We start from the raw sequence: 45,341 nt of genomic DNA, 5'->3' as shown, positions 1-45,341 counted from the left end.
ATGCTGCAGGGGGTTGAAGTCAGTGACCCCAGTCGTTGGATCGAACGTTTGGATCGCGTGCTGCACTACGCCTCACAGCAAAAGCTTCCCAACCGCCCAGGCCGCAGTTATCCACGCGAAGCCTACGTCCGCCGCCCCAAAACCACCCACTTCCAGAAACGAAAAAAGAAAAGTAAACCCAACGATCCAGAAGACCCAACGTCAAAGTGAGTGCCATTGGGCGTTAGCCCCGGTTGAACCGCTTGAACCGTGGCTAACGCCAAAACGGCTAATCTACCGAAAGACTCCTGCCTACCTGGTTAAGCTAAACAAAGCCAGCTCATTTTTGGGTGGCCGCTTTGACCGCTTGAATCACCTCGCTGGGTTCCGCCCGCTTTTTGTAGTCGGCGTCCAGGAAAGCGTAGGTGATTTTCCCCGAGGAATTGATGACGTACGTGGCTGATAGTGGCAGTTCTAAAGCATCGTTCCCATTGTATTGCGGCAATCGAGACTGGTACATCGGAGCGATCGCGTCGGGCAATTCAAAAACGATTCCATACTGTTTGGCGAGTGCCAAGTCTTTATCGTGCAGGGCGACGATTGAAATGCCGCTTGCTTCAGCGGTTTCCTTTGCTTTCTCCGGCAACTCCGGCGTCAAGATAACGAGCTTCGCACCCGCGTTTTCAATCTTGTCGAGAGATTGCTGCATCGCTCGTAGTTGAAGGTTGCAGTAAGGACACCAACCGCCGCGATACCACATCACCACGACTGGCCCTTGGCTCCATAGTTCGCTGAGTGTGACGGAATCGCCCTTCCATCCCTTCAAGGTTCCATCCACGGCGTCATCACCGACTTGCTTCGCCGATGCTTCGATTCCGCTTGCGCGAACGTCTTCGATGCCTTTGGCGAACGTCGCGCGTCGATCGGCCGGCGCTCGCTTGGCAAAACCGGCAGCCTTTTCAGCCAACTGTCGGGAAAGCGATGGAGTGGTTGACGTTTCTTGTGCCATGGCGGGAATTGCCGTTAGGGATGTCAGCAGGAATATGCGTGTTAGTGATTTGAGCATTCGTTTTCTCAGCCTTTGATGGAAATGAAGTTGGTGAAATCAGTGCGGGTGGTTGTGGTGGTGTTGTCGCAGCAGGTCTTTTCCGTAGTCGTTTCCGTTGGGCGTTCGGATCACCGTGTGAATGTGGTCGCGAGTGGGTTCGGCGGTGCGAAACGGCGCAACTCGGCGTTGATGGTCGAACTCGATCAGGACGACAGGGCTATGAATTCGATAGTAGTAAACACTCTCTTCGGTCGTTCCGCCGATCCAAGCGAAGTAGGTTTCATCGAGGTGCTCTTTGACCTCGGACATGCGAACCGTCGCGTGTTCCTGACGCAGGTTGCCGACGTATTCTTCGATCAAGCGGATCAGGCCATTCTTCTGCTCGTCGCTGAGCTCTGATCCAACGATACCAGCGTAGTCAAGAACGACGTTGTCCTTGTACGCTTCGGTTAAGTTGTTGTTGCCGTTTTTGTTCTGCATCAGGATTGCCTTGGACCGTTGGTCGTCGGTCAAACTCTGCATGAAGGCAAGGCCTTTGTTTTGTTCGTCTTGCATGACGATCGTGCCTTTGAACTTTCCTGCCTTGGCTTCCACCGGTTCCGAGCCCATGAAAACAGGACTCATGACCACTTGATCTCCTAACACGAAGTAGTTGATGACGAGATGGTGCCCATCGAGCTGCCAACCCCAAGGCTGGGTTTTGGAAGGTTCGCCCATGATGGTGACCCAGTACAGCCACTCGCCGTATTCGTCGAAGTTGTCGGCGAGTTCGGCTAGCGTGCCATTGAGCTTCATGATGTCTTTGGTTTTCTTGAGCCCCTTGGCACTCAGACTTTTGCCCAGCATTTCGAAGGCTAACTTTCGCTGTGCTTCGGACATTTCATCGAAGCCAACACCCTGGCGTTTCGACCTGTGCCGGTTGTCCCACTGCTGCCATTCTGAATCGTCGACCGGGAAGACGGTCCGTTTGCGTTGATCGTCGCTCAATCCCGCCAAGAACGCTTCCGCAGCCTCGCGAACAGGTTCGGTGGTCACGCCGGTGGATTTGATCGAAAACAGATCGCGTTGGATGCCTTCGGATGTGACGATACCGACGAACGGCTCCTCAATCACCGACGCGCGGTCCGCTCGACCGCCAGGCCGCTGGGAATAGACGACGACACAAGTGCACATGAGCAAGATCGCGAACGAGGCGATCCATCGATGATGTCTGATCATTGGTTTCTCCGTTGTTCAATTTCTTGGTAGTCCGGTTCCTCCGTTTTAGCAGCAATCGGGGGTACGTTGCACAACCCTAAAAATAGCACTCCCTTCGCTTAAATCGACATTTCTATCATTTCAAGCGTCCTGCGGAGTCAACTTTCTGTGTCCGTCAATGTTTTAGCCGCGTCATGGCGACGTTGCCTCCATCCATCGACGGTCCATGTGTCATCTTCACGCAGTAACCACAGTGCGATGCATGCCGCCAACATCGGAAACGCCGCAAAGAACAACAAGTTCGGCTTTTCCCAAGGATTCATGTATTGCTTGTAACAACTGAGGGTGGAAACGGTGTGCAATACCGCGATGATTCCGTAAGTCCATGTGCGAAAAAAACCGGCGAGAAATGACAAAACCAAGATCATTTGCACAACACCCAAACCGACCATCAAGGACGTGCCAAGACCGGGCGTCAAATAGTACCGTTCATAGATACTCGCCGCGTGTTCGGGGTTGAGCAGTTTGTCGAGTGTCCACATGAAGAAAACAATGCCAACTCCGATGCGAAGAAGCGACAACGAGAGCGCCACACGCCCGTCTCTCTGTTTTAAGTCATTCATCATCATCTCCGATTGAAGGGGGGCTATGCGTTTTTTTCGTAAGGTCGCGATTCAGCGGACACCCTCAATTGGACGCGCCGCCATCGACCCGAAGGTGTTGACCGGTCATCCATCTCGCATCGTCACTGAGTAAAAACTCGACGACGCCGGCGATGTCGTTGGGATGGCCGAGTCGTTTGAACGGAGATAGGTTGCGAAAATACTCTTTACGCTCTTCGTTGCTATTGGCAAACATTCCCGGCTCGGTCGCACCGGGGCGAACGCTATTGATCGTGATGCGTCGTGATCCTAGTTCTCGCGACATCGAAACAATCATGGCGTCCATGGCCGCTTTCGTTGCCGAGTACAGTCCGGTTCCCTCTCGCGGACGTTCGGCGAGTTGAGAAGAAATGAAGACAATTCGCCCCCCCTCTTCGATTCGGCGTGCTGCTTCACGAATCGTTAGGTAGGCCCCCACGACATTGACGCGGAGCAGTTTTTGGAACTCACACAGGGACGTTTCCACCACCGGTCCGCTGCCCGCGATTCCCGCACAGGCAACGAAGCTGTGCAATTCGCCAAACTCGGCAATGGAGGTGTCAAACAGTTCCGTAACCGCTTGTTCATCGCTAAGGTCGCACTTCGCGGCAAACGCCTTGCCTCCCTTGGCCTTGATCTCAGCTACGACCTTCTCCGCCGACTCTTTGTCGCTGTGGTAGTGCACAACGGTTTTCCAGCCAGCGTTGGCAAGTTTGGAGCAAATTTCACCTCCAATACCTCCTGATCCGCCAGTCACAATCACGGTCTTGTTATTTGGCATCGTTGTCGCATTGTCTAAAGAAATGGTCGCATTGCCTGTAGAAAAGGGAAGCAAATTAGGGCCCAGCGAAAGCAAGATCGGCCCAGCGAAAGCAAGATCAGCCCAGCGAAAGCAAGATCAGCCCAGCGAAGCATCTTCCTTGCAATGCGCGACGTGCGTGCGGGTCCGCCACGGCTTCCGCCAATCAAGGCCAGAGACCGCGTTTATTTGCCGATCAGAGGCGTGCGTTGCTAGCGGGTTCCAGACCGAGATGAGCCGGGCTGTTTTGGCAATGCTCCGGACATCGTGAACCGGACATCGTGAACCGGACATCGTGAACCGTCCGGCCGCCGCTTGCGAATCGGGCTTGCGAATCGGGCTTGCGAATCGGGCTTGCGAATCGGGCTTGCGAATCGGGCTTGCGAATCGGGCCTGTCACGCATCGCAATCGCTACGGCGCGATTGAGTTCGATGATCGAAACCTATGTTCGATGATCGAGGACGCGGGTCCGCGGCCCGCATCGTGACCCGCCTCAGGGCGAGTTGCGGGCGTCGATGGCGCGGTGCCGTGTGAGTGCACCCGCCTTGATGAATCTTTCCTGCGTTGTCGTCGGGCTCAACTGCGAAGCAATTCGGGCAACCGTTCGTTCACAAAATCGCGGATTTCGTCCCGCACTCGGCGGTAAGAATCGAGGGCTTGTTCTTCGCTGGCAGCGTCCTTGGCGAGCTTCGGTGGATCATCGAAACCGACGTGAACCAACTTCGCCTGGGCCAGAAACGCCGGGCAGTTCTCGTCAGCGTGACCGCACACGGTGATGACCAAATCGAGCGGGACTTCCGCAAGCGTACTGGCGAGCTTCGACGATTGGCTCGAGATATCCACGCCCGCTTCCTTCATCACTCGCATCGCATTGGGGTTCATGCCGTGCGTTTCGATCCCAGCCGAGTAGGCTTCGATCGCGTCACCGTGGAAGTGCCTCGTCCAACCCTCGGCCATTTGGCTGCGACAAGAATTGCCGGTGCAGAGAAACAGAACTTTCTTTTTGATCATGGGTTTTAATCTTAATGGAATGACGATGGTTTAGTGGGTCAGGGACGAAGGGGCCGAAATGATGCGCCGCAAACCAGCCAAACCGGTGGGCGGTTCGTTTTGCCAAGGGACGAGGGCAACGCGAGTCGCAAGTGTCGACTCCACTTCTTGGATGAACGGCAACTCGTGATGTTGTCGCTGACGCAACGTCGGATCGGTCACGTCAAGCGGCGCGAGACTTTGGTTGATGACCCACGCGAATGGTTCGATCTCCGCACGCCGCAAGTCCTGCTGCAATCGTGCCGCTTCGTGAACGGGAGTCGCTTCGGGCAACGTCACCACCAACACACGCGTGAAGTCGGGATCACGCAAACGGGGCAACAACTTTTCAACCGACTCAGGGATCTGGCTCGCTTGCCGAGTCACTTCGCGGTGATAGGCCAACGCCGAATCAAGCAACAGAATCGTGTGCCCGGTCGGAGCGGTGTCCAACACGACAAATCGGTTCGCCCCTTCGGAGACCGCTCTGGCGAACGCCCGGAACACCGCAATTTCTTCGGTGCATGGCGAACGTAAATCTTCTTCGAGCAACGCTTTTCCCTCGGCGTCCAAGTCCTTGCCGGCGGTCTGCATCACCTCAGCGGTGTAGTCCGCGGTTTCCTGAGCCGGGTCGATACGACCGACGCTCAGCCCCGCGAGTTCGTCCGCTGCAATCGTCGCCGAGACATGAGCAGCCGGGTCGGTGGTCGAAAGATGCACGTCGAAACCCCGCTCCGCCAACGCGACCGCAACGGCCGCCGCCACCGTCGTTTTGCCAACGCCCCCCTTGCCCATGGCTAGAATCACGCCATGGCCGACGGCGGCGAGTTCATCCATCAATGAATCCAGCCCGGCGGGGAAGTCGGCGTGCGAACGTGTTGCTAGCGGGGCCGGTGAATGTGATGTTTCTGTTTGCCCGACACGCCGAAGCGAATCAACTCCCATCAACCCGCTGCACGCCAAGGGGACGGTCGAACGCTCCAGCCCGGCGAGCTCGGCTGGCATGGCTGCGACCGCTTCGTCACCACGACGGCTCATCGCTGTGGCGATCTCATCGGTTGGCGTTTGACTCTTGAAGACACCGTTGACGATCAAGTGCTGATTGTGAACGCCTAATTCTTGCAGCTCCCTGCTCGTTCGAGCGGCTTCGCGAAACGCCGAGGGTTCAGGACGCGTGACCAGGACTAACGTCGTACAATCCGCATCGGCCAACGCTGCAACGGTTTGCTTGTAGATCAACGTCTGAGCTTGCAAACCCGCGAGTGGCCCCAGACACGAGGTGCCGGTCGTATTGTTGTCGATGTATCCCGTCCAAGCTGATGGCAACGTCAGCAAACGCAGCGTGTGGCCCGTCGGCGCCGTGTCAAAGACAACATGGTCGAACTGCGACGTCGCCTGTTTGTCACCGAGCAATTTTGCGAACTCGTCGAACGCTGCGATCTCCAGCGTGCACGATCCCGAAAACTGCTCTTCCATGCTGCGCACTGCCGCGTCCGGCAACACGCCGCGATACGGACCCACCATCCGCTCGCGATATTCGTGAGCCGCCACTTCGGGGTCAAGGTTCATTGCAAATAGATTTGGCACGGACTCGATGGGCGTCGGTTCACCCGCCAGCGGTGTGCCCAACACCTCGTCGAGATTGGATGCGGGGTCGGTTGAAACGAGCAGCACTCGCAAACCGCGATCGGCCAATTGAACGGCACTCGCACACGCCATCGACGTTTTTCCGACGCCGCCTTTGCCTGTGAAAAACAAGTTGCGAGTGGGATGATTGAGAAATTGCATGTCGTTTCTCCTGGATTTAAATGGGGTGCAGGCGGCTCGCCTGACGTGCTGTTGGGCCGCGCAAGCGGGATGGTGTTGGACCGCGTAAGCGGAAAGCTGTGCTTCGGTTTCAACAGCAGCCCGAATTGCCACCACAGCAACCCGAGTCACTTGCCATCGGTAGCGTGGCTTTGGGCTTCATCACGGTGCCGGTCCACATCGCAAGGTTTTCACGCGATGGGTATTCGCTACGGCTGACCACGCGATCATCCACAATGACCAACGGCAAGCACTCGACACCTTCTTCGGCGAGCATCTTTTGCACATGGGCGTTGCTCGCGAACTCGGCGGGGGCTTGGGCTAGGTTGAACCGAGCCACATCGTGACCTTGGCTTTTGAGCCAATCCAGATCGGCGGCGAACTTCGCTAAGGCGGGATCCACCTGCGGCCCGCAAACGCCAGTCGAGCAGCACATCGCTTTGTCGTAAATTTGTACCTTGGTCATCATGGATCCCTTGATCGTGAGAAAATAAATCAAACTGTCAAAATCGCTTATCGCCGATTGGCGATGGCTGTTTGTAAAAAAACGCCGTCATAATCCCGCGACAAGCGTTTTGAGTTGTTCAAGTTTGTCAGAGTTGATGCAGTAACAGACCTTCGGGCCATCGACCTCGCCCTGGATCAGCCCCGACTCTTTGAGAATCTTGAGGTGTTGCGAGACGGTGGATTGAGCCAACGGCAAACAATCCACAATCTCGCCACAAATACAAGCTTTGCGACCGATCAACAACCGCACGATCTGTACGCGGGCGGGATGTGCGATCGCCCATGCCAACTTCGCAAACGTCTCGGCCGTCGGATCCGCCGTCAACTTCACCGGCGTCGAATCGCATGTTTTGCTAGGAGATCGCTTCGCCATTGGCTTCCTTTATCGTTTGTCTACGATAAGAGTATCGGGATTTCAAACGGCTGTCAACAATCAAATTCTGGCGAAAAGGGGGGTCGCCGGAATGGAGACTGCCATGTTGCTTCGCACTAATTTCCCGCGACCGAGTCGTTTTCTTGCAAGGCCTTTTCGAGTGCCAAAAGATCCTTCACGACGTAGTCGGGCTTGGCGACATTCGGATAGAGAGTCTTGCCGGGCCGAGCAACGAAGGCCGTTTGCAGTCCCACGTTTTTGGCTCCCGCCAAATCCCACGCGTGCGCTGCGACCATCAGTACGTCGATCGGTTTGACGCCCAGATCGTCCAGCACCATGCGGTACGTGTCAGGGTGTGGTTTGAATTTCTTGACGTGGTCGACGCTGTAACGTTTTTCGAAAAGCTCCGTCAGGCCTGCGTTTTTGAATTGGGTTTCCACTCCGACGGCGGATGAATTGGTCAAACTGACGATTCGGAAGCCATCGTTTCTGAGTGCCTTTAGTCCTGCCACCACATCCGGATGTGGCGGTAGCGAGCGAAGCGGTGTCACGATCGCTTCCTTGGCATCTTCCTGCGAAAGTTCAATGCCTTGGGTTTCCGCTACCATCATTAGCGCGGCGGTGCCGATTTCACCGAAGCTGTGGTAGGTGCCCGTCAAGGTTTCAACCAGTGAGTAGTGCAACATCGTCGAGAACCACAACGGCAACAGGTCTTCGCGGCCGCCGAGGGCTTTTCCGACCGATGCCTTTAAGGGGGCAAGATCAAGCAGGGTTTCGTTGACATCGAAGATGATGATTTTGGGGGTCGGCATGGATTTCCCTGTTTGATGTGCGTGGCTGGCTTGATGTGCGTGGCTGGCACTTTCATTGGTCTGTTGTGCGATCGCGTTGGTGCCAGCGAATGCAAAACCGAAAACGATCATCGTGAGTGCGGTAAGTTTTGTCTTCATTTGATTGTCTCATACAGTTTTTGGGGGGAGGCGTCGACGCTAGCCTGGGACGTGGTGCGTTTACGAGTTTTGCTGTGATCAGCCCACCGCTAGCCGTCTGTGGCTGACACGTCCGCGTCACTCTCCACGACCGCTCCGTTAACCGGTTCATCGACCGCTTCCTTGCCGCGGCCGGTGATGATCACGGTGGCACCTTCGGCAACACGTCGTTTGGCGGCAACCAGCCCGATTCCGCTGTGGAGTTTCGGCCTGGGCTGACTTCCTCGGACGATGAGATTGCGAAACGATGTTTTCCTGTGGCCAGCGAAGTGCTGGCACGTTGATTGAAATGACGTCAAGCAGCGACATCCGTGATCACGCAAGACTTTCCTGCATGTCCGCTTCGACGATGTTTTCGGCGAAGCTTTGGTAGGCAGCGCCAACCTGCTCGGCCATCGGATCGGGCCAGACGTGAAAACGACCTTTGGCGATGGCGTCAAAGGTGGCAGTCGCGACCATGGAGGGCGACGCAGCGATCTCGCCGAAGCCTGCTGCCGCTCCCATGTCGGTTTGAATCGGCCCTGGGTGAACGCTGACGACGTGGGTGCCTTGGGCTCCCAGCGTGCCTCGCAGTCCCTGGGTAATGGAGTAACTCGCCGCTTTGGAGGCACAATAGGTCGCGAAGTCCGGAAATGTTTTGACCGACGCGATACTGTTGAGCTGCGCGAAGACACCGCCGCCATTCGCTTTCAAGACAGGAGCAAAGGCCTGTGCGACCCGAATCAGACCGTAGACATTTGCATTCATTTCGAACTGCAATGTCTCGATTGCATCATCGCCAATCGCCGAGGAGATCTTCATCACCCCAGCGTTGTTGACGACGACATCGACATCGGTCGCCGTTGCTGCCGCTGCGGTAATTGATTTCGGGTCGTCAAGGTCGACTCGAATGGGGACCACGCGTTCACCGTGCTCGGCAACCAACGGGCTGGCGGAATCGGTGTTTCGCACCGCCGCGTAAACCTTCGCTACCCCGCGACGAAACGCCTCTTCGAGAATGGCTTTACCGATACCGCGGTTTGCTCCGGTTACTAAAACCGTCTTGTTCTTGACGTCAAATGTCATCTGTCTGTCCTTGAAAAAGGGATGGATTGATTTGCTTGCTTTGACCCGCTGACTAAGCTTCCGGACTCCACTCGTTCTTCGCGAAGGGTTTGTCGAGCGGCGTTTGAGCGATGTGGTTGGTGTAGTTCGATAGCACCTTGTAAGCGGTCCCTACAATCACGTCGAAAACCGTTTGCTTGGTGTATCCCGCTGCCAACAGTGCTTCGATATCGCTTTCTTCAGGCCAACCACGACTGACGTTGACCTTTTCAGCGTAGACTCGTAGTGCCTCTAGTTTTGGATCAGCAATTGGCGTGCCTTCACGAAGCGCCGTGATAACATCTTCCGGGACTTTCGCTCCCTGCATGATCGACGTGTGGGCGGCCATGCAGTAGGTGCAACCGTTCAAACGGTTATTGGTCATCGCAATGATTTGGCGTTCGGTTTCGCTCAGCTTCGTTTTGCCAAAGATTTCGTTGATCGTCTTGTAAGCTTCCAACAACGCGGGCGATTCCGCCATCACGGCGTGCAGGTTAGGCACAAAGCCGTAGGCTTTCTGGCTGTCCTCGAGCAACGGTTTGCTCTCTCCGGCGGTCTCAATCGTGTGAACGGTAAAATCGGTCATAGTACTGCCTTTCTTTGTTTTGACCATTCGGTCTAGAGTAGGGAAAAAAAGGAGGAGCCAACCTGCGCCCCTCCGTTTCTCGATTCGCCACACGGGCGGGCTCGTCTCACGCTACCCCGCAACATTATCGGGTGTTGACCAATCGGTCAACACTTTGTTCGCGGGACTTGTCATACTTTGTCGTCGATGGAACCCGTGCGTTCGAAGCGGAAGCCTTGCAGCGAGAGTTGGCGGTGTTTCCACGGCAACGTAAGTTCTCCAATCCATTCGCTCGTCCCACGAAACCACTGGGTCACGTCGATGGTTATTCATTTTCTTGAAGCCACCGCGATTTAATGCAGTGGGCGAGACGAAGACGCGCGCGATGCAGTAGCACCCACAGATTGGATGCACTGATCTCCAGCTCCTCACAAATTTCTGCTGATTCTAGATTCTCGATTTCTCTTAGCATGAACGCCCCGGATTGTCGCTGAGGCAACGTTCCGAGGCACTTTTGAAAGATCGGCCAAAATTCCTTCCGATCGACCGAATCAAGCGGCTCTAGCAACGTCTCATGAACATTCTTTTTCCAGCTCCCGCTACGATCAAAAAACGAGTCCAATGGATCGCGCATGTCCACTTCGGCGGTTTGCGCAGAGCGACTTCGTTGACGAACAAAGTCAATGATCTTGCGTTTCAGAATTCCCGTCAGCCACCCCTGCTGTGATCCAGACCCGGAAAATTGATCCCGATGCTCTAAACCAGCCAAAAATGTTTGTTGCACCACTTCTTCCGCCGCTTCCGGATTGCGCAGCCGCGACAACGCATAGCGATAAAGCGAATCGCCATACTCATCGACCCACGTCGAGGCATTGGCAGCGGGGCTCGGATCAGACTCTACGGATTGTTTCATCCGTTCCAAATGGGCAGAAATAAAAACCATCCGCCAGATTTAGCGATGAATGATTTTGCCCCCATGGTTCATTCAGTTCACATTCGTCCAGTGACCGGCCTTCGCTTCTCGATCGATCCAGCGCCACAGCAAGTGACCGAAGCGTTTGAATGCCTGCGACCGGATGATCGGCCGTTATCGGCGTGGGGTTTTTAGGAATTCAGCCTTCTTGGAACGTTGCCGCGCGGAGAGGGCCGCTCCGGTGGCGGCGACGGCGATCGCAGGATAGGCGATCGTCGAAACTTTGATCGGCGCGGGGTTATCCACCGGTTGCGTCTCGGATTCCGCAATTTTTTCAAGCGTTGTCATCAGCGCATCCAAGACTGGGCCCGAAATAGGAATCGAAATAGGGATCGAGATGGGCGACCCAGTCGACGCGGCAAAGAGATCAAGGGAACGATAGAGCATTACCGTCGATTCCAATTGAATGTCAACGATCGCGTTGTCGAGTGGGAAACGCTCGCCAGGTAGCTGGACATGGTCCACAGCGACCATCCCGCCCGGACCTCCGAACCAATCGGTCACCACGTTATCGGCGAGTCGGGCGAGTTCACCCGGTGTGATTTCAATAGCTTGTTTCAGTCGTGGCAGCGTTTCACGATTGAGTTCCCACGTATCCTCGCTTGGACGCTCGGTCGGCTGAAACGGCTGGGCCAACAGCGGAGTTAAATCCACCGTGCCATCACGTTCGCTGGAATCGAAGTCGATCGGTTCGGGAGAGGTGATTTCAACGATGTCGGGAGTCTGGCCGAGCGGTCTCCGCACGGACGTGTCCGCCGATTGGATGGTGGATACTTCCGAGGAGGGCACGCCGGCGATTGCCTCGTCCGCAACGGCGGTGGATTCGCTCGAAACACTGGCAAGCGATGCAAGCACCGCATCAGTGGCCAGCGTTTGGGGAGCGGAGGCAGCACCCAAAACAATGAATCCACTGGGAGTGTTCTCTGCAGCTACCGATGGTTGCGATTGGAGACGTTGTTGTTGAGACGATTCGGTTGCGGGATTGAGAGTCGGTTGCAATCGGCCTTGCGCAGCAAACTCGCCAGCGATAGGCCGGTTCGCGTTATTGGGGGACGCGTTATTGGGGGGCGCGTTATTGGGGGGCGCGTTACTTTGAGTTGGCCCGCTTTGCAGCGCGATGGACTGGTGTTGCTTCGCACTGGACCGATCGAGTCGATCGTCGCCGCCGGTGAATTCGGCCAATCCATCCGCCATCAATCCGCCAGCAAGCAGCGAACGACTTTCGAGTCGTTCTAAGCACAGGTAACGAGAGGGACGGGTGGAGGATGGACTGCTCATGATTTACCCTCCAATTGTTTTAAGTTGTAGCGGTGCTTGTTCAGCAGCTCCGCATAGCGAACATTCTGAGGTGCCAACTCTACCGCGATCTGCTGGTGATCCGCCGCCTCTTTGTAATGTCGTCGCGCGGCATCGGCGTCACCGACTTGTCGCTTCAAAAAGCCACGATTGTTCAACACGCCACCGAGCATGCTTTGCACTTCGGCGTTATCGGCGAACGTATTATTTAGCTGCCGAGCGTGCTGGACGGCTTGCCCCAACACGACGTCGGCCTGTTTCAATCGGCCGAGTTCGGATAGTGCCATGCCGAGGTGGTTCAGGCTGATGACGAGGTCTCGATGGTAGGACGCTTGATTGGGCCACCGCGTGTGCAGTTGCTGACCGATTTCGACCGCTTGCCGCAGGGTGGTGACCGCCTTTTGATGCAGGCTGGATTGTGTTTGTGCGTTGGCCAGCGAATTGAGTGTGACGACGACTTGCGTGGCAAGTTTGGGATCGCTGGCGTCGGCTTCCAATCGAGTGAGTTGGTGAGCGAGCGACTGGCTCGCGAGTTCCGCGGCCAGCGCCGGTTCCCGTTTCGCCAACACGCCGGCCAAGTTCGATTGAATGGTGCATCGCAAATCGGCCATCGCGTTTTGGCGTTCAAGCAGATCAATCGCTTGGGTATAGGCGGCTTTGGCTGCTTCGATGTTTTCGGTGCCGGCCAACATTCCGCCCACGTTGTTGAGCGTTTTTGCGAGTTCTCGGCTTGCGTTTGCATCCCCATCGTCATGCAAGCGTTTTTGAATCGGGATGGCTTGGTTGAACCATTTCGATGCCGCATTTGCATCACCGGCGGCGGCGAGTTCCTCGCCAAGGTTGTTCTGGCTGATCGACCATTCGAGTTCCAGTAACGGGTCGCTGGCAAACGTTTGTGCCAATCGCTGGTAGAGTTGCTCGGACGTTTGCAGCGATTCGATGGCCGCGGCACGATCACCGAGTTCGGATTGCAGGACCCCCATTTTTCCAAACGTGACGGCCAAGTCTTCCGAGCGACGTCGGTTGTCGATCCCGTCGATCGAGGGTGAACCCGCGAAACGTTGGTAATAATCTAACGTTTCACGAAGCAAGCGATGGCGAACGGAATTTGCGGCCGGAATGTCGGACAACAACTCCGCCACTTGGCTGCCGAGTCCATTGATTGCGTCGCGGGCGATGATCTCGTTTTCGCGTGATTGGGCGGCGTGCGCATCGGAAACTTGTTTCGCAGCGGCAAGTTTCGCGGTGCCAATGGCAAACCCGATCACCGCCAACATCCCAACCAATGCGGTTGCAACGACTGCGGATCGGTACTTGTTGGCGACACGCACGCACCGGTCGACGATCGTGGGCGGCCGCGCGATCGTCGGTTCGCCGGCGAGGACGCGACGCAGGTCCATCGCAAATTCACTGGCCGTTTCATAGCGACCGTCGCGAGTGCTCGACATCGCTTTGCCAATCACCGTTTCGAGATCACGCGGTAGACCGGGACGCAAGCGGCGCAGCGGCTTGGTCGAATCGTCGTCGAAGGTTCGCAAAATGGTGGGAGCGTCGTCACCTTGATGGGCGGGCTGCAACGTCAGCATTTCGTAGAGCGTTGCAGCAAGCGAATAGATGTCACTGCGTCCGTCGACGACCGCCGATTCACCTCGCGCCTGTTCGGGACTCATGTAACGCATCGTGCCCAACACATCGCCCGATTGCGTCACCGCCGTGTCACTTTGAATCCTCGCCAGTCCGAAGTCCGTGATCCAGACTTTTCCGGTGTCGTCGAGCAACAGGTTGGAGGGTTTGATGTCACGGTGGACGATGCCCAGTTCGTGAGCCGCGTGAAGCGCATCCGCAACGTCGGCGGCGATCGAGACGACGTTTTGACATTCGGCATCGTGGGGGCGACAGCATTCAATCCACTCCGCGACCGATTGCCCGCGGATGTACTGCATCGCATAAAAGTGAACGCCACGTTCGCAACCGATCGCGAAAACGGGGACGATGTGTGGGTGCAGCAAACTGGCTGCGGCCTCGGCTTCGTGTTGAAACCGAGTCAATTGTCGAGGGTCCAACACGGACGCGAGCGGCAAGACCTTTACGGCAACGGTGCGATTCAAGGAACGTTGGGTGGCGCGATAGACAACGCCCATCCCACCTCGCCCAATTTCTTCGTGCAAATCAAACGCACCAAGCCGACGCTCGTCGTGATCGCGAGTCTCGTCGGCGGGGCGTGCCGACTCGCCACCGGCAAGCCGATGCAAGCTTTCGAGTCCGCCCACGCAAGCGCGTAGCGGTTCTCGTAATTCAATCGCGTTGCGTGTCAGAGATTCGACCGTCGGCGGCACACCCGTCTCGAGCGCTTCCAAGTACTGTTCGAGCAGAACGCCCAGTTCGTCTTTTTGTGCGTCGCTCAGATTTCGCATCGCCAGCGGTTCGTCGTTGGCGTCATCGAGCGAGCTTAATCCAAAGGGGAATCGGGATGGATTCATTGCTCGGCCTCGTGATTGAATTCGCAGACCTCTTTGAACTTGGCGATCGCTCGCAGCCACAGCATCCGGGCTGCCCCTGACTTGATCCCCATCCGCTGGGCGATTTCGTCGAACGAGAGACTTTGCAAATTGCGATAGATGATGACGTCGCGATAGTTGTCCTTCAACTTTGCCAGTTGCTCGGAAAGCTCGGTCGCCAATTCATGGTTCGCCATCGCTTGGCTTGGTGTGGGCGCGGGATCGACGGCTAATCGAGAAAGCCGAACAAGACTTTCGTTTAGGTGATTGGCGACATGTTCTAGGGCCACCTCGCGGCGAACGTCTCGCTTCTTGGCGTGCACATGTTTTTCGATTGCATGGCTGAGGCAATTGCAAAGGATCTGTCGTAACCACGCGACCAGTTCGCTCTCGCTGCCGCCACGAAACTTTCCGAAGTCGCGGTGTGCAGCCAGCATCGTTTCTTGAACCAAGTCCGATTTGCTCATGCGGCGACGCAGCCGATTACCGACCTGCGCCGTTGCCAGGACCGTTAGGTAGTTGCGATACAGTTCCAGTAGTTCGCCGAGTGACTCGCCGTTGCCTTGACGCACACGGGCAATCATCTTTTCAGGCGTAAGAACGGAATCGGAGGAATCATTGACGGTGGCAACCATGCTGTACTCCGGGCGTGGTCAGTGTTTAGCGTCTCGGGAAAGTTCGCGTTCGGCAGTTCCATCATTCAATGCGTTCTTTATCCCCGTTTCGGGTCACGAATTCAGTGCGGATTCCCAATAAACCGCTCACAGACGGGTTTTTGCGGTTCAGGAATGAACTTCCTCCGCTGGTTCACTGAACGTTGCCCCCCGTAAGTCAGCCGTTTCTACGTGGCGAGCCGGGCGCGCCGATGTGTCCCCCCCTGCTGCGTCCGGATCGGCATGACCGAGACCGCTGCGATGAATTTGCTTCGGTCTCTCTTGGCCGCCCACGTTCATGAAGTTTCGATCTTGGTGCTTGTTTCGCATCCTTGGGTGAAGCCAGGGTTTTCCGTTTGGAGCGGCGTTTTACCCACTATGGATTTGCATTTTTGCATTGCCTTTTTCCTCTCTCGGCACGAGCACCCGGTGGTGGACGCGGATCATCGCAGGTTCGCACTAGAGCAACCGATAGGGTCACGAGGGATGCGAATGAGCGTGATGTATTTATGGCCGCGTGCCTTGGCGGGTTTGAGAAATTGATGAGGCATCGTTAGTTTTTTTGCGTTAATACTGTGCCGTTCGGGCTCGTTGATGACGTGCTCGGCGGTGATCGGTTTGTTCACGTTCGCGTTGCTCTCCGACCGCGAGGTTGGTTTCGCCATCCACATTGGCTTCATCGCTAATCTCGACGGTGTCGTCTTCGTGGGCGCTGAGGATGTCCACAGTTCCGTGAATCGTTCCGTCGATAATCACGGCGTTGTCGCCGCCGGATAGCGTTAGTTTGACATCGCCATCGATGGTCGCGTTCGCGTTGATCGCGACGTTGTCATCGTCATCGAGTCCTTGGTAACGCAAGTCGTTTCCGATGGTGCCATCGATCGCCATCGTGTTATCACCATCGCCCAGCGAAGCACGTGTGTTCCCGGCGACAATGGCTTCTGCCAAGATCGAGATGGTGTCATCGTCGCCCCCGCCGCGAAGGTTCAGATCACGAGCGATCTGTCCCGAGACATCGACCGTGTTCGCCCCATCGCCAAGTCCCATCCGCACACCGCCGCCGATGACGGATTCCTCGCCGATCGCAACGGTGTCATCTCCGTCACCATTGCGGATGGCGAGGTTTCCATCCACGTCGCCGAGGATCGATGTGGTATTGTCACCGTTGCCCAGGGATGCCATGACGTCTTGTCCGACACTCGCATCCTCCGCCACGACAACGGTGTCATGGCCATCGCCACCGCGAACGATCAAATCGCCAGTGATCGTGCCTCCATCGAGGCTGATTGAGTTGTCGCCTCCGCCAAGTGCCGCGAAGATCGTATCGACGGCGACGGAGTTGGCCGAAAGATCAATCGAGACGACGTCGTTTGCCTCGAGTCCGCCGGAGTCAAGGTTAATGACGATGTCGTCACGGACGCCCTCGACGATTTGAACTTGATCTTCGCCACCGTCGCCCGCCCCCGACTCGGTGACTTGCAGCGTGCCGTCGCCCATGTCGACGATCGCGATCGCACCGTCCGCGTCACCTTCGACTAACAACGATCCGTCGACCACCGAAAGCGTTGCGGCCAAAACGCGACGAGTCTCCAGTCCTTCGATGCCTAGCCGACGACGGCGGGAGGATTTTCGACTCATGGTACTGTTCCTGTGATCGAGGTCTTGAGTTACGTGGCTTCGACTAGCGGGTCTGATTCAGCAGGGAGACTTCCACTTCGTTTTGTCACACTCCGAAGCGAGAAAGTCGTTCCCTAAGTCCGCGAATCGGAGCAGGGATTGCAGTGTCTAGCCGGGCACGTTCGTCCATCACTCCTGCGTCAACCTCCGGCGATGCCACCGCTAGTTCTGGCCAGAACGCTTGGACATACACATTCTCGCCGTCCATTGATTCGCGACCTTTCGAGAGGGATGCGAACCAAGCGTCGCGAGCCTGGATGTCATTGTGTCGTGATATCCTTCGCGAAATCATTTTGGGTCTCCTGGGATTTGCATAAAGTGCAACAGCCTTCAGCCTGACCGAACGTATCCGAGCCAGGTTGAAGGTAACCGCCGCATGGAGATTCCATGCGGCACCGAGTGAGCGACTAGACCATGACGGAAAAATCGACGTTCTTCAAATGCGAGTCGCCACTACTAACAAGTAGGTCGATGGAATCGGAATTGACCGAGGTGATTTCGTTGGATGAGGCAACACGGACTTGGTATTCGCCGCTGCGATCGAACGAATCAAACTCGTAATTGCCATCGCTGTTGGTAATCACGGTGTCGACGACATCTCCTTCACTATCGAGCAGCTCCAACGTCACTCCTTCCACCCCGACGGTGGATTGGCGGATGTCGTTTGACCCTCGACTGCGCCGGTCATTGCCCCGGTCTTGACGGCCGCGTTGTTGATTCGCGACTTGTTCGACAACCGGCGTATCGGTGGTGACCGTTCCTGCGATCGTCGGCGTGAAAAAGAACACGTTCGATTGCAGCGACGTGTTAGTCGTGTTGCGCTCGATGATGTCGGCCAGCGTCGTGTTTTCGATCTCACGGATTTCGCTGCTGGTCATTGTGTTCTCGTAGTAGAAACGATCGCCGTCACGAAGCCGTTCAAACTGATCGGCGATGATCAACGTCGACGTTTCACCCAACGAACTTCCCTCGGCGTGATCCTCCGCCAACAATCCCACCCACAAGTCGATGTTGTTGACATCGCCGTAGAGCGTTTCGAGTTTGCCTTGCAATTCGACATCACTGGTGATTTGGTCGAACGAGTCGTAAGCTTCCAACCCGATCGCTTCGCGGACGGAGTTAAAGTCGGCCAAGCCGTGATCGCGTCCACGTTGGATGTTGAGCGAAACGAGGTCAAATCCACCGCTGCCGGGTTGTCCGAACAAGAAGTTTCGCAAGCTGTCGACCACTTCCAAGTCGGTTTCTTGCGATAACGTCGACGCGCCGGACTTCAAGATCGAGTCGATGCCGGTCTCTTCGAGCAAGGAGGAATTGAAGAAGGCGTCGGCGAGTGAAATCGCATCCTCCACATCCAAACCATCGTTCCCATAGAATCCAATCGTGTCATTGAGTGTCGTGTGCCCAAACCGGAACGCGGCGGTCGAAAATTCATTGGCGATCGAAGGATCGACACTTGAATCGTAGCCCTCGTACTCCGCTAGGGCGTCTTCACCCAACAATGCCGGCAAGAACTCGTTGTAGGTGATCGATTGCAATTCAGCGATCACGATTTCACGAGCCTGTTGGTAAATCTCCTCGTCGGTCAAATCAGGATTGGCTGCGGAAATCTCATCAGCCAGCCGGTTGTGTTCGCGGATGAACAGGGCATGCATCGACGTCAAGGCAATGTTTTCGGAGGCGCGAATGTCTCCGGCCAACACGTTGCCATTGTCGTCGGTCGGCAGCAGACCGTCGTCGCTCATTAGCATTCGCCCGCCCTCAAATTCCCGGAGCGAATCGGCGACGGTTTGAGTGCTGCCGTAGACTTGCGAGCCGTCAACCCAAGCGGTGATCGCATTGACTTGCTCGGCCGGCGTGTCGATTGAAGTTCCTGTTCCCTCGGCAATATCCGATCGCGTTAAGTGAATGGTTTCTTCGCCGGTGCCCGCGGGGTCGAACAACGGATCGCCGGTGGGAACTTCGATGTCAAACGCAATCTCGTCTGCCTCGTTCGCCGGTTGCAAGGAAAGGTCGATGTCGTGATCCAGGAATTGGCCCCAGATAAAGACGAATGAACTCAAGTCTCGCTCATTGGTTGTGCCGTCGGGGGCCGCAGCGGAGACCGTGTTGCTGATCTCGCGAGCGCTCGGGCGATCCTCTCCGGCAGGTTCGGAGATGCCGTCGGCGTAATCATTTTCTGCGATCCGAATGAGTGCGGTGTCTGCTGATCCCAATTCGGGGGTTTCCAGATTGTTTCCAGTGCCGTCGACCGATCGGACTTCCGTGCCCAGATCGCCAGTCGGGTCTTCGTTGGGCGTTTCCGGCTTTTGGACAGGATTAAAACCACCGTTGCGTTCGCGATGCAACCGATTGATGACCATCAACGCATCCAACGCCGTGTCTCGCCCATCGTTGTTGACGTCGGTCATTCGGCCGCGTCCACGATCTTCAACTTGACCACCATCCCCCGTCGCCACATCTCCTCCGCGAGTCTGGCGGTTTATCTCATTGATGATCGTCAAGGCGTCGATCGCCGACACCACGCCATCCTCGTTGGTGTCTTCGGGGATCAGTTCGTTATGAAAGAGGTTGGCGGCCAATAGTTGCCGAGTCTCAAGCGTTTCGGACTTCAGACGACGACGCGGGGACTTCCTTGTCTTGTCGCGTTTTTTATGAGTGGATTGTGAAGTCTTTGAGCGTCCGGTCCAACGATTCCAAAAACGAGCCATGGTGCCACCTGTGATGTTTGAGAGAAAAGAGACCACCGTGATGTACGAGGTGGTCCATTTCTTAAGTACGGGGCATCGTTTGAAGTGTCACACGCGAGTTTTGCTTTCTCACAATCAGGTTGCCGAGCATGGGCTCGCTTCGCTTGGACTAGTTTCGCTCGCGACGATAGACGACGCGGGCGACGCCAGGCACGGTTCGTGCGATGGCAACGGCAAACGCAAAATCATTCACCGAATCGATTAGCCCACTTAATTCGATCGTGCGATCACCGAGGTCGGTCGCCGCAATGACGTCCAATCCGTGACGATGAAGCGACGTTTCGACTCGCGTCTTCAGCGAATCGGCTTGCTTTGTTGGTTTGTGTTGATTCATTGAGGGTCCGCTAGTTTTTTCTGACTGAAACGCTGGCAACAAAGATCGCTTGACGGTTGTAGGTGTCGCTGTCCTTCAGATGCACCAGATAGCGAGCCAGCCGATCGGTCGCCACAAATCGACCCATCGGCTTGTTTCGATTCACACGGATGGAGCCCATGGTCGCGACGGTTTTGATTTTGGGACAACGAACGATCGTCCAATTCAAATCGGTCTTCATCACCAAGTTGGCTTCTTCTTGTAATTCACGGGCACGCTGCCGATGGGCGATTGGCCAGACGTAGCGAGACGTGAACCCATCCACCGCCAGCTTGTGATCGCTGGGAAAACGCACGCCAGGATGGGTGACAAGCAGATAGCGTGGTGTTCGCGACTGCTGCATCGCGTGAAGGGCGACCTGGCTAATCGAGACGCTCGACATTCCGCCTTGTGCGGCTCGGCAACCGCTCATGTTGCATAGGTTGATGACGCAGGTGCTTCCCCGAACCACCGTTTGAATGTGGCGTTCGTCGAACGATTCACTTTGCAGAACCCGCAAATCTTTGTCGGGTGATGGTTCCAGTGCGGTTTGCGTCAGTGCCTGGACCTCGTAGCCGCACCGCAAGGAAATTTCGATGATTTGCCTTCCGATGGGACAATCCGCGCCCAAGATCGAGATGACTTCACAATCAAGCATGTCGAACCCTCCTCGCTCGGTGGGGTGGGGCTGCCGAAGGAAATGCGATGAATCACTTGGGTAGGAATGGGTGAATGCGACCATGGTTTGCACTCCAAATTTGATAGACGAGCAAGGCACCGAAACGGTTTGCGACTTTCGCTACTCTGCAAAGGACGAGGATTCGGGGCAAACGTCACGGGCGGTTTTTTGCAGCCAGGCCGAGTGACGTTTCAATCTCGAAGTCGTCCTTGAGAAATAGCAATGTTGGGTGAAGACGATGTGCGTTGGATCCTGGCCTTGCCTGCACTCCCCCAAGGCCACTCCGATGTCGATGTCCTCTCCATCCATCCTCGTTCCGCCACCTCCGCCGGTTAGCTCGGGGAAGCGACGGCAGGTGTCGCAGCCGACTGTGCCAAAACCAGCAATGCGGGGCACGCCCCAATCGCGATGGCGCGGCGAGCTGGTCTTGGCGACAAAGCCTCCGCTCGCGACGCAGCCAACGAGCGACTCGTTGAGGGGCGATTCATTGAAGGCGAAACTGTTCCAAACATTCCACGAATGGAACGTCAAACGCAGACTTCGAGAGACGCCGGCATGGTTACTCAGCACGGTCATTCACCTTGTTTTGTTGCTTGTGTTGGCACTGATCACGACTTCGTCCGGCGAGATCGGTCGGCTCATGTTGACGATCAGCCAAGGTCGCGATGAGTTCACGACTCAATTGGTCGAGTTTTCCATCGAGCCGGTCATCCTAGACGACCTGCTGGAAACGGATTTCTTGGAATCGAGGGTGGAAATTGATCCCATTGCGATGAACACACCGATCGATGTGACATCCGGGGTGTCCGCATTGCCGTTGGTGGAATTGGCGGGCGATATTCCGATGACCAAGTTGCCCTCGAGTCCCGCGAGCATGTTTGGCGGTCGTCGTGGTGCCCTCAAACAGAAGCTGTTGAAAGCGTCGGGCGGAACGGAGACCACCGAGAACGCCGTATCGCTCGGATTGCGATGGCTCAATCGCCAGCAATTGCGGGACGGCAGTTGGAGTCTGCGAGGTCCCTACACCGACGGCGCTCGAGGTGAAAATCAGGTCAGTGCGACCGCCATGGCGATGCTGGCGTTCATGGGCGCCGGGAACACGCATCGAGAGGGAGAGTACAGAAAAGAAGTGCTGCGAGCGGTGCGCTGGTTAGTCAAGCAACAAGATCGGCAAGGTTTTTTTGCCGTCAATTCGGCGCCGCACGAAAAGATGTACGCTCAAGCTCAAGCGATGATCGCACTTTGCGAGTTGTATGCCATGACAGGTGATTCGTGGCTACGTCCGTACGCTCAAGCTTCCTGCAACTTTGCCGTGCGTGCTCAGTCGCCTCAGGGCGGATGGCGCTATCAACCGAAAATGGACAGCGATACCTCGGTAACGGGCTGGTTTGTGATGGGGCTCAAAAGCGGCGAGGCGGCTGGATTGGAAGTGGATCGCTACATCTGGCCGAAAATCCAACGCTATTTCGATTCCGTCAGCACGGATGGTGGCGAAGATTACTACGGCGTCGGGTACTCGTACATGATCGGCGACGTCGCAACGCCGTCGATGACGGCCGAGGGGTTGCTGTGTCGCCAATACATGGGAGCGGATCGGAATCTGCTCGGAATGTCGCGAAGTTTGGCATCACTGGCATCCAATCATCCGATCGACCTGCAAGATCCCGATGTCTATTACTGGTACTACGCCACCCAATCGCTGCACCATTTTGGTGGCCCCCTTTGGACGAAGTGGAACGACCAACTCAAAGTGCAATTGCCAGCATCGCAAGTCAATCGAGGTCGTGAAAAGGGGAGTTGGTCGCCCCAAAACGATGCGTGGGGACGTCACGCCGGCCGGCTCTATACGACCTGCTTTTCAATTTTTTGTCTGGAAGTTTACTACCGCCACATGCCGCTCTATGAGGTTCCGCAGGAAAAGAACGGCATCGCCTTGAATTGATTCGTGGAGCGGAAGTGACAACGTTTGGCAGCTTCCGTCCTTAAACAATGGGAGGTAGTCGAGTTCCGCTTGCTCTCCCTTTCTACTCGTACGGAGAAACTTGTGATGTTCGCTCAATTCAAAACCCTTTCGATGCTTGCCGCGATCGCAGCTTCCATGCTGGTCATCGCCGACAATGCCCAAGCCCAATGTTCCGGTGGAGGACGTGGGGGTGGGGGGCCCAGCCAAGCAAACTTGGCAACGGGTTCCTTTAACCCGTTGGTCGCGTATGCAAACACCGCGAACTCCTACGCCGAGCAGCGTCAATTGGCGCTTCAGCAACAGCAAATGTTGGCAATGCGGCAACAGATGATGATGCTGCAACAACAGCTCTACGCAGTGCGGCAACAGCAAACGCAGCAATTGGCTCAGTCCCACCATGAACAACAGCAAACACTGCAAGCCACACGGTTGGCCCGCGTCGAAGCCAAGCGTGCCAAGCGGGCTGAACGCATCGCGGCGTTGAAAGCAAAACGCGATGCGGAGCGAACGGGTGACGACCGTGGCGTCATGTTGACTCAAGCAACGGTGCCCTCCTCGCGGGTTTCGGTCAACCAACCCAACCCGTTGCGATAGTTCGCGCTCGTGGCGCACGACCTCTTTTCGATTTCTTTTTGTCACGCGGTGATTCCGCACCGCGAATTGTGTTTGTGACCGAGGCTATTAATGAAATTCATGCAACGAAAGACCCGTCGATTATCACTGCAACCTCTTGAAACTCGCCGCGTGCTGGCCGCCAGCCTGGGGTGGGACGGCCCCGGATTGGGCAGCGTTGAGTTGACGTACACGATCAACGGTTCCCCGAACTCATTGTCCCAAGCTCAGACGAACGCGGCGATCGAAACGGCGCTGGCGGCGTGGTCGAGCGCCGCCGACATCGAGTTTACGCCGACGAACCAGGTCGGACTGAGTGACTCCATCGACATCTCGTTCGTCAACATCGATGGAGCCAGCCGCACGCTTGCTCAAGCGTACTTCCCCGACGACGTGAATCCTACGCGAATCGCAGGCGACATCCAATTCGACCTTTCTGAATCGTGGGAAGTTGGGAACTCATTGGGGGATCGTGCCTTTGATCTCGTTTGGGTCGCCGTTCACGAGATCGGGCATTCGTTGGGGCTCGATCATCAGGAAGGGGGCGACACCGTCTTGGCTCCGTCCGTTTCGCCGAACCAGTTTTTCACCAGTCTTAGTGGCGTCGATGCCGACGCCGTCCAACAACTATACGCCGCCGCAGAGTCGAACGTGGTAATCCAGCCCGATGATGTTCCCACGTTGAACGATCCTGTGGACGACGTCCCCAGCGATAGCCCCACGAATGAAACGCCATCCGGCGATGGCGACGATGACCCAGGAGATTCCGACGATGATCCATTTCCACGCAACCGTTGGCGACACGGTGGGCGATGGCACCGTTTTGGTGGACGTCTCGAAGCAGACCTTGGGGATTTCAATTACCTCAATCCAACCGATGTCAACGGTGATAACGCGACCTCGGCCATCGATGCGCTAATGATTATCAATCAGCTCAATCGGGCCTCCTCGGCCGACTCAAGCGACGTTGAAATGGAGGGGCTTTGCGATGTCAATGGTGATGGTGGGGTTTCGGCTCTGGATGCGTTGACGGTTATCAACTCACTCCACCGTGGCGATTCCTCAGTATCGGCAACCGTCGACTCCACCACGGTCGACTCCACGGAAATCGAGGTCACCGAAACGCTCGAAGACAGTAATGACTTGGAAAACAGTAATGACTCGGAAGACAGTGATGACTCGGTTCAATCAGAGGGTGGGGACGACCTCGGAAACCCGATCGACGACGGCGGACGGATCGACGACACCGATGACGATGGGGTTGAATCCGACGCGGCGCATCATCATCACGGTCACCAACACGGTCACCATCGCACCGGCAACTTCATCTTGTTTGGTAACGACCCTGAATCATTCATCACGCGGTTGGACACCGACGAGGAAGGTTCTCTTTCCGAAGACGAAGTTTCCGAACGCCTCTGGACCCAACTGATTGATAAAGGCATCGATACGGATGCGGACGGACTCGTAACCCTCGCCGAATTGGAAACCGCGATCGCGGCCGCTCGCGATGAAGTCTTCAATTCAAACGATGCTGACGGCGACGGCTTGATATCCGAAAGCGAAGTCAGCACGCGGTATTGGGCGAAGGTATCCGCCGCCGACGTCGATCGTGATCGAGGCGTTTCGCGGGATGAGTTCGACGGTTACGTTTCCGAGCCAGTGGACTGGGAACTTCCGTCGCGACCGCACCGCCCTCATCACGTTGCCGATGCCGTATTCGGGGCGATCGGCCGGCGCGCCAGCCGCTGGGGCTAAAGCTTCCGTATGGACAGAGCATTTCGTGAAGGCATTTTTGTTCCGCGATCTTTGTTCTAAAGGCTTTGTCCTAAAGGCGTTGTCTTCATCCCGCAGGGATTCTTAGAGAATAGCCGGGGATAAGCGTAGCGACATCTCCGGAAACCGAACCGCGGGCCATCCGGTGGTGTTCGCTGCGTTTAAACCACTGGCGACTGTCGGTCATCCCGGCGGGATGAAAATTGCGCAAACCAAAAAAAACGCAACCCCAACTTTTCCACAGCCCAGGCTAACGCCCAAACGGCTAATGGGATTTCTCCCAATCATTCCTGCCTAGCTGCTTAGCTCTACGAATGAAACGTCATCCGGCGAAGGCGACGATGACCCAGAAACTTCACGATCGCTTGGGCTGGGTTTGAACACCCGCGAGGAGCGGACCCCCTAGTTTCCGATGCAGTAGAGTGATTGGTTGCTTCGTAAATAGACCTTACCGTCGCTGACGGCGGGTGAGGTGTTGAAGTCGGTTTCGTCGCTTGCGAATTTGTTTTGTGCAAGCGGATGGAATTCGTCGCTGGGGGCGAAGACCAACGTGCCGCTGCGACGTGTGACGACGTAGATATTGTCCCCGATCAAAATTGGTGAAGCGTAAACGGGACGTCCGCTTTCCAGATCGCGGACCCGCTCTTTGTAAATCACTTCGCCGTCCTTGGCCGATGTGCAATAGGCGATGCCACGATCATCGATCCAGTAAAAGCGTCCTTCGTGAAGCAGCGGAGTGGCTACGTAGGAACTCGATCGGTTGGTCCATAGGACATGCGACTCGGTGACGTCGTCTTTGCCACCCGCTTTGATCGCGATGCTGCCCGATGCACGGTAGCCGCCAAAACTGTAAACGGTTTCGCCATCGACAATCACCGACGGACAAACGTTGCTGGTCATTGGAGAACTGGCGTACCAATTCAACTTTCCCGTGGACGGATTCATCGACCAAATTTCAGAGGGGACGCTGATCACGAGTTCATGAGTTCCATCTTTAAGCGTGACGATGCGCGGCGTTCCATAAGTCAGTTCCAGCATGTCAGCGTCTTGTCGCCAGATTTCTTTGCCGGTGGCTTTGTCGAGGGACAGGATCGCTTTGGCTTCTTCGGCGGCGTTGACGATGACACTGTTTTCAAACAGCACGAGACTGGCGGCGGACCCCCACACGCGATTGCTGGAGCTTTTGCCAACATCGACACTCCAATTCAATTCGCCATCAAGGCTGAGCGAATGCACGCCCCCTTTGCCCAAGAACACGTACACGTTGGCACCATCGGAGACCGGCGTGTTGCTGGCGTAACCGTGTTCGGTGATGTAGCCCTGGTAGCCATCTTCGCGATAATCAATCGGAAAGTCCACGGACCAGACTTCTTCGCCAGTGCTCTTGTGGAAACTGATGACTTGGCGTTTCGGTTTCGGATCACTGACATAACACGTCAAAATGACCTGGTCACCGACCACGATCGGGCTGGAAGAACCCGTTCCTGGTAAATCGACTTTCCACAGTAAGTTTTCCAAATCGTTCCACGTCGTGGGCACGGTTTCCGAGGCGTGTGCTTGACCGCGGGGACCGAGGAATTCAGGCCAATCGGCAGCGTCCGCAATGGACGTGATGAAGAGCAACGCAAACGAAAAGAGCAGAAGGTGTCGCATGAGAGACTTTGGGTTGGAGCGTAGGCTAGTGAGGTCGACCACCGCGAGCACGGAAGTTGCGAGGTGACCTGAGTTGATCCTGTTGCTCGGGGGTAAGGATGGTTTTAAGTTCGTCGTCGACCATGCTCTGGATCGCGTCGAGCTCTCGATCTTGTTCCGCCGATAAGTTCAGCGAATGACGAATGAAGTCGGGGAGAAGTTGACCAACGCGTGGTGGCCCACCGCGACCAAGCGGGCGACGATCATCATGTCCAGCGCCACGTTGTTCAGCGCCACGTTGTCCAGCGCCGCGTTGTCTAGGCCCACGTTGTCCAGCGCCATCTTGTCCCGGACCACCCCTGGGCGGACCATGCATGAAGTCCACAGACGGGGTGCCCCGGAAAATGCGGGGAACGACGGGCCATTCTTCTGTCATAAAGTAGGCGTACGTGCCTTCGGGGTATTCCGGAGTCACGGTAAAACGCCCGTTGCACTCATCCAGATCGCCGCTGCCTTGGACGTATTCGTAATCCTGAACAAAGGTCCCATCGTACGTCCCACCGGGCGCGTTTCCACCGGGACGTTGGCCTTGCTTGAGTTGATAACTCGACCTTAGTTTTTGCACGCTTGAGTTTGCGTCGTTCGGATCGCTGTAACCATAGACCGCATAGATGGGAAAGCCATCGGCAGCCCAAGCAATTCGTGGCGAATGTTTTCCCGAACCAACTTGCACGGAGTCGATCAGCCCCGTCGGCAAACCGTGATAGTGATACTTGCCGGTCGGTTGGACATGGGCGTGCGAAACGTCGATGCCCAAGTCGATCGCGCCCGACAAAGGCTCGTATTGCCAACCGGGTTCGCCAGCATAAAATTCTCCCGCACCAGGATCAAAGGGGACGCCATTGATTGCGACCCCAAATTCACCACGCATCGGCGTCGTTTGGTCAGCGACTTTGGGATTGGCGGGAATGCGATAAACGTGAGTTTGCGGCGTGATTCGATTGGGGTTGCCGCGATTGGGGAACTGGCCGGTTGGATGCTCCGGAATGCCGTTGGAGGTGATCACCCGCTGGTCGCCTTCGATCGTGATCGTGACTTCGTTCTTGATCGCAGGGGTCGACGTTGCCGGCCGCGGATCCAGTTGTCCCTTGTTGACGATACGATGCATCCGAGGCCGCGGCGGCTGCTGTGCCACCACTACCACAACCCACGTCCCTAATGCGAAGACCGAAACGGCGAAAATCATGAATGTCTTGTTCATAAACGTAGCCTAAGCAGGTAGGTAGAAGTCTTTCGGTAAATTAGCCGTGTTGGCGTTAGCCCCGGTTCAAGCGGTTCAGGCAGTTCAGGCGGTTCAGGCGGTTCAACCGGGGCTAACGCCCAAGCGGCTAATGGGGTTTCACCCAATCATTCCTGCCTCCCTGCCTAGACTTCTCGTCTGAGAAATCGAACAGCAGGTCGAAGCAGGTCTCGTCTCGTTTAACGGCACGCCGGGGAGCCGACAACCGTTACTGAGGTCGTTGCGGGCGACCGTTGTCGCGATTTTGACCGGGGCGTTCGTGACCGGGACCGCCTTCACCATGCCCTGGGCGTGGCGGAGGATTTTGCAGTTGTTGCTGTTGCTCATCGGTCAACAGACCCGCCAGCCGTTTGTCCACGTCGGCTTGAAGGGCGGCGAGTTGTCGCTGTTGACGCTCGGTCAGGTTCAGCGACTGAGCCACGAAATCCGGTAGCACTTGCCCAGGCCGCGGGGGAGGTCCGCCGGGGCCACCGTGTCCGCCCTGTCCGTCCTGTCCGCCGGGGCCACCCGGGCGACCGTGTTCGCCGGGGCCACGTTGCATCGGGCCTTGCCCATTGTCGAGTCCTGGAGGAGGACCTCCACGGCCTTGCGGCCCACCGCCACGTTGGTTTCCGCCGAGTGGGGTGTTCATTGCGGCCGTCAATTCGGCCTTGCTGAGTTGACCATCGCCATTGGCATCCGCCATATCGAAGATTTGACTCATCCTTTCCAACGGCGAACCACCGCCCGGGCCACGCCCACCGCCGGGCGGCTGCGCCATCACGATGCTAGGAAGTGCGATGGTGATCGCGAACAGTGAAAGTGCGATTGGACGCATCATGGTGGTACCCACTATTTGAAAAGATTGAAAAGACTCGTTCGAACATCAATGCGTCAAATGATTCAGCAGGGTGACACGAAAAACAAACAAAATCAGCGGGTTGGCGTGCGACCCTTTGAGCCATGGAAACGTCCGTGAATATGGCCTTTTTACCGCAAGTCGTGGCCATCGTTCGCACGAAGATGCACGTAGGCGTCAACGATTGCGTGCTCACTTTGTCGTCGCAAACGCGCCCTGCCACTTATTCTCGAGAGATTCATGAACATTCAATCCGCGTCCTCGTTCTCGTCCTCGTTCTCGGTGGGACAAGCCTCCCGCAGCCACCAACGTCCGAATCAGCAAGACGTGCTCGCTTCGGCGCTACAGACGGTGGGCGTCGACGATTCCACTGCGGCCGATGTGTTGTCTCAGGTCAAACAAGCCGTCGATTCGGTGAAGTCAGGCGCCTCGGCGAACAACGATCATCATTCGGCCGTTCAATCGGCGATCCAAGGCGTCTTGGAAGCCAACGGGATCGACCCCGCCAAAGTGGGCGATGCGATCCAGGCGAGTCGCGCTGCCGGTGGTCCCCGGGGTGCCGGGGGGCCCCAGGGTGGCGGTCGCCCCAGCGGCCCACCGCCTCGTTCCGGCTCCGCAAGCGACGATGAAATCGGATCGATTGAATCCGCATTGCTCAGTGCTAACGTCGATGAAGCCGACCTGGATGAGTTGTTAACCCAATTGATCGAAACGATTTCGGAACTCAATGCGAATGACACATCGGAAGTCTCGAGCGACGCGATCCGCACGGCGTTGACCGAAGTCCTAGAAGCGAACGACGTGGACGTCGCATTGTTCGAGCAAGCGATGCAGGACGAACTGGGGGCAAGCGGATCGTTCTTCAATCGAGTGGCCTAGAGGTGCACGCAGCCTCGAGGTTCGCGCCTGGCTCGAGGTTCGCGCCTGGCTCGAGGTTCGCGCCCGCCTAGGCGACGAAGAATTCTTGGCCCGCTTGAAGCCTTGATGACGCATTGATCTGCAGCCCCTTGTCTGCTCATCAATGATCTAGGTTGAATTCATGCGAAGTTGGTTTGAAAAAAAGCGTCGTCCAAAACAGTCCAACCGTCGTCGGCTACGGTTGGAAGTCATTGAGCCGCGGATGATGTTGCACGGGGACGCCATGGACGGTCATGATGCCATGACCGACATGGACGATGCCTCGATGGCCGCCGAAATGGCCGAGACAACGCATTCACATACCGAATCCGATGGAACCACAACCGAGCACACCCATGCCGCTGGGATTGAAGTGCCCGAGGGGGTGACGGCTCCCACGATTTCGATTACCGCAACCAACGACTACCTGGGCGGCGTCGATGTTTCGGTGACGATCGCGGACTTCAAGATCGTCCAAACCGATGCGACGGATCCTATCGACGGCGAAGGCCACCTGCACCTCTATCTGGATGGCGTGAAGGTCACTCGCTTTTATGATCTTGCCTACAAACTGCAAGACGTTGAATCCGGGCTGCACACAATTACCGTCGGACTGAACGCTCACGATCACTCGGCCTACTTACTCGAGGGATCGCCGATCGAAGCATCGACAACGATCGTGGTCGCAGAGAGTTTGGGCGAAAGCCAAGCCGAACTAATCGAAGCCGAATGGACCCAAGCCGAATGGACCCAAGCCGAATTGATCCAAGGCACGAGCGATTTTGTCATCACCGGCGGGGACGCCGGCGATCAGTCCGGCAGATCGGTCAGCTCGGCAGGCGATTTCAACGGCGACGGGGTCGAAGACCTATTGATTGGTGCTCCCGCCGCCGATGGTTCCGCTGGCGCCGCCTACATTGTTTATGGTTCGGCGACAGGGTTGACCGGAACCATTGACCTGTCTGCACTCAACGCATCAGCGGGATTGGCGATTGGGGGTAGCTCCGGTGAGTTGGCGGGGTCCTCGGTCAGTTCGGCGGGCGACATCAACCAGGATGGTTTTGATGACGTCATCATTGGTGCTCCCAATGCTGATCAAAATGGTGCGGATCAAAATGGGGTTGAAGATACCGGTGCCGCCTATGTTGTCTTTGGTGGCAGCAATCTTGCCGCTTCGATCACGTTGTCGGCACTCGATGGGACCAACGGTTTCCGACTTAACGGTGCTGCCGCAGGGGATGCCGCGGGCGGATCGGTGGCGGGAATCGGCGATTTTAACAGCGACGGATTTGACGATTTCGCGGTCGGTGCTGCCGGTGCGGATGCCGACGGCCACACGGATGCTGGCTCGGTCTACGTGGTCTTTGGAGCCGCTTCGTTTACCGCGTCAAGCGAACTTTTGGGGCTGACGGGGAGCAACGGCTTTCGTTTGGCCGGGGCCGCCGCGGGTGATGAACTCGGCTTCACAGTCGCCTCAGCCGGAGACATGAATGGAGATCGTTTCGACGATTTGATCCTCGGTGCACCAGGGGCGACGGTGAACGGCGAAGCGGATGCGGGGGCGGCCTACGTCGTGTTGGGTTCGGCCAACTCGGCCGCAACACTGGACGTTACAACGCTGAGCGGCAGCAACGGATTTCGCTTGGACGGCGTGGATGGTGATGACCGAGCGGGCTTTGCCGTTGCCGGAGGCGGCGACGCCAATGGCGATGGTTTTGACGATGTCATCATCGGTTCGCCACGAGCCGAAGTGGATGGCGTTTCCGTCGGTGCGGCCTATGTCGTTTTCGGGAAATCAGATGGCTTCGCCGCAAACGTTTCGCTTGACTCGCTCGATGGCAGTAACGGTTTTCGACTCGCTGGAGACTACGAGTCGGATCCGCTGCTGAGTTCGTTTATCGTCAACACGACGGGACGAACCGCGTATGACGTGCCTAACCAAAACACCCATTTGGTTGAGGATGCGTTGGTCAATTTCGTTTCTGTCGTACCCGATGCGACCTCGGTCTACGTCACTTCGTCCGGGATTTCTTATCAAGTCATCGGGCCGTTCCCCGGAAACCCAGGCACGGTCACAGATCAAGATCGAACGCATGTGATTCCTCGTTCGCCAACGGAAGAAACCGGTGACAAGGTTGCCACCCGCCTCGGATCAACGGGCGTTTGGATTGATGGCGTTGCGGTCTACAACTGGTCCGACGCCATGTCGTATGAAAATGTAGGCGTCTGGAACCAAAACGCGGTCTACTTCGAAGGCGATGGACTCGATGCTAACGGTGGCCATCCGCCTCCGACCGGCGAATACCACACCCACACGGTCAACATCGGTTTGATGACCGACTTGGGTGACGATGGCAGCGACCACTCACCGATCTTGGGTTGGTCCTACGACGGGTACCCGATTTACGGACCCTGGGGATTTGCGAACGACGATGGAACCGGTGACATCGTCAAACTGGATTCGAGTTGGCAGACGCGTGACATCACCGAGCGAACGCATCTTGCCGACGGAACGGACGTCGCGGACGGACCCACCATCGCCGAAGCGCCACTGGGGGCCTACGTCGAAGACTACGAATACGTCGAGGGTCTCGGTGATCTGGATGAATACAATGGTCGGTTCAGCGTCACGCCTGAATATCCCGAAGGCATTTACCACTACGTCGTCACGATCGACGACACCGAAACGATCTCGATCGGATCGGGCGTGTTCCCCTACGTCATCGGATTGGAGTATTACGGCGTCGTCGAGGAAGCCAATTTGACGGCGGCCGGCGATGGGCCTCCCGGTGGCGATGGACCTCCCGGCGGTGGACCGCCTCCCGTTGGTGGGCCGCCTGTGGGTGGTGGCGGTGACGCTCCCGCACTCGTGGAAGTCGAAATCGGTACGGCTGAAATCTCGGTCGGATTGATCGATGTGAACGGTGACGGTATCGCGGACTCCGTCGTCGGTGACCCCGATGCTTACAACAGCGACTCGAACGTTTCGGGAAGCGTTGACATTGTCTACGGAAGCACCGGCGTCATGCCCGCCGACACGCACTTGCATGATGTGATGGGTGACGATGGCGTGTCACTGCTGGGCACAACGGATGGCGATGGCTTCGGAACTTCGCTGGGCGGAGTCGACATCAATGGCGATGGCGGCGGTGACGTTGCCATTGGGGTCCCAGGTGCCAATTCGGGCCGCGGCGAGACGTTTGTGGGCTTGGGCGTTGCGAACAACACGATCGACGCCGGCATCACGGTCACCGTTTCCAGCGGCGGGTCCGCGATCATTAGCGAAGACGGAACCTCCGTCACATTGAATGTCACGCTCGACACGCAACCGACGTCCGATGTGGTGCTGGCCGTGCTTAGTAGCAACGTCAACGAAGGAACGGTCCGTCCGAGCTCGCTAACCTTCACACCCGAGAACTGGAATGTCATTCAATCGGTTACCGTGACGGGCGTGGCGGACGGTGTTGTCGACGGCGACCGGAGTTTCTTTGTCGTCTTCGATCCGCAAAGTGTTGATTCCGGCTACGCCGCGTTGGTCAACACCAGCATCCCGTTTGCCAGTATCGATGTCGATGTTGTATCCACCAACGAGGCACCAACGGCGGACGCGGGCGGACCGTACTCGGGTTTAACCAACGGCACCCTCACGCTAAGCGGTTCGGGTTCGTCGGACACCGATGGCACAATCGTGTCGTACGCATGGGACTTGGACCACGATGGCCAGTACGACGATGCGACCGGCGTCACCGCAACGTATAGCACCACCGCCTCAGGAACGTTCACCGTTGGATTGCAAGTCACCGACGATGACGGGGCAACCAGCATCGATACCGCGACCATTACCGTCACCAACGAGGACAGCGAAGCTGCTCTCTTGCCATCACAAATCTACACACCGGACTACGTGGTCGGTCCACACGTGATCCCGGGGGACAGCATCCCGACCGCCACTATTTTCCAGGCGGTTTCCGACGCCATCATCACCGTAACCCCCGTCGACACCACGTCGGTGACCGCCACGATTTGGATCTACGATGGGGATGGGGTTCAGATCAGCCAGTTTAGCGGTGGGGTGGCAACGGCAACGCTCACCGCCGCTGGGACGTACGCGATCGTGTTCCAACCGCAGACCGAGGACCGAACATACACGGTGCAATCCAGTGCCGGTTCCGACGCGTTTGCGATGACGGCGACGACGAACATCTTGCAGCGAACGGATACCAATGGCGACAGCCATACGAGCGCTCTCGACGCGTTGGTGGTCATCAATCAACTCAATCGGCAAAGTGCGTTCCAGGATGAAAATGTTTCCCAGGATGAAAGCGGTGCCCTGGATGAAAGCATTTCCACCCCTTATTTGTTGGATGTCAACCGAGACAATCGCGTCACCGCTTTTGATGCACTGTTGGTCATCAACGAACTCAATCGTCGCGGCCCGATTGGGCAAGCGTTTTCGGCCGCTGGCGAGATGGTGGCCACGCCGTTGCTTGTTCCCATGGCATCGGTGGCCGATGGCGAAGTCAACACGAGTGACGAATCACCGCCGGCGAGTCCGCTTCACTCGCCACCGCCGCCCAAGTTCGAGCCCGAATCGATTTACGACGCACAACGCGTCGACGCAGTGATGCTTGATGATTTGAGTGAGTCCGACGACAACGACGACAACGACGACAACGACGACAACGACGACAACGACGACAACGACGATAACAACGACGTTGAGGCGATCGATGCCATTGCACGTGAACTTGGATTGACTTGGGCTACGGATTCAACTCTGGCATGGTCGTGATACAATGCGGGCATGAATCGCGATGTCACCAAGATACTTTCCGCAATCGAGAACGGAGACCGGCAAGCCGCCAGTGAACTGCTGCCGCTGGTCTATGAAGAACTGCGCCGACTCGCCTCAAGCAAGATGAATCAAGAGCGGGCGGGATTGACGCTCCAGCCCACCGCACTGGTCCATGAAGCATTTTTGCGGCTCGTTGGCGGTGAGGACTTAAAGCAATGGGAAGGGCGGGGACACTTTTTTGCCGCCGCCGCAGAAGCGATGCGACGAATCTTGATTGACAATGCTCGCCGACGCGGTCGTGACAAACGCGGTGGCGACTTTGTGCGTCACGACTTGCGAGAGGACTGCGCGGCCGTGTGCCCGGATAACTTCGACGAGTTGCTTTCGCTCGACGAAGCGCTTACGAAACTTGCTGCCGAAGATTCGGATCTCGCCAAATTGGTCGAACTCCGATACTTCACCGGATTGACTATCGACGAAACGGCGGAAGTGCTCGGCGTTTCTCCTCGCACGACGAAACGAAATTGGGCCTACGCGAGAGCATGGCTGCAACGGGAAATGGGTCAGGCAAACGAGCGATGAACAAAGGATCGGAGCGGGCCATCTTCCTGCAGGCGATTGAAGAAGAAAGCCTGGTCGATCGAGAAGCCTATTTGAACTCGGCTTGCCGCGATGATCCGCAACTGCGAGCGTCCGTCGAAGCGTTGTTGGCGGCGCACGACGAGCCCAGAAACATGCTCGACTATCCCATCGCGTCCAACGCTGATCTCACGACGTCGATTTCCACGCTGTCGACGGCGAACGTTCAACATGTGGGGATGACCATTGGCCCCTACCAGTTGATGGAGCAGATCGGGGAGGGCGGTTTCGGCTTGGTGTTTGTCGCGATGCAAACGCATCCCATGCGCCGCAAGGTGGCGTTGAAGATCGTCAAACCGGGCATGGGATCCAAGGAAGTGATCGCTCGCTTCGAGGCGGAACGACAAGCCGTTGCGATGATGGACCACCCGAATATTGCTCGCGTCTTCGATGCGGGCGTCACCGACGATGCCCGCCCCTACTTTGTGATGGAGTTAGTGCGCGGCGTCCCGATCACCGAGTTTTGTGATCGTCACGGACTCGACCTGCGAGACCGTTTGAAAGTGTTTGTCGATGTTTGCTCGGCCGTGCATCACGCTCACCAAAAAGGGGTCATTCACCGCGACATTAAGCCTTCTAATGTGATGGTCACATTGCACGATGATCGCCCCGTCGCCAAGGTGATTGACTTTGGGGTCGCCAAAGCGATCGGCCAAAGCTTGACCGACAAGACGATCTACACGCGGTTCTTCTCCATGATCGGCACGCCGCTCTACATGAGTCCCGAACAGGCGGAGATGAGCGGATTGGATGTCGACACACGCAGCGACATTTATTCGCTCGGGGTGCTGCTCTACGAATTGCTTGTCGGAGCGACCCCCTTCGATCGCGAGCGGCTTGATTCGGCTGGCTACGACGAACTGCGTCGCATCATTCGCGAAGAGGAACCGCCTAAACCGAGCTCGCGTTTGTCAACCCTCGGCGGCGACCCGACAACCATCGCCGCGACGCGTCAAACGTCGCCCATTCGATTGTCCACCTCCATCCAGGGCGATCTGGATTGGATTGTCATGAAGGCCATCGAGAAAAATCGTAATCGACGCTACGAATCGGCGGCCGCCATGGCCGATGACGTCAACCGTCACCTGCTTCAACAACCCATCGAAGCACGTCCGCCGACACTCGTCTATCAACTCTCGAAATTCGCGAGCCGAAACCGCGTTGCGTTAGCGACCGTTTCGATCGTCGCCTTGGCCTTGATCGGGGGCACCGGCGTGAGTTTGTGGCAGATGAAGGCGGCCATGAATGAACGCGACCAGAAGGAGCTAGCCCTCCGAGAGATCGAACAATTTGCCAACCACGTGACGCTGGCCAACTCATTGATCGCCAGCGCCCAAACCCACGCCATCGCGGGCAACTTAGAGATGGCCAGTGCGGACTACGACAGCGCCGTCGCTCAACAACCAAGCTACTACCTGCCCTGGGTCGCGCGGGGGCAATTCCATACACGCACTCAGCAATGGCAAGAGGCAGCGGACGATTTTTCCCGAGCCATCTCACTCGGGGCGCCCGTCGATACACCGCAGTGGTGGGGCGTCGGCGCGCTGCTGCGAATGACCAATCACGACGAGGCGTTTCGCCAGCTGAGCCAGCAATTAGAGCAGCGGATAAACAGTGGGCAACCGATTCGCGATTGGGAGTTTGTGCGCAATTGTGTCGCTGGCCCGTCGCAGCTCTCGCCCGAGTCGCTGACCAAACTGAAGACGCTCGCCGGGCAATGGCTCCAACAACAACGGTTTGGCCAGCGTGGTCATCGTCCACCGCCGAACCGATTGGGACGCGACCAGGATGTCCACCCACTTCCGCCCGCCGTTTCCAACTACATCTTCGGTTTGATCTGCCTCCGCGCGGGGGACTTTGAAGAAGCGATCACCTATCTAGAGGAATCCGCTCAAGATCCACGCTGGCCTTCGGTGGGCTTGACCTATGCACCGCTGGCACTCTGTTTCAACGCAACAAATCGCCACGACAAAGCGTCTCAATTTCTACAGCGAGCACAAGAATCCGTTGAGCAAATGAACGAGACCTTTCAAGAGTCCGAGGTTCAGCATCTCCCCTGGTTCGATCTGGTGGAGGTGGAAGTGTTTTACAGCGAAGCGAAGATGCGGATCCCCAACTCGGATGACCGCGTCCCCTAGATCCATTTAACACATCGAGGTGGGCTTCAAGCCTTATCCGCGTCCGCCTTCACAGCACGTTTCGCAAATCCGGTGACATCGCGTGCATTGCAACTTGCCTCGGATGTCGATCATCACCCCTCCGCAAACAGGACACCCCGGCTGGGGCGTCGGTTTCGGTTCTGAGGTATTGGAGGGAGAGGCGTTGGAGGGAGGGATGTTAGGGGGAGGGGCGGACATGATTGCGGGGACTCCCAATCCGAGTGCGTGGATGCGAAGAAAACAATGCGTGACACGTGAGCCGATGGCATTCGCCGCAGGCGATCGCTTCGTTTTCGGTCGATATTCAAGTTGCTGACCGAAAAACAAAGTACACGGCGCCCATGATGCACATCGCCGCCCACACGTAATCGAGCTTCAGCGGTTGCTGCATGTAGAAGACCGCGAACGGCACGAAGACACATAGCGTGATGACTTCCTGCAAAATCTTCAACTGCCCAAGGTTCATTTGCGTGTAACCGATCCGGTTGGCCGGCACCTGAATCAGATACTCGAAGAACGCGATTGCCCAACTGACGAGCACCGCGATCATCCAAGGGCGGCCGTCTAGATTCTTCAAGTGGGCGTACCAAGCGAAGGTCATGAACACGTTGGACAGCACCAATAAGCCCGCCGTCTTCCAAAACACTGGCCCCATTGAAGCGTTCTCCATCAGTAAAATTGGGGGGAGCATCCTGATTGCCAATCACCGGGAAGCGGTAACGTGGACAAGCCGCTAGATTACGTGAGCGTCATCCAATGCAACAGCCTTCCACGATCGACATTTCCACCCTTCCGCCCTTCCGCCTTTCCCCTTCAATCTTCAATTCGATTTACGGCCCTGCCTTGGATTCTAAGCAGGTAGGCAGGAGTCTATCAGTAGATTAGCCGTTGTGGCGTTAGCCACGGTTCAAGCGGTTCAAGCGGGACTAACGCTGGACCGTGGAAAAGTTGGGGTTGTGTTTTTTGGGTTTGCGCAATTTTCATCCCGACGGGATGACCGACAGTAGCCGGTGGCTTGAGCGCAGCGAACACCACCGAAAGGCCAGCGCGGATGCCCCAACCGACCCCGCAGGGTGTCGGTGTACTACGATTCGGATTCCGGGGATGTCGCTACGCTTATCCTCGGCTATTCTCCAAGAATCCCTTCGGGATGAAGACAAAGCCTTCCGGACAAAGATCGCGGAACAAAAATGCCTTCACGAAATGCTCTGTCCATACCAAAGTTTTAGCGGTTCGCGGCTAACGCGCAAGCGGCTAATGGGATTTCACCCAATCATTCCTGCCTCCCTGCTTAGCGGGATCGAAAGATCTCGCTGGTGAGAACCTCGGTCACCATCGTGCGCAGTCCCTCGTGATCGCTTTGGACGCGGCTTCGAATTTCATCGATCTCGAATCGATCGGTTTGTTCCATGTGTCGCCCCGTCGCGTACGTGAGCAGCTTCTCGATCAAATTCCGAGCGAAAACATCACGGCGGCTTTCCAATAACACTTTTTTGAAACTGGAAAAGTCTTCGTACGTTTCACCCGAAGGCAGTTTTCCAGATGGATCGACCTTCGCCGCAGCGGACTTGCCTTTGGGCTTGGGATAATTGGCCCGCCAGCGACCGATGGGGTCAAACGTTTCCAACGCGTAACCGAGCGGATCGATGTTGCGATGGCACACATAACACGCTTTGTCCTCGCTGTGTTTCGTCAACCGTTCACGGATCGTCGTCGCTCCGCTGACGTCCGCGTCGATCGCGGGTACCTCATCCGGCGGTGGCGGAGGGGTGATGCCGAGGATGTTTTCCAAAATCCATACGCCGCGTGTTACCGGAGAAGTGTCGACGCCGTTAGCGCTGACGGTTTGGACCGCAGCCATCCCCAACACGCCACCACGTTGGTGGTTCTCGGCCAGACTGACACGCTGGAAACCATCGGCCAAACGAAGCGTGTCGCGCTCGGGCAAGCGGTAGAGTTTCGCTAGTTTTTTGTCGACGAAGGTGTAGTCGGCATCGATCAAATCGGTAACCGGTCCGTTTTTGTCCAACAGATTTCGAAAGAAGGTGCGTGCTTCCTGCTTCATCGATTCAGGCAAATTCTCGGCGTAGTACTCCGACGCTGCCTTGCGGGGCGGAGGCAGATTGCCAATCTCTCGCAGGTTCAGCCAGCTGTCGAGGAACCCGTTGATGAACTCGTCCGACCGTTCATCGTCGAGCATCCGGGCAATCTGAGTTTTTAATGCGTCCGTCTCGGTCAAGTGGCCCGTTTCAGCAGCCACGAACAGCTCCGCGTCCGGTGGCGCCGCCCACAGCGCATACGAAAGTCGCGAGGCAAGGTCGAACGGACCCAGCGTTGTCTCGTCCTCGGCCGTGATTTCACTGAGATACAGAAACGATGGCGAGCACAGAATCATCTGCAACGTATCCAACGCCGCCTGGCGCGGGGTGGCATCTTCGGACAAACGCTTTTGGTAGAGGCCCTCGATCCGAGTGCGATCCGATGCGTCCAGCGGACGGCGGTACGCTCGTTGGGCAAAGGCAAACAGTTGCTCGAGCGCGCGATCTTCCTGAAACCCCTCCGCTCCGAAAACCGACTGTTCCTCGACGCTACCACCCGGTTCCTGAATCGGACCGTGGATTTTGACTTCGCCGATCTTCAGATGCGGCAGCGCACCCTCGCGCAGCAGCGTGGTACGGCTGACACCGGTCTTGGGATTCTTGAACTCGTCCTTGTATCGCTTGTTCACGGCGATCACCGACGCTCGTGATTCGTAGGGCCCATTGGGGAAGATGAAGCGAGGTGTTTGGCCCGCTTCCAACCACACGCGAAAACTCAACCATTCGGGCTGTGCGTCGGGCACGACGGCGGTCGCCAGGATCGGTTCGATCGCTTGCGGGTAATGGATGTGCCCTTTCGTGGCGTCGCCAGGAACGATGGCTATCTGGAACGGTTCGGAAAAGTCGATGCGGAAAAGTTTCGGGTCGTAATGCGTGTCGCGGTGCATCGCTTGAACGTGAACTTCGATGTCGTAAAGTCCCGACACCGGAACGCCCTGCAAAAAATCCTCGATGTGGCCGTAGCCGCCTTGCCGCGTATCGGTGTTGGGTTGCTCGTACAAACACAGGTACTCGAATTTGAACACGCTGCGGTGGGCGCCCGCCAATTCTTCGTACTGTTTGAAATTCTTGGTAAAGTGCCACGATTGTGGCTCCGTTTCCGGTTTGCCCAGACGCGTCTCTACCAATCGCGAGGCCGCGCTCAGGTATTGGTCCAACAAGAATCCCGAGGTCACCAACGACGCCCCGATCGTGTCCATATGCTGGCTGGTGTTTTCCTTGGGGAAATCCGCGGTCAATCCCAGTGTGTCGACGCGGCGGCCGAACAGCGTGGCCAGCGTGTTTTCGTATTCACGGTTAGAGAGCCGACGCATGACGGTGCGGCCACCGGAGCTTTTGAGTTTGGCACGAGCCTGGGTGATGCCGTCCCGCAACGCGCTCAGTAACTCCAATCGCTGCTCGTCGCTCGGTTGCTCCGAATCCTCCGGCGGCATGTGTCGCAGCGTCACTTGGTCGATGATTTCATCGGCGGTGATCAATTGCGACGTCGAGGTAATCGGCAATCCGAACGATTCGAATTCACGCTCGCCATCAGCCGTTGCAGCGTCATGGCACTGCAAACAATATTGGCCGAGGAAGTCGGTAATCACCGCTTCGCGTTGGGCATCGGCTTCGGCGGCGGAGAGCGAGCAGGGCGCGAGCAGGCAGGCGGCAAAACCCCAGACGGCGATACCCCAGGCGGCAAAACCCCAGAGGCAACCCCAGACGGCGCAACAGACTCTCCAGCGAACCGATTCACCGAAATGCATGACGATCGCGTTTATGAGAAGGTTCCTGTGCTGGTGCCGAACGAGTCCTGCTCGACTCCCATCCGTTGGGCGATATCGACGAACAGGTTACATAGCGGGATTTTGCCCACGCCCTTGGCGGCCACCTGCTTGAACCCACCGCCGCCGTAGCCGCCGCCAGCCAGCACGATTGGCAAGTCCGTGTTGGTGTGCGAGCTGCCGTTGCCCATGCCGCTACCAAACAACACCGCGGTCGAGTCGAGCAAGCTTTGCTGGCCATCCTGGATGCCCGCCAGCCGCGTGAGGAACTTTCCAAATTGCTCCAACTGGTACGTCTCCAACGTGATCAGATTCGCGATCGCCTTGTCATCATTGCCGTGATGCGAAAGGCTGTGATAGGACTTGTCGATCCCCAGGTTCTGAGGCAAGAAGCTGCCACCGATTTCCAAAGTGGCGATTCGGGTCGAGTCGGTTTGCAGGGCCAACGCGATCAACTCGTACAACATCGGCAGGTCGTCGACCGTGTTGGTGTTGGCCGGTTTTTCGAACGGCGGTTCGGGCTTGGCTTGATCGGCCCAACGCCGGCGGACTTGCAGCCGTTTTTCGACGTCGCGAATCGAGCTGAAATATTCGTCCAGTTTGGCTTTGTCTTCGCGATTGACTCGTTTGGAAAGTGAGCCCGCCTGTTCCATCACGGAATCGAGGATCGAAGCTTCCAACGCGGTGGCTTTGACCTTCTCAGCCCGCCGCGTTTTCGATTCGGTGACAAACAGCCGGTCGAATAACTCCGCGGGGCCCGTGATCGGCGGGACGCGGACGCCCGACTTGGTCCACGACATTTGGCAACCGCCATGGATGCCGCCTTCGGAACCGACCGTCAGCGACGCGAACCGCGTTTGACCGCCAATCTCATCAGCCAGGAACTGGTCGATCGTGACGTTGCCGTCGGGACGATGCTTCGATTCGTGGTGCAAGACGCCCGACAGAAAGGTGTGCACGGCAAAGTGCCCGCCCCGCAATCCGTGATCCAGGCCACGATAGATCGTCATCTGGTCGCGGTTGGCCGCCAACGGCTTCAGCAGCGTCGTCTCTTCAAATTCGCTGCCGGTGGTTTCTGGGAAAAAGTGCTTTTGCTGAAAGCCCAGCAAGTTGCCTACCGCAACGAACCGGCCTGCACCGACACCCGCGCCCGGGGACGTTTGAATCGCCGCACGACCACCCGTCGTCTCAGCCCGCAGCGATGAAAGCCATGGCAGCGCCAGGGAGCCGGCAACCGATTGAATGGCGAAACGTCTGCGATCGAGCTTCTTTTTTATCTGTTTTGACATGGAGATATTCTAGCCGAGTTCGAATCTCAATACAAAAGCAATCATCACGCGACATTCTGCCACGGTAATTTCTTACCATGAAACCTGTACCTTAGGGTGTAGATATGGCTAGAATCGTAAGCGAACAGTGCCGTTTGCTACGAACGAAAATGAATGAGCGATGATCGCATCGCGAAAGGGGGTGACCCGATGAATGCCGTCGCAATGGAAGTCAATGCTCGCCATCCGTCCGCGATGGTGAGTCTGAAGCCCAAGGAGCACGGTGCTTATGCAATCGTGATGATTCCGATGTTGACGGCGGTGGTCACCCAGGGGGTCGGTGTCGTGGGGGCTGCGGTCGTCGTCGCTTCGCTCGCCGGTTTTTTTGCCCATGAACCTTTACTCGTTGCGTTGGGGCATCGCGGACAACGCGTCCGCCGTGATGCACCCGAGGCGCGAACACGGGCGTTGGGTTGGTTGTCGCTAAGCGTCATTGCCGGAACGATGGCGATGGGGTTCGGATCACCCACGGTGCGTCTGGCGCTTGCCGGATGCTTGGGGTTCGCAATCCTTTGTTTGACCTTGGCCGCGGCGAGTTTGCATCGAACATTGGGCGGCCAACTGATGGGCGTCGCCGGGCTCTCGGTTCCCTGTGTGCCCATTTTGATCGCCGGTGGCATGTCGGTGCCGCATGCGGCGGAGGTTTGGCTGGTTTGGTTGATTGGCTTTATCTCGACCACGTTGGCGGTGCGTGGAGTGATTGCGGCCCAGAAGCGGCAACCGCGGACGCTGCATTGGTGGGGGCTGGGGTTGGCGACGATGGCGATCGCTGGGGCGGCCATGTCAGGGATCTGGCTGCCGCTAGCGGCCCTGCCGATGGTTGCCGCCAGTGGGTTGTTGATGGCATCGCCACCGCCCGCGAAATACCTCAAGCGGATCGGTTGGACGTTGATTGGGGTCACGATCGCCACGGCCGCAATCGTCGCCTGCGGAATGACCCCCTAACTCAAAAGTCGCAAATCTCACTCCAACAAAGAGATCAACACCATGAATCGTTTAAGCACCTCCGCACCACTCATTGGGCAAAACGTAGCCGGGATTAACGTAGCCTAGTCTACGTGTTGCAGCTTCGCCGCTTCGAGGAGTTATGCCGAAAGACTTCTGCCGAGGTGCTTAGCGGAGCAACTTTCGCTGCCGTGATCCCACTCGTGCATTAACCACTCGAGTAGTACCCCGTCGTGCAGTACCCCCAGCCAAGTAACCACGCTCCGTGGCTTGAGCCACTTTACCTTCACAGGATTGAAACGATGCAAACCCTTGACGCGCAAACTACCGTCGGCGAACTCGTTCGCGAAGTTCCCAGTCGTGCTCGTGTCTTCGAGTCGATGAAGATCGACTATTGCTGCGGCGGCAAAATCCCGCTGGCGGACGCTTGTGCGAAAAAGAAGTTGGATGCAGCCGCGGTCATCGAGCAACTGGAAAAGTGCGACGCCAATCGCTCCCGCGAAGCGATCGTGGATCCCGATACGATGAGCTTGACGGAGCTGGCCGATCATATCGAATCGACCCACCATGCCTACTTGAAAGACGAGTTGCCGCGATTGGATATCATGACCGAAAAGGTCGCGCGCGTTCACGGTGACAAAGACAAACGATTGTTCCAAATGCGTGACGCCTTCGTCGCGCTCAAAGCGGAACTCGAACCGCACATGATGAAAGAGGAAAAAGTCCTGTTCCCGCTCGTGCGCCAGCTCGAAGCGGCGACCGAACCACAGGAATCTCGCTGCGCAAGCGTCGGCAATCCGATCCGTCAAATGGAACATGAACACGATCTCGCCGGTGACGCGCTGGCGATCCTGAACGCGTCGACCGACGGTTACACGCCGCCCGAGTGGGCTTGTAACACCTACCGCGCGTTGCTCGATTCGCTCGCACAGCTTGAACGCGACATGCACCAACACATCCACAAAGAGAACAACGTGTTGTTTCCGAAAACCCTCCAGCTCGAACGAGCCCAGAGCAGCGTTTAAAATGCTCGTTGGCGCAGCGTTTGTGTCAACGAGGATCGTCCACCCATCTCAAACCGATCACAGTCCAGGATAAACTCGATGAATCAGCAAACTTGGCAAATCGGCAGCATCGTTTCCATGGGATGCCGCAGCCTCGGATGCTTCATCGGTATCGGGCTGGGTATCGGGCTGGGGTTGTGGGCCATGAGCCCCGGTTACAGCCAAAGCCAATGGCCCGGTTTTCGTGGTGATGGCAGCGGTATCACGCAATCCGATGTGCCGACGCGGTGGTCGGTCGACCAGGGGATCGCGTGGTCGGTGGACCTGCCCGGCTACGGTCAATCCGCGCCGGTGTGTTGGCATGACGCGGTCTATGTCACCTCGAGTGACGGGCCGTTCCAAGAGCAGCAACACGTTCACGCGTTCGATTTGCCAACGGGGAAACGACGGTGGACAAAGCCGATCGACGCCAGCATGAAAGTCGAGAACTACTTTCGCAACAGCCGTGCGGCACCGACGTGTGTGGTGGATGAGTCGGGCGTGTACTCGTTTTTCCCCAGTGGTGATGTGACCGCGATGACGCACGCCGGTGACGTTCGCTGGACGATGCCGCTGATCCAGCAAGAAAGCGGTGGCCAGATTGACAACGAACGGGGCGTTGCCAGCTCGCTAGCTCAAACCGCCTCGCACGTGTTC

At 57.0% G+C, this 45,341-nt stretch carries 37 protein-coding genes and 1 pseudogene (1 of these 38 running past the window's edge); 11 read left to right on the top strand and 27 right to left on the bottom strand.

All coding sequences use genetic code 11. The features are described from left to right. A pseudogene (locus Pla52o_RS26895) lies at positions 1-210 on the top strand (hypothetical protein); the annotation flags it as partial. Positions 211-319: 109 nt separating this feature from the next. Here the strand turns inward: Pla52o_RS26895 and Pla52o_RS12950 are convergent. From Pla52o_RS12950 to Pla52o_RS12850, 21 genes are all read right to left on the bottom strand, one after another. Next, positions 320-1,045, bottom strand: a complete 726-nt coding sequence (locus tag Pla52o_RS12950; protein ID WP_231612296.1) for a peroxiredoxin-like family protein — start codon at positions 1,043-1,045, stop codon at positions 320-322. A 39-nt stretch (positions 1,046-1,084) separates the two neighbouring features. After that, positions 1,085-2,245: a DUF3500 domain-containing protein gene (locus Pla52o_RS12945; RefSeq protein ID WP_146595020.1), complete on the bottom strand. Its 1,161-nt coding sequence runs from the start codon at positions 2,243-2,245 to the stop codon at positions 1,085-1,087. Between the two features lie 137 nt (positions 2,246-2,382). Further along, on the bottom strand, positions 2,383-2,847 hold the full coding sequence (locus tag Pla52o_RS12940; protein ID WP_197169209.1) for a DoxX family protein: 465 nt from the start codon (positions 2,845-2,847) through the stop codon (positions 2,383-2,385). Between the two features lie 64 nt (positions 2,848-2,911). Then, entirely contained in the window at positions 2,912-3,646 is a 735-nt protein-coding gene (locus Pla52o_RS12935; RefSeq protein WP_146595019.1) for an SDR family NAD(P)-dependent oxidoreductase, read from the bottom strand. A 595-nt stretch (positions 3,647-4,241) separates the two neighbouring features. After that, positions 4,242-4,676 (bottom strand): arsenate reductase ArsC, encoded by a 435-nt coding sequence (locus tag Pla52o_RS12930; protein WP_146595018.1) that lies wholly within the window; start codon positions 4,674-4,676, stop codon positions 4,242-4,244. 30 nt (positions 4,677-4,706) lie between these two features. Beyond that, a complete protein-coding gene (arsA, locus tag Pla52o_RS12925; RefSeq protein WP_146595017.1) occupies positions 4,707-6,482 on the bottom strand; it encodes an arsenical pump-driving ATPase in 1,776 nt (591 codons plus the stop codon). A gap of 109 nt (positions 6,483-6,591) precedes the next feature. Then, a complete protein-coding gene (arsD, locus tag Pla52o_RS12920) occupies positions 6,592-6,966 on the bottom strand; it encodes an arsenite efflux transporter metallochaperone ArsD (protein ID WP_146595240.1) in 375 nt (124 codons plus the stop codon). An 87-nt stretch (positions 6,967-7,053) separates the two neighbouring features. Continuing rightward, a complete protein-coding gene (locus Pla52o_RS12915) occupies positions 7,054-7,380 on the bottom strand; it encodes an ArsR/SmtB family transcription factor (RefSeq protein ID WP_146595016.1) in 327 nt (108 codons plus the stop codon). 116 nt (positions 7,381-7,496) lie between these two features. Further along, on the bottom strand, positions 7,497-8,303 hold the full coding sequence (locus Pla52o_RS12910) for a haloacid dehalogenase type II (protein WP_146595239.1): 807 nt from the start codon (positions 8,301-8,303) through the stop codon (positions 7,497-7,499). A 116-nt stretch (positions 8,304-8,419) separates the two neighbouring features. Continuing rightward, positions 8,420-8,668, bottom strand: a complete 249-nt coding sequence (locus Pla52o_RS12905; RefSeq protein ID WP_146595015.1) for a hypothetical protein — start codon at positions 8,666-8,668, stop codon at positions 8,420-8,422. A gap of 16 nt (positions 8,669-8,684) precedes the next feature. Beyond that, positions 8,685-9,434 carry an SDR family oxidoreductase gene (locus tag Pla52o_RS12900; RefSeq protein ID WP_146595014.1) on the bottom strand — a complete coding sequence of 250 codons (750 nt, stop codon included), beginning with the start codon at positions 9,432-9,434 and terminating at the stop codon, positions 8,685-8,687. Positions 9,435-9,486: 52 nt separating this feature from the next. Continuing rightward, positions 9,487-10,038, bottom strand: a complete 552-nt coding sequence (locus Pla52o_RS12895) for a carboxymuconolactone decarboxylase family protein (protein WP_146595013.1) — start codon at positions 10,036-10,038, stop codon at positions 9,487-9,489. 304 nt (positions 10,039-10,342) lie between these two features. Then, a complete protein-coding gene (locus Pla52o_RS12890; protein ID WP_146595012.1) occupies positions 10,343-10,930 on the bottom strand; it encodes a sigma-70 family RNA polymerase sigma factor in 588 nt (195 codons plus the stop codon). 174 nt (positions 10,931-11,104) lie between these two features. Further along, the gene (locus Pla52o_RS12885; RefSeq protein ID WP_146595011.1) at positions 11,105-12,268 is read right to left on the bottom strand and encodes a hypothetical protein; all 1,164 of its coding nucleotides are present in this window, start codon (positions 12,266-12,268) and stop codon (positions 11,105-11,107) included. Beyond that, entirely contained in the window at positions 12,265-14,766 is a 2,502-nt protein-coding gene (locus tag Pla52o_RS12880) for a serine/threonine-protein kinase (RefSeq protein WP_146595010.1), read from the bottom strand. The genes Pla52o_RS12885 and Pla52o_RS12880 overlap by 4 nt, the downstream gene beginning before the upstream one ends. Beyond that, the gene (locus Pla52o_RS12875; RefSeq protein ID WP_146595009.1) at positions 14,763-15,419 is read right to left on the bottom strand and encodes a sigma-70 family RNA polymerase sigma factor; all 657 of its coding nucleotides are present in this window, start codon (positions 15,417-15,419) and stop codon (positions 14,763-14,765) included. The genes Pla52o_RS12880 and Pla52o_RS12875 overlap by 4 nt, the downstream gene beginning before the upstream one ends. A 585-nt stretch (positions 15,420-16,004) precedes the next feature. After that, entirely contained in the window at positions 16,005-17,075 is a 1,071-nt protein-coding gene (locus Pla52o_RS12870; RefSeq protein ID WP_146595008.1) for a hypothetical protein, read from the bottom strand. Between the two features lie 85 nt (positions 17,076-17,160). Continuing rightward, positions 17,161-17,406 carry a hypothetical protein gene (locus Pla52o_RS12865; protein ID WP_146595007.1) on the bottom strand — a complete coding sequence of 82 codons (246 nt, stop codon included), beginning with the start codon at positions 17,404-17,406 and terminating at the stop codon, positions 17,161-17,163. Between the two features lie 115 nt (positions 17,407-17,521). After that, complete coding sequence (locus Pla52o_RS12860; RefSeq protein WP_146595006.1) at positions 17,522-19,822, bottom strand: peroxidase family protein; 2,301 nt, start codon at positions 19,820-19,822, stop codon at positions 17,522-17,524. A 148-nt stretch (positions 19,823-19,970) separates the two neighbouring features. Then, positions 19,971-20,195, bottom strand: a complete 225-nt coding sequence (locus tag Pla52o_RS12855) for a BON domain-containing protein (RefSeq protein ID WP_146595005.1) — start codon at positions 20,193-20,195, stop codon at positions 19,971-19,973. A 10-nt stretch (positions 20,196-20,205) separates the two neighbouring features. Continuing rightward, positions 20,206-20,955, bottom strand: coding sequence for an NAD(P)H-binding protein (locus tag Pla52o_RS12850; protein WP_146595004.1), 750 nt, complete (start codon positions 20,953-20,955; stop codon positions 20,206-20,208). Positions 20,956-21,379: 424 nt separating this feature from the next. Here Pla52o_RS12850 and Pla52o_RS12845 point away from each other — a divergent pair, with 424 nt between their 5' ends. The 3 genes from Pla52o_RS12845 to Pla52o_RS12835 all read left to right on the top strand — a co-directional run bounded on the left by Pla52o_RS12845 (position 21,380) and on the right by Pla52o_RS12835 (position 25,225). Further along, positions 21,380-22,834 carry a prenyltransferase/squalene oxidase repeat-containing protein gene (locus tag Pla52o_RS12845; RefSeq protein WP_315852947.1) on the top strand — a complete coding sequence of 485 codons (1,455 nt, stop codon included), beginning with the start codon at positions 21,380-21,382 and terminating at the stop codon, positions 22,832-22,834. 105 nt (positions 22,835-22,939) lie between these two features. Next, complete coding sequence (locus Pla52o_RS12840) at positions 22,940-23,449, top strand: hypothetical protein (protein ID WP_146595003.1); 510 nt, start codon at positions 22,940-22,942, stop codon at positions 23,447-23,449. 99 nt (positions 23,450-23,548) lie between these two features. After that, positions 23,549-25,225 (top strand): matrixin family metalloprotease, encoded by a 1,677-nt coding sequence (locus Pla52o_RS12835; protein WP_146595002.1) that lies wholly within the window; start codon positions 23,549-23,551, stop codon positions 25,223-25,225. A 420-nt stretch (positions 25,226-25,645) separates the two neighbouring features. On the opposite strand, the gene Pla52o_RS12830 is transcribed toward Pla52o_RS12835, so the two are convergent. The 3 genes from Pla52o_RS12830 to Pla52o_RS12820 all read right to left on the bottom strand — a co-directional run bounded on the left by Pla52o_RS12830 (position 25,646) and on the right by Pla52o_RS12820 (position 28,995). Continuing rightward, entirely contained in the window at positions 25,646-26,896 is a 1,251-nt protein-coding gene (locus Pla52o_RS12830; protein ID WP_146595001.1) for an outer membrane protein assembly factor BamB family protein, read from the bottom strand. 25 nt (positions 26,897-26,921) lie between these two features. Beyond that, positions 26,922-28,136, bottom strand: a complete 1,215-nt coding sequence (locus Pla52o_RS12825) for a YHYH protein (RefSeq protein ID WP_146595000.1) — start codon at positions 28,134-28,136, stop codon at positions 26,922-26,924. Between the two features lie 247 nt (positions 28,137-28,383). Beyond that, entirely contained in the window at positions 28,384-28,995 is a 612-nt protein-coding gene (locus tag Pla52o_RS12820; RefSeq protein WP_146594999.1) for an EF-hand domain-containing protein, read from the bottom strand. Between the two features lie 258 nt (positions 28,996-29,253). Between Pla52o_RS12820 and Pla52o_RS12815 the strand changes: the two genes are divergently transcribed. The 4 genes from Pla52o_RS12815 to Pla52o_RS12800 all read left to right on the top strand — a co-directional run bounded on the left by Pla52o_RS12815 (position 29,254) and on the right by Pla52o_RS12800 (position 37,482). Then, positions 29,254-29,892: a hypothetical protein gene (locus tag Pla52o_RS12815; protein WP_146594998.1), complete on the top strand. Its 639-nt coding sequence runs from the start codon at positions 29,254-29,256 to the stop codon at positions 29,890-29,892. A 160-nt stretch (positions 29,893-30,052) separates the two neighbouring features. Beyond that, on the top strand, positions 30,053-34,702 hold the full coding sequence (locus Pla52o_RS12810; protein WP_146594997.1) for a YHYH protein: 4,650 nt from the start codon (positions 30,053-30,055) through the stop codon (positions 34,700-34,702). Between the two features lie 12 nt (positions 34,703-34,714). Continuing rightward, entirely contained in the window at positions 34,715-35,287 is a 573-nt protein-coding gene (locus Pla52o_RS12805; protein ID WP_146594996.1) for an ECF-type sigma factor, read from the top strand. Further along, positions 35,284-37,482, top strand: coding sequence for a serine/threonine-protein kinase (locus Pla52o_RS12800; protein WP_146594995.1), 2,199 nt, complete (start codon positions 35,284-35,286; stop codon positions 37,480-37,482). Before Pla52o_RS12805 ends, Pla52o_RS12800 begins: the two co-directional genes overlap by 4 nt. Positions 37,483-37,807: 325 nt before the next feature. On the opposite strand, the gene Pla52o_RS12790 is transcribed toward Pla52o_RS12800, so the two are convergent. From Pla52o_RS12790 to Pla52o_RS12780, 3 genes are all read right to left on the bottom strand, one after another. Continuing rightward, positions 37,808-38,173 carry a DMT family protein gene (locus Pla52o_RS12790; RefSeq protein ID WP_231612295.1) on the bottom strand — a complete coding sequence of 122 codons (366 nt, stop codon included), beginning with the start codon at positions 38,171-38,173 and terminating at the stop codon, positions 37,808-37,810. Positions 38,174-38,794: 621 nt separating this feature from the next. Further along, positions 38,795-41,350: a DUF1592 domain-containing protein gene (locus Pla52o_RS12785; RefSeq protein WP_146594993.1), complete on the bottom strand. Its 2,556-nt coding sequence runs from the start codon at positions 41,348-41,350 to the stop codon at positions 38,795-38,797. 11 nt (positions 41,351-41,361) lie between these two features. Beyond that, positions 41,362-42,657: a DUF1552 domain-containing protein gene (locus Pla52o_RS12780; RefSeq protein ID WP_146594992.1), complete on the bottom strand. Its 1,296-nt coding sequence runs from the start codon at positions 42,655-42,657 to the stop codon at positions 41,362-41,364. A gap of 153 nt (positions 42,658-42,810) precedes the next feature. On the opposite strand from Pla52o_RS12780, the gene Pla52o_RS12775 reads away from it, so the two are divergent. The 3 genes from Pla52o_RS12775 to Pla52o_RS12765 form a co-directional block, all read left to right on the top strand. Beyond that, on the top strand, positions 42,811-43,641 hold the full coding sequence (locus Pla52o_RS12775) for a YwiC-like family protein (protein WP_231612294.1): 831 nt from the start codon (positions 42,811-42,813) through the stop codon (positions 43,639-43,641). Positions 43,642-43,943: 302 nt separating this feature from the next. Beyond that, a complete protein-coding gene (gene ric, locus Pla52o_RS12770; protein ID WP_146594991.1) occupies positions 43,944-44,666 on the top strand; it encodes an iron-sulfur cluster repair di-iron protein in 723 nt (240 codons plus the stop codon). Between the two features lie 78 nt (positions 44,667-44,744). Next, positions 44,745-45,341, top strand: partial view of an outer membrane protein assembly factor BamB family protein gene (locus Pla52o_RS12765; RefSeq protein WP_231612293.1) — the 5' end (the start) only. 912 nt of this gene lie beyond the right edge of the window; the window shows 597 of its 1,509 coding nt (coding positions 1-597); it begins with the start codon at positions 44,745-44,747; its stop codon lies off the right edge, out of view.

Source organism: Novipirellula galeiformis (genome assembly GCF_007860095.1).
Taxonomy (GTDB): domain Bacteria; phylum Planctomycetota; class Planctomycetia; order Pirellulales; family Pirellulaceae; genus Novipirellula; species Novipirellula galeiformis.
The sequence above is the reverse complement of the archived record's forward strand: the minus strand, read 5'-3'. Positions and strand labels throughout refer to the sequence as shown.

What these genes read in the sequence shown, in the direction of transcription:
- Pla52o_RS12860 (WP_146595006.1), bottom strand. Translation starts at nt 19,822, where the DNA reads ATGGCTCGTTTTTGGAATCGTTGGACCGGACGCTCAAAGACTTCACAA.
- Pla52o_RS12945 (WP_146595020.1), bottom strand. Translation starts at nt 2,245, where the DNA reads ATGATCAGACATCATCGATGGATCGCCTCGTTCGCGATCTTGCTCATG.
- Pla52o_RS12825 (WP_146595000.1), bottom strand. Translation starts at nt 28,136, where the DNA reads ATGAACAAGACATTCATGATTTTCGCCGTTTCGGTCTTCGCATTAGGG.
- Pla52o_RS12895 (WP_146595013.1), bottom strand. Translation starts at nt 10,038, where the DNA reads ATGACCGATTTTACCGTTCACACGATTGAGACCGCCGGAGAGAGCAAA.
- Pla52o_RS12855 (WP_146595005.1), bottom strand. Translation starts at nt 20,195, where the DNA reads ATGAATCAACACAAACCAACAAAGCAAGCCGATTCGCTGAAGACGCGA.
- Pla52o_RS12805 (WP_146594996.1), top strand. Translation starts at nt 34,715, where the DNA reads ATGAATCGCGATGTCACCAAGATACTTTCCGCAATCGAGAACGGAGAC.
- Pla52o_RS12930 (WP_146595018.1), bottom strand. Translation starts at nt 4,676, where the DNA reads ATGATCAAAAAGAAAGTTCTGTTTCTCTGCACCGGCAATTCTTGTCGC.
- Pla52o_RS12880 (WP_146595010.1), bottom strand. Translation starts at nt 14,766, where the DNA reads ATGAATCCATCCCGATTCCCCTTTGGATTAAGCTCGCTCGATGACGCC.
- Pla52o_RS12910 (WP_146595239.1), bottom strand. Translation starts at nt 8,303, where the DNA reads ATGATCGTTTTCGGTTTTGCATTCGCTGGCACCAACGCGATCGCACAA.
- Pla52o_RS12840 (WP_146595003.1), top strand. Translation starts at nt 22,940, where the DNA reads ATGTTCGCTCAATTCAAAACCCTTTCGATGCTTGCCGCGATCGCAGCT.
- arsA (WP_146595017.1), bottom strand. Translation starts at nt 6,482, where the DNA reads ATGCAATTTCTCAATCATCCCACTCGCAACTTGTTTTTCACAGGCAAA.
- Pla52o_RS12875 (WP_146595009.1), bottom strand. Translation starts at nt 15,419, where the DNA reads ATGGTTGCCACCGTCAATGATTCCTCCGATTCCGTTCTTACGCCTGAA.
- Pla52o_RS12830 (WP_146595001.1), bottom strand. Translation starts at nt 26,896, where the DNA reads ATGCGACACCTTCTGCTCTTTTCGTTTGCGTTGCTCTTCATCACGTCC.
- Pla52o_RS12780 (WP_146594992.1), bottom strand. Translation starts at nt 42,657, where the DNA reads ATGTCAAAACAGATAAAAAAGAAGCTCGATCGCAGACGTTTCGCCATT.
- Pla52o_RS12870 (WP_146595008.1), bottom strand. Translation starts at nt 17,075, where the DNA reads ATGAGTCGAAAATCCTCCCGCCGTCGTCGGCTAGGCATCGAAGGACTG.
- Pla52o_RS12835 (WP_146595002.1), top strand. Translation starts at nt 23,549, where the DNA reads ATGCAACGAAAGACCCGTCGATTATCACTGCAACCTCTTGAAACTCGC.
- Pla52o_RS12865 (WP_146595007.1), bottom strand. Translation starts at nt 17,406, where the DNA reads ATGATTTCGCGAAGGATATCACGACACAATGACATCCAGGCTCGCGAC.
- Pla52o_RS12915 (WP_146595016.1), bottom strand. Translation starts at nt 7,380, where the DNA reads ATGGCGAAGCGATCTCCTAGCAAAACATGCGATTCGACGCCGGTGAAG.
- Pla52o_RS12785 (WP_146594993.1), bottom strand. Translation starts at nt 41,350, where the DNA reads ATGCATTTCGGTGAATCGGTTCGCTGGAGAGTCTGTTGCGCCGTCTGG.
- Pla52o_RS12800 (WP_146594995.1), top strand. Translation starts at nt 35,284, where the DNA reads ATGAACAAAGGATCGGAGCGGGCCATCTTCCTGCAGGCGATTGAAGAA.
- Pla52o_RS12940 (WP_197169209.1), bottom strand. Translation starts at nt 2,847, where the DNA reads ATGAATGACTTAAAACAGAGAGACGGGCGTGTGGCGCTCTCGTTGTCG.
- arsD (WP_146595240.1), bottom strand. Translation starts at nt 6,966, where the DNA reads ATGACCAAGGTACAAATTTACGACAAAGCGATGTGCTGCTCGACTGGC.
- Pla52o_RS12850 (WP_146595004.1), bottom strand. Translation starts at nt 20,955, where the DNA reads ATGGTCGCATTCACCCATTCCTACCCAAGTGATTCATCGCATTTCCTT.
- Pla52o_RS12815 (WP_146594998.1), top strand. Translation starts at nt 29,254, where the DNA reads ATGAACATTCAATCCGCGTCCTCGTTCTCGTCCTCGTTCTCGGTGGGA.
- Pla52o_RS12810 (WP_146594997.1), top strand. Translation starts at nt 30,053, where the DNA reads ATGCGAAGTTGGTTTGAAAAAAAGCGTCGTCCAAAACAGTCCAACCGT.
- Pla52o_RS12885 (WP_146595011.1), bottom strand. Translation starts at nt 12,268, where the DNA reads ATGAGCAGTCCATCCTCCACCCGTCCCTCTCGTTACCTGTGCTTAGAA.
- Pla52o_RS12820 (WP_146594999.1), bottom strand. Translation starts at nt 28,995, where the DNA reads ATGATGCGTCCAATCGCACTTTCACTGTTCGCGATCACCATCGCACTT.
- Pla52o_RS12900 (WP_146595014.1), bottom strand. Translation starts at nt 9,434, where the DNA reads ATGACATTTGACGTCAAGAACAAGACGGTTTTAGTAACCGGAGCAAAC.
- Pla52o_RS12890 (WP_146595012.1), bottom strand. Translation starts at nt 10,930, where the DNA reads ATGAAACAATCCGTAGAGTCTGATCCGAGCCCCGCTGCCAATGCCTCG.
- Pla52o_RS12775 (WP_231612294.1), top strand. Translation starts at nt 42,811, where the DNA reads ATGAGCGATGATCGCATCGCGAAAGGGGGTGACCCGATGAATGCCGTC.
- ric (WP_146594991.1), top strand. Translation starts at nt 43,944, where the DNA reads ATGCAAACCCTTGACGCGCAAACTACCGTCGGCGAACTCGTTCGCGAA.
- Pla52o_RS12790 (WP_231612295.1), bottom strand. Translation starts at nt 38,173, where the DNA reads ATGGAGAACGCTTCAATGGGGCCAGTGTTTTGGAAGACGGCGGGCTTA.
- Pla52o_RS12935 (WP_146595019.1), bottom strand. Translation starts at nt 3,646, where the DNA reads ATGCCAAATAACAAGACCGTGATTGTGACTGGCGGATCAGGAGGTATT.
- Pla52o_RS12950 (WP_231612296.1), bottom strand. Translation starts at nt 1,045, where the DNA reads ATGCTCAAATCACTAACACGCATATTCCTGCTGACATCCCTAACGGCA.